A 56,740-nucleotide genomic window follows, 5' to 3' on the forward strand; every position below is an offset into this window, starting at 1 on the left:
GGTTGAGCGGCCGGGAGCCGCGAGAGCCGCGCGGCCATGGATGGCCGTCCGCGGCGTGCCCACGGAACGGCGCCGGAGGGAAGGAACCCTGACGCAGTCAGGGCCAAACCAGGAGCAAGCGGTTTTCCTCCATTTTGCCAAGACAAAATGGAGTCGCTCGTAAGGAGCGAAACACCAGCTCCCAGCCCCCGCGCAAACGGATCTGCCCCCGATCTCAGCTGCGCTCATCACACCATTGAACGGTCCCGACACAATGGACCCGCTCGTAAGGAATAAAACCCCGCCCACGCGCAAACGGATCTGCCCCCGATCTCAGCGGCGCCCACGACAGGTTTAAAAAACCGACCCCGACACCGAGCGCTGACCCTTCGCCCAAGATCACCCCACCGCACAGGGTTGGCACCAGAAACAACATCCTGATTTCGGTGACATCTTCATGTCAATTGCCTGTCTGTAGGCCAATCCACCCTTGCACAGCACTTCCCGGTCAGCTAAAAGCTTGTAAAACTTTTGGTGACCTGCGAGTCATTCCGGGCATCTCCACTGTATTGTGCTTGCAAGTATCTGACTGATTACAGCGGTTTCCAGGTCGACAGAGTCCCTGATCGCCGTGTTTTGCAGCTTCAAGCCCCGGATTTTCATGCCCCGCCTCAGCGCGAGGGGCGATGTTCAGCGTTTTTGATTGGGAAGCCAAAATGATTGGCATTAAAAGCATAGCGAGTTACGTGCCGACAGCCGGCGTCGACAATTATGCGCAGGGTGCAAAATTCGGTAAGGATGAAGACTTCATCCTCGGCAAGATCGGTTCCGCTTTTCTACCACGCAAGGAAGACAGTCAAGAGACCTCCGACCTGTGCGTGGAAGCCGCCAACAAACTGTTCGCCAACAACCCCCAGCTTTCCCGCGACGCCATCGACGTGCTGATCGTCGTCACCCAGAACGGCGATGAAGAGGGCCTGCCTCACACCTCCGCGATCGTTCAGCACAAACTGGGCCTGTCCACCCACGTCGCCACCTTCGACATTTCGCTTGGCTGCTCGGGCTATGTCTATGGCATCTACGCGATCAAAGGCTTCATGGAAGCCACGGGCCTGAAAAATGGCCTGCTGATCACAGCGGACCCCTATTCCAAGATCGTCAGCCCAGAAGACCGCAACACCACGATGCTGTTCGGCGATGCCGCTACGGCCACTTGGGTGGGGGAGGACGCTCATTGGCACTTGGGCAAGGCCAAATTCGGCAGCGACGGCGGGGGAGCAGAGTTCCTCAAGACCATCGACGGCCATTTCTACATGAACGGTCGCCAGGTGTTCAATTTCGCGTTGGTGAAGGTCCCTGCGCACTTGAACGAACTGCTCGAAGACTCCGGCCTTCAGTCTTCCGACATCGACGCCTTCTGCATCCACCAGGGCAGCGCGGCGATCGTTGACGCCGTCGCACGCCGGTTCGAGGAGGGGGCCCAGGCTGACAAGTTCGTCAAGGACATGCTGGAAACCGGCAACACGGTCTCGTCCAGCATTCCACTGCTGCTGGAAAAACACATGTTCGACTCGAGCTGGAAGCGCGTGGCTATCAGCGGTTTCGGCGTAGGCTTGTCGTGGGGTTCGGCGATCCTTTATCGTCCTTGACCCTGAGTCATGCAAAACGGCGACACTGATTTCAGGTCGCCGTTTTTTTATTCCTCTCGTTTGAAAAGGACGGGTTCATGAACGAGATTTTCCAGCGCAACCTCGCCGTCATCGAGCAGCGCTGGCCCCATGTCGCTCAGCGGCTGCACGGCGAAGACGCCTGGGCGGTGCCGGCCGAGCAAATGGAGGGTCGGGATTGGACGCTGGCGGTGGCAGGGATTCAACTGACCAGTCGCCATGACCGGATCGCCGAGGCACAATTGCAGGCCGCCAGTTTTCCTGCCCAGTGTGCCGAAGCTCATGTGTATGGGACTGCGTTGGGCGATATGCAGCGCGTCATGTTGAGATTTCCCAGTCTGCAAGCCCTGCATGTGCATATTCTCAATGGCGCGCTGTTTGCGTTGGTGCTGCAACTGCTCGAACAGGACGACTGGCTGAGCGACCCTCGGGTGGTGCTGGCGTATGCCGACGAGCGGGACGAAATCCAGCTGCCTTTTTTCGCCTTGCCCGCCGAAATGGTGCTTGCTGACGACGCCAGCGCGCGGATTCGCGATCGGCTGGTCAGCGAAGTGCATGTCAGTTTCAACAACCGCGAATTTTCCAGCGACAACCCGGAAAACCTGGAGCGTCTGGAACAGGGCAGGGTGCTCCTTGAAGCTGACACCGATGTGGCAACGCTTTTCGGTACGCACGTGGGGCGCGACGTGTTTGTCATCGCCACCGGCCCCAGCCTGCAGCAGCATTTGCCCCGTTTGTCTAGCGTCTCGCAGAGCGCTGAACGGCCATTGCTGATCTGCGTGGACACCGCCTACATGCCGCTGCGCAATCAAGGCATCCGGCCAGACATCGTGGTCAGCATCGATCACCGCATCAGTGCTCGACACTTGCCCGCCGAGGGCTCGGACGGCATTACCCTGGTGTACTTGCCCGGCCAGGATGCGACGATGCTCGAGGCTTGGCGGGGGCCACGTTGCGTCGGTTATTCGTCCAGCCCGATGTACACGGCCATTCGCGAGCATATTCCCCGAGCCTGCCTTTTCGTCGGCGGCAGCGTCATTCATCCTGCCGTCGACCTGGCCGTGCAAATGGGTGCGGCGACTGTCACGCTGTTCGGCGCCGATTTCGCCTTTCCCGGCGGTAGGACGCACACCGGCTGGCAAGACGGCGCACTCGGTCCTGAACTGAACATCGCCCGGCATTGGGTGCTCGACGGGCGCGGGCAGAAGGTCAAGACGCAACTCAACTTCCGCAGCTACCTGATCGAACTGGAGCGCTACATCGCCCAGCACCCCGACGTTCGGTTCTTCAACACCAGCCGCGATGGCGCCTTCATCGTGGGCACGCATTTCGACCCGGACTGGACGGCCCCATGACTCACTTCGAACACGTCATTCTCGATGCCCGTGCGTGCGCCCGCCTGTTTCGCCTGGGGCGCGATATTGAAGGCGCATTGAAAATGGTCGCGTTGATCGACGTAGCGCTGCCCCTGTTCTCCTCTCGTTCGGCGCAAGAGCAGGCCCAATGGGCGCAGGTGCTGACCGCGATTCTGCAGTGCCAGGAACGGCAGGACTGGATCGGATTGGCGGACTGGCTGGAGGGCGAGTTTCTAGCGTTATGTCACGGTGTTAATTCCGGTTGATAACACAATCTGAGAAATTTCCTACTTGTTATTAAGTAATTTCCGAAAGAGCGGCCTTCATTGGCCGTTTTTTTATGATTTTTAAAAAGTGATACTTCTTAAGAGGTTGGCGTCGATATCACCCTTCATATGTCGTGATGGCAAGTGTTTTTGCCATTGAAATCAGTTAAAGCCATCAACCCCCTCGTCGATAGCGCAACTGTAGGTTTTCTCGGGAGAAATGGACTTCCCCGCTTTTTGAAAGCCCACCGTTTTTTATCAACGAGGGAACTCAACATGGCTTTGACCGTTAATACCAACATTGCGTCGTTGTCTGTACAGCGCAATCTGAACCGCTCTTCCGACTCGCTCAGCACTGCAATGACCCGTCTATCTTCGGGGTTGCGAATCAACAGCGCTAAAGACGATGCCGCGGGAATGCAAATCGCCAGTCGATTGACGACGCAGGCTCGCGGTCTGACTGTCGCGTCACGTAATGCAAATGATGCCATTTCTGTCATTCAAACCACGGAAGGCGCATTGTCCCAAACCTTGAACACGCTTCAGCGAATGCGGGATCTGGCCGTTCAGGCAAAGAATGGAACCAATACAGCCTCTGATCGTGCAGCGTCCAATAAGGAGTTCGAAGAAGCGTCGCAAGAACTGACTCGATTGAGTCACAGCACCAAGTTCGGGAAAGATTTGAACTTGCTCGATGGCAGCGCAGGCAATCTCACGTTTCATGTGGGCGCCAATACCGGTGAGCATGAAGAAATCCAGATCGTGCTGGATCAGGACTATTCGACCAAATCCTTGTTTGCCGCGCCTGCTGATCGTGCTGCAGTCACTGCGGTCCTCGGATCGGCTGGCACCCCCATGACGATCGGCAACAAGGACATCAAAGCAGGGGACGATTTAACGCCGAAAATTGATGGCACCGGTATCTACGAGGGTATTGCGCGACAGGATCCGCTCAAACCTACCCCGGAAGAGCAGGCGTTGGAGGCCGCGGTCGCGAACAAAAATATCGATGAAGCCATCATCCAGATCGATTTGGCCATCTCCAAGGTGACAGCCAGCATGGCCGAGCTGGGCGCCAAGCAGAACCGCCTGACCACGACGGTAGCCAACATCAACAACATCATTGAAAACGTCACAGCCTCCCGCGGGCGCGTCGAGGACGTCGATTTCGCTGCCGAAACCGCCGAGCTGACCAAACAACAAACGCTGCAACAGGCCTCGACCGCCATTCTGGCCCAGGCCAATCAGCTTCCGGCGGCTGTCCTCAAGCTGCTCCAATAACGCCAAGGCGTTTATAAACAGTGCTTTACCCGGGTGCGTCGCACGGCGCATCCGGGCGCTTGCGCGTGGGGTAATGAAGGGGTTGACGAGAGGATTAAAGCTTGGGCACGGCGCGCCGAAACGCTGGGTAACCCCCGTCACAAGCAGGGGTGGCGCTCTGGTGGCAAAAAATTTTGAAAAAGCCCTCAAGCTCCTTGCAGATACGACGATAAACATTACGAAGGTTCTCTAGGCCACACCCGGCGCTTGCCAGGGCCGGATAGCCGCAGTACCCAACCCACGAGGAATTCATCATGGCTTTAACCGTCAATACCAACGTAGCTTCCTTGGCTGTACAGAAGAACCTGGGCAAGGCTTCCGACGCTCTGTCGACTTCGATGACCCGTCTGTCTTCCGGTCTGAAAATCAACAGCGCTAAAGACGACGCAGCCGGTCTGCAGATCGCCACTCGCGAAACCTCGCAAATCCGCGGTCAAACTGTTGCCATCAAGAACGCCAACGACGGTATTTCGATCGCTCAGACCGCTGAAGGCGCTCTGCAAGAATCGACCAACATCCTGCAGCGTATGCGTGAACTGGCCGTTCAAGCACGAAACGACACCAACGGTACTGCTGACCGTACCGCTCTGAACGCTGAATACGCTCAGATGTCGGACGAACTGACTCGTATCGCCAACTCCACCAACCTGAACGGCAAGAACCTGCTGGACGGTACTGCGAGCACCGTGACCCTGCAAGTGGGCTCGAACACTGGTACTTCCAACCAGATCGACCTGGTTCTGACCGGTACTTTCACTGCTTCGGCACTGGGCGTAGCCAGCGGCACCACTTCGATCAGCGGCACCAGCAACGCCACTGCGCACACCAACGTCGACGCTGCCATCTCGGCAATCGACACCGCTCTGGCCACGATCAACAGCACCCGTGCCAGCCTGGGTGCTTCGCAAAACCGTCTGACCAGCACCATCTCCAACCTGCAGAACGTCAACGAAAACGCCACCGCTGCACTGGGCCGTATCCAAGACACCGACTTCGCAGCCGAGACCGCTAACCTGACCAAGCAACAGACTCTGCAACAAGCTTCCACCTCTGTTCTGGCCCAGGCTAACCAACTGCCATCCGCTGTTCTGAAACTGCTTCAGTAATATCGGGTCGAGTTTTGGCGGGGGAGTGTGCTTGCGTGCTCTCCCGCTTTTTACTTTGAGAGGTTGAAGACATGGACATAAGCACCCGATTGAACATGGCTTACCCCACGGTGCAGTCGCTGCCCCCTGTGTCTGCTCCTGTCCCGGACAGGCAAGCGGTGAAGCCTCAAGTCGTCAACGAAGCGACTGCCTCGGCAGATGCGGACACGGCGAAGAGTAAAAACTCTGACGAAGACAAGAACTCGAAACAGTTGCAAGCTGCCGTCAAGGAAATGGAAAAGTTTTTTCAGTCGGTCCGCCGCAACCTGGAATTCTCGATCGACGAGGGCTCCGGCCAAGTGGTCGTAAAAGTGATTGCCACTGAAACGGGCGAGGTCGTGCGGCAGTTGCCGTCCGCCGAAGCGCTGAAGATCGCCGACAGTCTGAAAAATGCAAACAGCCTGTTGTTCGATGCAAAAGTTTAACTGGCATGAAACGTGAACGCGGTTCTCTGAACTGTCGTTGAGTCAAAAGACCGGCTTAAAACCGAAAGGAGAAGTAGATGGCTAGCCCAATTACCCCATCAACCGGCCTCGGATCGGGCCTTGCGATCGGTGACATCGTCACGGCGCTGGTCAACTCTGACAAGCTGGCCAAACAGACGCAAATCACGACCCAGACCAAGCTGGTGACCACCAAGCTGTCCGGAATTGGTACGTTGAAGAGCGCGATGTCTGCGTTCCAGACTGCGCTGACCAATCTGGGCAAGAAGGATGCACCGTCTTTTTCCGGCTATGCCGCCAAGTCTTCGGATGCCACCAAGCTGACCGTAACGTCGGATAACTCCGCCGTGCCCGGTACTTACGCCATCCACGTCAGCAAGCTGGCTACCAGTTCCAGCGTTGCCAGTGGCGCCTTTACCGATGGGCCCACCAGTGCCATTCCGAGTGGGAACCTGACCCTCACTCAAAATGGCATTAACACCAGCATCACCATTCCGGATGGAGCCACCTTGGCGTCCGTCGCCAAGCAGGTCAACGCCACGACCCAGGATTCAGGGCTTAGCGCCAGCATCATCACCGACGACAAGGGCTCGCGGCTGGTGTTCAACTCCACCAAAACCGGCGCGGGTTCGGACATCACCGCCACCAGTGACGTGGCGCAGTTCAACATCGCTGCCGATGCCAAGCTCGACCCCAACGACGTGAACAGCGCCGGCTACGTCAGTGCCAAGGCAGACAGTGCCTCCCTCACCATCAATGGGCTGACGGTCACCAGTGCCAGCAACACCATCGACAAGAGCCTGGGCGGCGTGTCCATGACGTTGCTGGCCGCAGATGCTTCGACCACGGTCACCGTCTCGACGAACAACGATGGTTTGAAAGCTTCGCTGCAGACCTTCATCGACGCCTACAACAACGTCGTCAAGGCCGTGACGTCGGTGACAAAGGCCACCATCAGTGACACGCCCGATGCCACCACCGGCGCCACCGTGACGCCCGCCGCCCTGACAGGCGACGCATTGCCGCGTTCGATCCTCTCGGGCCTGCGTAACGAGCTGGTCACCACCGGCGCGGACGGTAACGTATCGGTACTGTCTCAGTTGGGCATCACCACCTCGCAGACTGACGGTACGCTGTCGCTGGACAGCACCAAGTTCGACAAGGCCATCAACACCCAAGGCCTGGCGGGTGACGTGCAGCAGTTGTTCACTGGCACCGGTGACGGCAAGAACGGCTTGCTGGCTCGGATGACAGCGGCGATCACGCCCTACACCCAGACCGGTGGGATCTTCGATACCCGGACTGCGAGCCTGAACAAGCAGCAGACCAACCTGACCAATGAACAGACGGCGCTGGACTTGCGGGTCACCAACCTGACCGCAACGCTGACCGCCAAATACAACGCAATGGACCTGATTGTCGGGCAACTGAAGGCCTCGGCCACCAGTATCACCTCGTTCTTCGAATCGTTGAACGCCCAGCAAAGCGGTTGATGAATCATCGATTACCAGGACCCGGCCAGAGTGCCGGGTTTTTGGCATCTGGACTTAAAGTTCCCAATTCCGGTGCCGATAGCCTGAACATAGACACTTCAAGATGTGTGAGGTAATGAAATGAACCGGATGGCAGCCCTTCGGCAGTATCAGAAGGTCAATTCCCACGCCCAGACTGCCGTGGCCACGCCGCATCGTCTGGTGCAAATGCTGATGGAAGCCGGGCTGGATCGCATCGCTCAGGCCAAGGGCGCTATCGCGCGCAAAGACGTCGCCGCTAAAGGCGTGCTGATCGGCAAGGCCATCGAAATCGTCGGCGGCTTGCGTGAGGGCCTGGACATGGAGAAGCAAGCCGAAGCGCTGGCGCATGTCGACAATCTTTATGTGTACATGATGAAACGCCTGGCAGAGGCCAACATCAAGACCGATCCCAGAATTCTCGACGAAGTGGCCCAACTGTTGACTACAGTCAAAGAAGGTTGGGACGCGATCGGCGATCAGCAACCCGCGCTCTAAGGAGAACACCATGAGTGCTGCACTCAAGCGAATCGAAGAAACCCGCGAAGCGTTGGTCGACGCCCTCGCCGAGCGCGACTGGATTGCCATCAGCAAACTGGATCTGGCGTGTCGCGCCTGTGTCGACGAAGTCATCCGTGAGGCGAACGACGATGAGCCTGAGCTACGCAGCAACCTGGAGGAGCTGCTGGGGGTTTATCGGCAGATGATTGACATTGCGGTGGGCGAACGTCAGGCAATAGTCGAAGAAATGACGCAAATCCAGCGAGCGCAAAACGCTGCAAAGGTTTACCATCTGTTCGGTTGACGTTTGGTTGATCGAAAAAAATTGTGCGCCATAAAATTGACTGTGTACGGTTTTTTGACTTAACTAGTGATGTTCACTAATTTCTGGCTGTTGTGGCGTCTCTGCGGACCTTGCAAAGCCAAGCTTGCCCCCCGATTGGGCATCGAGTTGACTAGGGAAGTTGCTATTGCATGTGGCGTGAAATCAAGATTCTGCTGATCGATGACGATAGCCAGCGCCGCCGCGACATGGCGGTGATTCTGAACTTTCTCGGTGATGAGAACCTGTCTTGCTCCAGCACGGACTGGCAGCAGGTCGTCGGCGCTCTGGCGTCCACTCGAGAAGTGCTTTGCGTGCTGGTGGGTTCCGTCAATGCACCGGGCAGCCTCCAAGGGCTGCTTAAGACCATCGCTGCCTGGGATGAGTTCCTTCCTGTTTTGCTGATGGGCGAAAATTCATCTGCCGAGCTGGCAGAAGACCTGCGCCGGCGGGTGTTGTCCACCGTCGAGATGCCGCCCAGCTACAGCAAGCTGCTGGATTCCCTGCATCGGGCTCAGGTCTATCGCGAGATGTACGATCAGGCCCGCGAGCGCGGTCGTCAGCGCGAACCAAATCTGTTCCGCAGCCTGGTGGGCACCAGCCGTGCCATCCAGCACGTGCGCCAGATGATGCAGCAGGTGGCCGACACCGACGCCAGTGTGTTGATCCTGGGCGAATCGGGCACCGGCAAGGAAGTCGTGGCGCGCAACCTTCATTACCATTCCAAACGCCGTGACGCGCCATTCGTGCCGGTGAACTGTGGCGCCATTCCTGCCGAACTGCTGGAAAGCGAACTGTTCGGCCACGAGAAAGGGGCATTCACCGGAGCGATCACCAGTCGTGCCGGGCGTTTCGAACTGGCCAACGGCGGCACGCTGTTCCTCGATGAAATTGGCGACATGCCCCTGCCGATGCAGGTCAAGTTGCTCCGCGTGCTGCAGGAGCGGACGTTCGAGCGTGTGGGCAGCAACAAGACCCAGAGCGTCGACGTGCGCATCATTGCCGCGACCCACAAGAATCTTGAAGACATGATTGGCACCGGTGGTTTCCGTGAAGACCTGTATTACCGGCTCAACGTCTTCCCGATCGAGATGGCGCCGCTGCGCGAACGAGTCGAAGACATTCCACTGCTGATGAACGAGTTGATCTCGCGCATGGAGCATGAAAAGCGCGGTTCGATCCGTTTCAACTCGGCCGCCATCATGTCGCTGTGTCGTCACGGCTGGCCGGGCAACGTCCGCGAGCTGGCCAATCTGGTGGAGCGCATGGCGATCATGCACCCCTACGGCGTGATTGGTGTCGCCGAACTGCCGAAGAAATTCCGCTACGTCGACGACGAAGACGAGCAAATGGTGGACAGCCTTCGCAGCGACCTGGAAGAGCGCGTCGCCATCAATGGCCATACGCCGAACTTCGCCAATGGCGCGATGTTGCCGCCGGAAGGGCTGGACCTCAAGGATTACCTGGGGGGACTGGAGCAGGGGCTGATTCAGCAGGCGTTGGACGATGCCAACGGTATCGTTGCCCGTGCAGCCGAGCGTTTGCGTATCCGCCGTACGACCCTAGTGGAGAAGATGCGCAAGTACGGCATGAGCCGCCGCGACGGTGACGATCAGCTCGAAGACTGACGCAGGTTTGACGCGCCAAAAGAGAAACCGCTGATTTTTCAGCGGTTTTTTTTTCGGCACGGGGATTGCTAAAGCTCTTGGAACCTACCGTTTACTGACGGTACGCCACGCGAGAGATGAACTATGCCCCAGGCCGCTCAGATGTCCTCCGAACCTGTCTTGCCGTCCGGTTTGCAGGTGCAGCCATCCCCTGAAGTCGAGAGTCGACAAGGGCTGCAGCAGGCGTTTGCCCTGTTCAATCAGATGTCCACGCAGTTGACGGACTCCTACAGCCTGCTGGAAGCGCGGGTGACCGAGCTGAAAGGCGAGTTGGCCGTCGTCAGTGCGCAACGCATGCAGGAACTGGCTGAGAAAGAGCGGCTGGCCAATCGTCTGCAGAATCTGCTCGACCTGCTGCCCGGTGGCGTCATCGTGATCGATGGAACCGGCACCGTCCGCGAGGCCAACCCGGCGGCCATCGATCTGCTCGGCGAGCCGCTGATCGGGATGCTCTGGCGTCACGTCATCGCCCGCTGTTTTGCGCCGCGGGAGGATGACGGTCATGAGATTTCCTTGAAGGATGGTCGACGCCTGTCCATTTCCACCCGCTCGCTCGATGCCGAGCCCGGGCAGTTGGTGCTGCTTAATGACCTGACCGAAACCCGCCATCTGCAGAGTCAGTTGGCGCGCCACGAACGCTTGTCGTCGCTCGGTCGTATGGTCGCGTCGCTGGCCCATCAGATTCGCACCCCGTTGTCGGCCGCCATGATTTACGCCAGTCATCTGACAGAGCAGGCGTTGAACGTGGAGACCCAGCAACGTTTCGCCGGTCGCCTCAAAGAGCGCCTCCATGAACTGGAGCATCAAGTGCGTGACATGCTGGTGTTCGCTCGGGGGGAATTGCCGTTGACCGACCGGGTCGCGCCTTGCTCGCTGGTCGAGGCCTTGAAGGCAGCGGCCCAGACCCACGTGCGGGATGCGCGCGTGCGCTGGCAGTGCGACAGTCATCAGGGCGAACTGCTGTGCAACCGGGACACGCTGGTGGGCGCGCTGCTCAACCTGATCGAGAATGCCGTGCAGGCCAGTTCGGGCACTGCACGCATTAAAATTCACGCCTATTCCCGCGGTGACACCTTGCGCCTGTGCATCAGTGACAGCGGCCCTGGCATCGACGCCGCTGCGCTGGCACGGATCGGCGAGCCGTTCTTCACCACCAAGCCCACCGGTACCGGTCTTGGACTGGCGGTGGTCACTGCGGTCGCCAGGGCGCATCAAGGGCAGGTGCATTTCCGTTCGCGCCCGGGACGTGGCACTTGCGCCATGGTGTCCCTGCCGCTGGTCCCCGGCGTCGGCATTGCGAGGAATGCGTTATGACGATCAAGGTATTGCTGGTCGAAGATGACCACTCATTGCGTGAAGCGCTGGGCGAAACGCTGGAGCTGGCCGGGCATGACTACCTCGCCGTGGGGTCCGCCGAGGAGGCGTTGCTCGCCGCCGCCGATGCGGCATTCAACCTGGTGATCAGTGACGTCAACATGCCCGGCATGGATGGCCACCAACTATTGGCCCAACTGCGCAGCCGGTACCCGCATTTGCCAGTGCTGCTGATGACCGCCCATGGGGCAGTGGATCGCGCGGTCGAAGCAATGCGGCAGGGGGCCGCCGATTACCTGGTCAAACCGTTCGAGCCCAAGGCCTTGCTGGCGCTGGTGGCTCGACATGCCTTGGGACGTCTTACGCCCTCCGACGGGGAAGGGCCGGTTGCGGTCGAGCCCGCCAGCCTGCAATTGTTGAATCTTGCGGCGCGTGTGGCCAAAAGCGATTCGACGGTGCTGATTTCCGGTGAGTCCGGGACCGGCAAGGAAGTCCTGGCGCGCTTCATCCACCAACAGTCACCACGGGCAGGCGGACCGTTCATCGCCATCAACTGCGCGGCGATTCCGGACAACATGCTCGAGGCCACGTTGTTCGGGCACGAAAAGGGATCGTTCACCGGTGCCATCGCTGCCCAGGCGGGCAAGTTCGAGCAGGCCGAGGGGGGCACCCTGCTGCTCGACGAAATCTCGGAAATGCCCATGGGGCTGCAGGCCAAGTTGCTGCGCGTGCTTCAGGAGCGGGAAGTGGAGCGGGTCGGGGCGCGCAAGCCTATAGCGCTCGACATTCGCGTGTTGGCCACCACCAACCGCGACCTCGCGGGAGAGGTGGCGGCTGGGCGCTTCCGCGAGGATTTGTATTATCGCCTGTCAGTGTTTCCGCTGGCCTGGCATCCCCTGCGCCAACGCCCCGGCGATATTCTGCCGTTGGCTCAGCGGCTGCTGACCAAGCATGTCAATAAAATGAAGCACGCCCCTGTGCGGCTGTCGGCCGAAGCACAAGCGTGCTTGGTGGGTTACAGCTGGCCTGGCAATGTCCGGGAACTGGATAACGCCGTTCAGCGCGCATTGATTCTGCAGCAAGGCGGTGTGATTCAAGCCGAGGATTTCTGTCTGGCCGGACCGCTGGGCTTTGCCTCAATGCCTGCGTCCGCCACCACGGCTCAGGTTTCACCGACGCTGCCGTCGGCACAGAGCTTCACCGAATCGTCGTTGGAAACGCCTGCTTCCGAACCTGCCGGCGCACTGGGCGAGGACCTGCGCCGTCGGGAATTTCAGCTGATCATCGATACCCTCCGTGCCGAGCGCGGTCGCCGCAAGGAAGCCGCCGAACGCCTTGGCATCAGCCCGCGGACCTTGCGCTACAAACTGGCGCAGATGCGCGACGCGGGCATGGATGTGGAGGGTTATCTGTTCGCCAGTTGATCGCTGCAAGCGATCGAATCCTCAAGCGTGAGCTCGCCACGATGCAACCCGTCAGATGCCTGCGCGGCGGCTGTTCGGTAGCGAGAGTGGGCGCTGTCGCGCGCCCCTGTGTTCATGTCGCATGCCCTTCGTGCTAACACGCCAATACTTTAATGAAAAGGTGGCACTGTGCCGCTATTGGTCTGGCACCGTTGTTGCTACTACATGGATAACCGCTGAATCGGTGTCAAAAATTTGCGGCCTTTTTGAGAGAGAAGTCATGAGCCAAGGTGTTGAATTTAATCGCTTGATGTTGGACATGCGTGCCATGCAGATGGACGCCATGGCCATGCCCAAGGCTGTGAACGCTCCCGAGCAGACCGGTGCAACGAGCTTTTCCGACATGCTCGGTATGGCTGTCAATAAAGTGAACGATACCCAACAGGCGTCGAACCAGTTGTCGACGGCTTTTGAAATGGGCAAGAGCGGTGTTGACCTCACGGACGTGATGATTGCCTCGCAGAAAGCCAGCGTTTCGTTTCAGGCGCTGACCCAGGTACGCAACAAGCTGGTTCAGGCGTACCAAGACATCATGCAAATGCCGGTTTGAGGACGATTTAAGTCATGGCTGAAGCCGTCGCCGATAACGTGCCTGCCAAAGCGGGCGCGACAGGAAGCAAGCCGCCGATGTTCGGTCTGGCGTTCCTGCAAAATCTTTCCGAGATGACCATGCTGCGTCAGGTCGGCCTCATGGTCGGTCTGGCTGCCAGCGTGGCGATTGGTTTTGCCGTCGTGCTTTGGTCGCAGCAGCCGGATTACAAGCCGCTGTATGGCAGCCTGTCCGGCATGGACACCAAGCAGGTGATGGACACCCTGGCGCAGGCCGACATCCCTTACACCGTAGAGCCGAATTCCGGCGCGCTGCTGGTCAAATCCGACGACCTCGCCCGCGCCCGCATCAAATTGGCCGGCGCCGGTATCGCCCAGAGCGATGGCAATGTCGGGTTCGAGATTCTGGACAAGGATCAAGGCCTGGGCACCAGCCAATTCATGGAAGCCACCCGCTACCGTCGTGGCCTGGAAGGCGAACTGGCGCGCACCATTTCCTCGTTGAACAACATCAAGGCCGCCCGCGTTCACTTGGCGATTCCGAAAAGCTCGGTGTTCGTCCGCGACGACCGCAAGCCAAGTGCATCCGTGCTGGTTGAGCTGTATGCCGGTCGCAGCCTGGAGCCGGGCCAGGTCATGGCCATTATCAACCTGGTCGCGACCAGCGTGCCTGAACTGACCAAGTCCCAGGTCACCGTGGTCGATCAGAAAGGCAACCTGCTGTCCGATCAGGCGGAAAACTCCGAGCTGACCATGGCAGGCAAACAATTCGACTACACCCGTCGCATGGAAAGCATGCTGACCCAGCGCGTGCAGAATATCCTGCAACCGGTGTTGGGCAACGACCGCTACAAGGCCGAAGTGTCGGCGGATGTCGATTTCAGTGCCGTGGAGTCGACTGCCGAAAGCTTCAACCCCGACCAGCCTGCGCTGCGCAGCGAACAGACCACCACCGAGCAACGCTCCAGCAGCAGCGGTCCGCAAGGCGTGCCCGGGGCTTTGAGCAACCAGCCGCCAGGCCCGGCCACTGCGCCGCAAACCACCGGCGCCGGTGCGGCTGGCGCTGCCGGTCCCGTCGCGCCGGGTCAGCCGTTGCTCGATGCCAACGGTCAACAGATCATGGACCCGGCCACTGGCCAGCCGATGCTCGCGCCGTACCCATCGGACAAGCGCAACCAGTCGACCAAGAACTTCGAGCTGGACCGTTCCATCAGCCACACCAAACAGCAGCAGGGCAAGATCAATCGCCTGTCGGTTGCGGTAGTGGTGGACGACCAGGTCAAGGTCAACCCGGCCAACGGCGAAACCACAACCGTTCCGTGGACCGCCGACCAACTGGCGCGCTTCACTCGGCTGGTGCAGGACGCCGTCGGCTTCGATGCCGCCCGCGGCGACAGCGTGAGCGTGATCAACGTGCCATTCTCCACCGACCGTGGCGAAGTGATTCCGGACATCCCGTTCTACTCGCAGCCTTGGTTCTGGGACATCGTCAAACAGGCGATGGGGGTGATCTTCATCCTGGTGCTGGTGTTCGGCGTGCTGCGTCCGGTGCTGAACAACATCACCAACCCGAAAAGCAAACAGGTGGACGGTGACGTCGAGCTCGGCGGCATGGTCGGCATGGACGGCGAATTGGCCAACGACCGCGTGAGCCTTGGCGGTCCGCAAAGCATTCTGTTGCCGAGCCCGAGCGAGGGTTATGACGCGCAGCTCAACGCAATCAAGGGCCTGGTGGCTGAAGACCCGGCACGTGTGGCTCAGGTCGTAAAAGAGTGGATCAACACAGATGAGTGATAATCGTGCTGCTGCGGTCAAACTGACCCGCGTTGACAAGGCTGCGATCCTGCTCCTCACCCTGGGTGAGACTGACGCGGCGCAAGTGTTGCGCCACATGGGCCCCAAGGAGGTCCAGCGCGTCGGTGTGGCCATGGCGCAGATGCGCAATGTGCACCGCGAACAGGTCGAGCAGGTGATGAGCGAGTTCGTCGACGTCATTGGCGACCAGACCGGCGTGGGCATCGGCTCCGATGGCTACATTCGCAAAATGCTGACCCAGGCCCTGGGTGAGGACAAGGCCAACGGCCTGATCGACCGCATCCTGCTGGGAGGCAATACCAGTGGTCTGGACAGCCTCAAGTGGATGGAACCGCGTGCTGTCGCGGACGTCATCCGCTATGAGCACCCGCAGATCCAGGCCATCGTCGTGGCGTACCTCGACGCGGACCAGGCAGGTGAAGTGCTGAGCCATTTCGACCACAAGGTGCGTCTGGACATCATCCTGCGCGTCTCGTCGTTGAACACGGTCCAGCCAGCGGCCTTGAAAGAATTGAACCAGATCCTGGAGAAGCAGTTCTCGGGCAACGCCAACACGTCGCGTACCACCCTGGGTGGCATCAAGCGTGCCGCGGACATCATGAACTTCCTCGACAGTTCGATCGAAGGCCAGCTCATGGACTCCATCCGCGAAGTGGACGAGGACCTGTCGACGCAGATCGAAGACCTCATGTTCGTCTTCAACAACCTGTCCGACGTCGACGACCGTGGCATCCAGGCGTTGCTGCGCGAAGTCTCTTCCGATGTGTTGGTGCTGGCGCTCAAGGGCTCCGACGACGCCATCAAGGAAAAGATTTTCAAGAACATGTCCAAACGTGCCGCCGAACTGCTGCGCGACGACCTCGAAGCCAAAGGCCCCGTGCGGGTCAGCGACGTGGAAGCTGCACAGAAAGAGATCCTCACCATTGCCCGTCGTATGGCGGAGGCCGGGGAAATCGTTCTCGGCGGCAAAGGTGGCGAGGAAATGATTTAAGAGTAGGTAGTCGATGTTCAGCTCCGATAAAGAACCACCCAGCGAGCTCATCAGGGCCAAGGATCTGCGCGGGATCGACGTCTGGACATTGCCCAGTTTCGATCCTCACGTGGAGCCGGAACCCGAGCCTGAGGTCGAAGAGCCGGAACCTGCCGAAAGCGAAGAAGTACCGCTGGAAGAAGTGCAGCCGCTCACCCTCGAAGAACTGGAGAGCATCCGTCAGGACGCCTACAACGAAGGGTTTGCCATCGGCGAAAAAGAGGGCTTCCACAGCACCCAGCTCAAGGTACGCCAAGAGGCCGAGGTTGCCTTGGCTGCCAAGCTGGAAAGCCTCGAAACCCTGATGAGTCATCTGTTCGAGCCCATTGCCGATCAGGACGCGCAGATTGAGAAATCCTTGATCCAACTGGTCGAGCACCTGGCGCGAGAAGTGATTCAGCGCGAGCTCAAGACCGATTCCAGTCAGATCGGCAAAGTCCTGCAGGATGCGCTGCGCCTGTTGCCGATGGGCGCCAATAACGTCCGCATCCTGGTCAATTCGCAGGACTTCGCACAGGTCAAGGCGCTGCGTGACCGCCATGAAGAAAACTGGCGCATTCTCGAAGACGACACCCTGCAGCCGGGCGGTTGCCGGGTGGAAACGGAGCACAGCCGTATCGACGCTTCGGTGGAAACCCGCTTGAGCGTGGCCATCGCCAAAATGTTCGATCAGCTCCACGAGCAGGCGCTGCATCCGGCCATCCCAGATGTGAGTGTCGACCTGGAAGCGGCGATCAAGAGCGCCGAAAGCGCGCTGAACAAATCATCGGATGCGTCCGATGCGTCTTGAACGCACCAGCTTCGGCAAGCGGCTGAGCACTTACCCCGACGCCATCCGCCTACCGGTGCAACCGGTGGTGGAGGGGCGCTTGTTGCGCATGGTCGGTTTGACCCTCGAAGCCGAAGGCCTGCGGGCCGCCATGGGCAGCCGTTGTGTGGTGATCAACGATGACAGCCACCACCCGGTGGAGGTCGAAGCCGAGGTCATGGGGTTCGCCGGGGGCAAGGTCTTCCTGATGCCCGTTGGCAGCGTCGCCGGCATCGCGCCAGGTGCTCGCGTGGTGCCGTTGCCGGACACTGGTCGCTTGCCCATGGGCATGACCATGCTGGGGCGGGTGCTTGACGGTGCCGGTCGCCCGTTGGACGGCAAAGGCGGCATGAAAGCCGAAGACTGGGTGCCGCTGGACGGCCCGACCATCAACCCGCTCAAGCGCGACCCCATCAGCCAGCCGCTGGATGTGGGTATTCGCTGCATCAACGGTTTACTGACGGTCGGCCGGGGCCAGCGTCTGGGCCTGTTCGCCGGTACCGGCGTAGGTAAATCCGTTCTGTTGGGCATGATGACCCGCTTCACCGAGGCCGACATCATCGTCGTCGGGCTGATCGGCGAGCGGGGGCGTGAGGTGAAGGAATTCATCGAGCACATTCTGGGTGAGGAAGGCCTCAAGCGCTCGGTGGTGGTGGCCTCGCCAGCGGACGACGCACCGTTGATGCGCTTGCGGGCGGCCATGTATTGCACCCGGATCGCCGAATATTTTCGCGACAAGGGCAAGAACGTTCTGTTGCTCATGGATTCGTTGACCCGTTTTGCCCAGGCCCAGCGCGAGATCGCGTTAGCCATCGGCGAGCCGCCGGCCACCAAGGGTTACCCGCCGTCCGTGTTTGCCAAGCTGCCGAAACTGGTGGAGCGCGCCGGGAATGCGGAAAAGGGCGGTGGCTCGATCACGGCCTTCTACACGGTACTGTCCGAAGGCGACGACCAGCAGGACCCGATCGCCGACTCGGCGCGGGGCGTGCTCGACGGTCACATCGTGTTGTCCCGACGCCTGGCCGAGGAGGGGCATTACCCCGCCATCGACATCGAGGCCTCGATCAGTCGGGTCATGCCGTCAGTGGTCGATCCGCAGCACATGGTGCAGGCGCAGTATTTCAAACAACTGTGGTCGCGCTATCAGCAGAGCCGTGACTTGATCAGCGTCGGTGCCTACGTCGCCGGTGGCGATCGCGAAACCGATCTGGCGATCAACTTGCAACCTCAGCTCGTTCAATACCTGCGTCAGGGGTTGCATGACAATGAGAGCATGCAGAGCAGCGAGGCCCAACTGGCGAAGATCTTCAACCCTCAAGGCGGGGGTTGATAAGCCATGGCGCAGACCCGTGCTGGCCGCCTGGCGCCCGTGGTGGACATGGCCGAGAAGGCCGAGAAGACCGCTGCGCAGCGTCTGGGGCATTTCCAGGGTCAGGTCCGGCTGGCCGAAAGCAAGCTGGCGGAATTGGAAAAGTTTCGCAGTGACTACCAGCAGCAGTGGATCGACAAAGGCACTCACGGGGTGTCGGGGCAATGGTTGATGAATTACCAGCGCTTCCTGAACCAGCTGGAGACGGCCGTCAGTCAACAGCGGCAAAGCCTCAATTGGCACCAGAACAACCTCAACAAAGCCCGTGGCGAATGGCAGAAGGCCTACGCGCGGGTCGAAGGCTTGCGCAAGCTGGTGCAGCGCTATATCGATGAAGCACGCGCCGTGGAAGACAAGCGCGAACAAAAGCTCCTGGACGAGCTGTCCCAGCGTTTGCCTCGCCACGAAGCCTTTTGACGTGCTTCGCGCGCCTACCGCGTTCCGGGTAGCGATTGGCGCGTGCGCTCAATTGAGCGACAATGCCCGCCAGTTTCCGGAGTGCCTCATGACTGATTCCATCGAAAGCCTTGCCGTTGACGCCGTTCTCGACGCCACGGGCCTCAGTTGCCCCGAACCCGTGATGATGCTGCACCAGAAGGTGCGAGACCTTCCCGCAGGCGGGCTGCTCAAGGTCATCGCCACGGACCCGTCGACCCAACGCGATATTCCCAAATTCTGTGTCTTTCTCGATCACGAACTGGTCGACAAACAGGCAGCGGAGGGGGTTTACCTCTACTGGATTCGCAAGAAGCTCGCCTGAATCGCTCGCGCCACCCGCCCCGGCACTGGCTCCCGCCTGCGTCAACGCCTACACTGCCGCGACTTCAGGGAGCCCACCATGCGCATAGTTGCTGACGAAAACATTCCACTGCTCGACGCGTTCTTTTCCGGCTTTGGCGATATTCGCCGCTATCCGGGGCGGACCCTGGACCGCCAGGCGGTGGCCGACGCCGACGTGCTGTTGGTGCGCTCGGTCACCCCGGTCAATCGGGCGCTGCTGGAAGGCTCGTCGGTGCGCTTCGTCGGCACCTGCACCATCGGCACCGATCACCTGGACCTCGGTTACTTGCATGAAGCCGGCATTCAATGGTCCAGCGCACCTGGCTGCAATGCTCGTGGCGTCGTGGATTACGTGCTTGGCAGCCTGTTGACCCTTGCTGAAATCGAAGGCGTCGAACTCGGTCAGCGTACCTACGGAGTGATCGGCGCCGGCCAGGTCGGGGGACGCCTGATCACGGTGTTGCGGGGGCTGGGCTGGAACGTGCTGGTGTGCGATCCGCCGCGCCAGGCCACAGAGGGCGGCGACTTCGTCAGTCTCGAAGAGATCATTGCCCGCTGCGACGTCATCAGTCTGCACACCCCCCTGAGCAAGGGCGGTGATCTGCCGACCTGGCACCTGTTCGACGACGCGCGCCTGCGGCAACTCAGGCGAGGGACCTGGCTGATCAATGCCGCCCGTGGGCCGATCGTGGACAACAGGGCGCTGCGCGAGGTCCTGCTGGACCGCGAAGACCTGCAAGCCGTGCTGGATGTCTGGGAAGAGGAACCGACCGTCGATGCGGCGCTGGCCGAGTTGTGCGTCATCGGTACGCCGCACATTGCCGGGTACAGCCTGGACGGTCGCCAGCGCGGTACCGAGCAGATCTATCAGGCGCTGTGCGCGTACCTTGGGGAGTCGCCGACGATCCGCCTCGAAGCACTGCTGCCTCGTCCATGGCTGGCGCAGGTCTGGCTCGACGCCGCGACCGACCCGACCTGGGCACTGAACATGCTTTGTCGCGGGGTCTACGATCCGCGTCGGGACGATGCGGACTTTCGTCGCAGCCTCGTCGGCGACCTCGCGACTCAACGTCAGGCCTTCGACGCCTTGCGCAAACAATACCCGCCGCGCCGGGAGATCGAGGGCCTGCGGGTGAGGGTGGAGGGCGAAGCGAAGGCTTTGCGTCGGATCGTGCACGCCCTGGGCGCTCGTACGGTTTGACGAATGCCGGTATTCCGGCGCAGGCGCTGACCTTGTGGCAAGAGACTTCCCCGTGCATCGCCCGCGCCGAAGATGGAAGGTGCGGCAAAAGCGAGCGGCCATAAAAAACCCGGCGCGCGGGCCGGGTTTCAAGTGAATCTGTTCATCAGTCTTGTTTTTCAGGTGTGACCCAGTACTTTTCGCATTCCTGACACGCGGCCTGAACCATTTCTTCAGTAATCAGGATCTGATTGCCATGCTCATCGAGAATGGCACCGCCCAGTTGGGACTCGGGCTGGGGCCGTACGACGGCTTCTTGATTGCTGCTATTGTGCAAGCTCATGGCCTGTCTCCTCATCAGGTTGTGCGCTTCAATCTACCCACGCTTGATGAATGCGCCGTGACTTCCCTGGACGCGTCAAGCGCTCTTACAGTCCAACAGAAGAGGGGGTGAATCGCTACCCCGCCGTTAGACCGTTCCACTCTAACCGTCCCTCGCTAGGCTCTATACGAAAAGCCTTGATACGCGGCGATGCTGCGTTGAACCCAGCCTCCGAAGGCTCATTTACAACCCATAAACTCCCTTTCCTCGGCTGTTTTCGCCTTGCCTTACCGTCGCTTCAAAACGTTTCATACAGACCCTAAGGTCATAACAGGTGGACACACTACCTGACCGGCCGGGTACTCCCGAGTTCATCGCGAGACGACGAGCGCACCGGCGGAGGACGGTGTAGGCTCTGGCCCTCGACTCGTCTTGCAGGTGCATTTCATGGCTTCATTGTTTTCCGGGCGGCAGCGCCATGCCATTCGGCTGGCGTTGCGTCTGATCGCACCGTACCGCAAACAGGCTGTCGGCGCGCTGTTGGCACTGATCGTGACAGCGGCCATTACCTTGTCGATGGGTCAGGGCATTCGGTTGATGGTGGACCAAGGGTTTCTGACCCGCTCTCCGACATTGCTCAACCAGAGCATCGCGCTGTTCATGGCATTGGTGCTCGCGCTGGCGGTGGGCACGTTCACGCGCTTCTATCTGGTGTCATGGATTGGCGAGCGGGTGGTGGCGGATCTGCGCAAAGAAGTGTTCGATCACTTGGTCAGCCTGCACCCCGGTTTTTACGAGCGCAACCGCAGCTCGGAAATCCAGTCGCGCCTGACGGCCGATACCACGCTGCTGCAGTCGGTGATCGGATCGTCGCTGTCGATGTTCCTGCGCAATGTGCTCATGGTGATCGGCGGGGTCATTCTGCTGTTCTTCACCAACCCCAAGCTGACCAGTATCGTTGTGGTGGCATTGCCGCTGGTGGTGGCGCCGATCCTGATATTCGGACGCCGGGTCCGCAGCCTTTCGCGGGAAAGCCAGGACCGGGTCGCCGACGTGGGCAGTTATGTTTCCGAAGCGCTCGGTCAGATCAAGACTGTCCAGGCCTACAACCACCAAGAACAGGACCGCCTGCGTTTCGCGCTGACGGCTGAAGGCGCGTTCGACACGGCGCGCAAACGTATCCTTCAACGCTCCTGGTTGATCACCGTGGTCATCGTGCTGGTCCTTGGCGCGGTGGGGGTGATGCTTTGGGTCGGTGGCATGGATGTGATCGCCGGGCGCATCACGGGCGGCGAGCTGGCCGCCTTCGTGTTTTACAGCCTTATCGTGGGCAGTGCGTTTGGCACCCTCAGTGAAGTCATCGGTGAGCTGCAGCGCGCAGCGGGGGCTGCCGAACGCATCACCGAGCTGTTGCAGGCCCGGAGCGACATCACGCCGCCGACCGATGGCAGACTTGCGCTGCCTGAGCGCGTCAGCGGCCGGCTGGCGCTGGAAGGTATCCACTTCGCTTATCCATCGAGACCCGAGCGACCGGCCATCGACGGGCTCAGCCTGACCATCGAGGCGGGAGAAACCCTCGCGTTGGTCGGGCCTTCCGGAGCCGGAAAATCGACGCTGTTCGACTTGTTGCTGCGTTTTTACGACCCGCAGCGCGGAAGGGTGCTGATCGACGGAATCCCTGCCGACCGCCTTGACCCGCTGGATCTGCGTCGCTGTTTTGCCTGGGTTTCGCAGACGCCTGCGCTGTTCTTCGGCACCGTCGAGGACAACATCCGCTATGGCAACCCCCAAGCCACCGAGGAGCAGGTCGTGGCAGCGGCGCACATTGCACACGCCCATGAATTCATCGAGCGGTTACCGCAGGGGTACCAGACGCACCTGGGCGACGGCGGCATGGGGTTGTCGGGGGGACAGCGGCAACGCTTGGCGATTGCGCGAGCGGTGCTGACCGATGCGCCCATCCTCCTGTTGGACGAAGCGACCAGCGCCCTGGATGCGCAAAGCGAACACTTGATCCAGCAGGCCTTGCCCACGTTGATGAAGGGGCGTACCACGTTGGTCATCGCGCATCGTCTGGCCACGGTGCAGAACGCGGACCGGATCGCCGTGATGGATCAGGGCAAGCTGATGGCCGTGGGGACCCACGCGCAACTGATCGCCAGCAATCCGCTGTATGCGCGGCTGGCGGCGTTGCAATTCAATGCAGGAGGGGGTGAGCGCTGAACGATGAAGGAGAGGGCTTGCTCGCGTTGGCAGGCTGACGCAGGTGCGTCGATACCCGTGGCGAGCAAGCCAGATGTGGCGCGGCCTTTCAGTCCGGATCAGTCCTTGCGGTACTCGCACAAGTAGGCGGTTTCCACGCTGACTTCCAGATCGAACTTGCTGTTCGCCGGAACACGGAACTGATCGCCAGCGGTGAAGGTTTCCCAATCCGCCGCCCCTGGCAGCAGGACCTTCAGCGAGCCGGAAACGATGTGCATGATTTCCCGGTCAGCGGTTCCGAAGTTGTATTTCCCCGGCGCCATGACACCGATGGTCGCCGGACCGTCGGCCTGCTGGAAAGCGATGGACTTCACGGTGCCGTCGAAATACTCGTTGACCTTGAACATGGCAGATCTCCTTGGAAGGGCTGAAAAAGGTCGGACAGTATGCCCAACGGACAAAAGACCGTCATCCGCTTTCATGAAGGCGTCTTGTCAGCCTGGCATCACCAGCGGGAGCAAGCGTGCGGTATTTCTCGCATCGTTCAAGGCGCGGTGTTGCTGCCCGTTGAAGTGCTTGCCTGCCAGTTGCAATGCCGTGTTGAGGCCACAAGGCTTTTGCAGTTGGCGGGCGTGAGCGAAGCGCTGTTTGAGATTGATGTGCGGCAAGCTGCTCAGCTCGCTGATCACATCATGCTGCTGCCACGCTTGTTCGAACTGATGGCGATCATAATCCCCCCAACTGACCCAGCCCACCAGTCGGGACCGGTGATGGCTCATCCAGCGCTCGAACTGGGGCCAGATCGTCGCAAGGGGCTGTGCGCCGTCGATCTGGCTTTGCTGGATATGGGTCAACTCGCGGCAGAAGGGCGTCAATTGGGGCCTGCGCATCGGACGGACGAAGCGCTCGAAGTGATCGACTTCCCGACCCTCGGAGTTGACCACGCAGGCGCCAATTTCAATGATTTCCATCTCTGCCACCGGCCAGCCGCCTTCTTCGGTGGTGGCCTCCAGGTCTATCACCAACCAATGGGGCATCTCGAACTCCAATTTCTTAACCCGTGGCACCGACATGCAGCGTAGCCATATTCAGGCGCACCCGTCCAACGGGCGTTGCGCTTCCTCGCTGCAGATGTCCGCTCAGGCCACAGGGCGGCGTTTCATCGGACAGAGCGGCGGATGCCGATCAAGTCCTTGCTTGCCGATGGCCCGCGCCTTAAATTGCCGCGCGGACGTTGCACTGACGCCTACGCGATCCAGTGCTCACTTCTTCGTGCAGCAAGTCAGGAAGAGCGAATTGCATTTCGGCCATTTTCCGGACGATAAGTGCGCGCTCATGCTGGGGAACACAGATAGCGCTGTCTTCATCCGAGCCATCAGGGAGAGAATCAAACGGCGGATGTTGCGTTGATTTGACCGTTGTCTAATTGTCCGCGAACGCATAATTTAAGCGTTCGTCTATTCGCCAGAGGTGCCTTGTCTTGATGTCCACACCGGTGCGGATGGCTTTGAATACGCTGCTGCTGACGAGCTTCGGGCTTGCGGCGTGGCAGGCGAGTGCGGCGCAGGTGGTGCGCATTGGTGCGGCCCATTTTCCGCCCTATACGATTCGCCCCGAGCGCGGCGAAGACACCGGGCTGCTGCCTCAGATGGTGGAGGCGCTCAATGCCATGCAGAGCGACTATCACTTCGAAATGGTCCCGACATCGATTCCTCGTCGCTTTCGCGATTTCCAGCAGCAGCGTTTCGATATGGCCATTTTCGAGAACCCGGGCTGGGGGTGGAGAGACATTCCTCACGAAGATGTGGACATGGGCCTGGAAGATGCGGAGATCTTCGTCGCTCACCGTATCGCGGGACGTACCCAAGGCTATTTCGATGATTTGAAAGGCAAGCGCCTGGCGCTGTTCAGTGGTTATCACTACGCGTTCGCCGGCTTCAATGCCGATCCCAAGTTTCTGGCCGAGCAGTACAACGCAACGCTGACCTATTCCCACGACAGTAATCTGGCGATGGTGCTGCGGGACCGGGCTGACATCGCCCTGGTTACCCGCTCGTACCTGAGCACGTTCATCGCCGCCAACCCGCAGGATGCGCCGCAGTTTCTGGTCTCGGATCGGGTGGATCAGGTTTACCGCCATTTTGCCCTGCTGCGCCCCAATGCACCGATTTCCGGTGAGAAGTTCGGCGATCTCTTGCGCCAACTGCGGGAGAACGGGCAGATGTTCAAGATTTTCCAGCCCTTTCGCATTGCGGTGACGCCGCAAGCCAACCATCACGCGGTTGCACTGGATGAAGGGGAGAGTCGGGAATAAAAGGAATCAAGGAAGGCGGGCGACCGAGCTGGTCGCCCGCAGAAAGGATCAGCGATCGCGCGCTTCCTTGGCATCCATCTCGGCGTTGCGTTCGTGAACGCGTCGAAGTTGTTCTTCAGTCAGGGGCAGTTTCTTCGCTGAGTCCTTGAGCATCAGCAAACCGCCGACGATCGAGCCGATTGCAATGACCAGAATTAACCAGGCGTACCAGGGCATGGTGGCGCTCTCCTTCTTGTGATATCGCTTTGAGCCACGCCGCAGCGCAGTGGTTCCATTAAATCAGCGGCTGGCCGCAGGTCTGCCGCGCCCACCACCCAGCCTGTCCGCTCGATCACCATCTTTCCATTTGCCGCGCCGCTGAACCGGTGCTAAAACTTCACCCGTCCGGCGCTGTTTTACTTAAGGGATTTGCCTATGTCAGTAACCTCCGAGCGTGCCCCCGACGGGCAGCAACTGACCATCAAGATCAAGGGACGTTTCGACTTTTCCACTCACCAGGATTTTCGCGGAGCCTACGAAAAAGAAACCCAGGCCAAGCGCTACGTGATCGATCTGAAAGAAACCAACTACCTCGACAGTTCGGCACTGGGCATGCTGCTGTTGCTGCGTGACCACGCTGGCGGTGATCGCGCTGACGTGCGTCTTGAAAACTGCAGCGCGGACGTGGTCAAGATTCTCGCCATCTCCAATTTCGCCAAGCTTTTCCATATCGGCTGATGGTGGACACTGCGCCGCCTGAGCGATTGAAGATCCTCATCGCCGATGACAATGCCAGTGATCGAATGCTGCTGTCGGCCATTATCAGTCGTCAGGGCCATGAAGTCCTGACGGCGTGCGACGGTGCAGAAGCCGTAGCGGTTTTCGAGCGCAACAGCCCCCAATTGATCCTGCTGGACGCCTTGATGCCCGTCATGGACGGCTTCGAAGCCGCGCGCCGTATCAAGGAGCTGGCCGGCGAGGCGCTGGTGCCCATCATCTTCCTGACGTCGCTGACCGAGGGCGAGGCGCTCGCCCGCTGCCTGGATGCTGGGGGCGATGATTTCGTCGCCAAGCCCTACAACCAGGTGGTACTGGCGGCGAAGATCAATGCGATGAACCGCCTGCGGCTGCTCCAGGAAACCGTGCTCCAGCAGCGTGACCTGATTGCCCGGCACCACAAATACCTGCTCAACGAACAGCGGGTCGCCAAAGCGGTATTCGACCAGATCGCCCATTCCGGGTGCCTGAGCGCTCCGAACATTCGCTACCTGCAATCACCTTATGCGCTGTTCAACGGCGATCTGTTGCTGGCGGCCTGGGCGCCCTCCGGCAACATGCACCTGTTGCTGGGCGATTTCACCGGCCATGGGCTGCCGGCTGCCGTCGGCGCCATGCCCTTGGCGGAAGTCTTCTACGGCATGACCGCCAAAGGTTACGGGCTGCCGGAAACCCTGCGGGAAATGAACGCCAAGCTCAAACGCATTCTGCCGGTGGACATGTTCTGCTGCGCCGCGTTGATTTGCGTGAATTTCAAACAGCAGCACGTCGAGGTCTGGAATGGAGGGTTGCCGGACGGTTATTTGCTTCACGCCGATGGCCGTCCGCATACGCCGCTGGTGTCATCGCACCTGCCGTTGGGGGTGTTGAGTGCCGGCAGTTTCGATGACAACACGCAGGTTTACCCCTTTGCCGAGGGGGACCGTGTGTTTCTGCTGTCCGACGGGGTCGTGGACAGCACCGACGACAGCGGCGAAATGTTCGGCGCGCGGCGCCTGCAGAACGTCTTCGTCTCCAATCGCAACCCGGCGTTGCTGATGGAAGAAGTGCAATGGGCGCTGGCACGTTTTCGTGGCCAAGCCCGTGATGACGTGAGCATGGTCGAAGTGGGCTTCACCGAGCCAGAGGCATTGGGCCCTCCCTCGGTCATTTACAGCGACAGTGGGGATTCGAGCCCGCTGGACTGGTCCGCCAGTTTTGAATTCCGCGCCTCGACCCTCAAACGGTTCAACCCCTTGCCCTACCTGCTGCAGTTGCTGCAGGAAGTGCACGGCCTGCGGCAGCAGAGCGGCGAGCTGTACACAGTGATGGCCGAGTTGTACAGCAATGCGCTGGAGCACGGCGTGTTGGGTCTGGATTCGTCGCTCAAACAGGACGCAGCGGGTTTTGCCCTGTATTACCAGCAGCGGGGCGAGCGGTTGGGCAATCTGAAAGACGGCTTCATCCGCTTCAACTTCCAGATCATCCCTGTGGCTCAGGGTGGGCGCCTGATCGTGCAGGTACACGACAGCGGGAATGGTTTTGATGCCGAGCACGTACTGGCCTTGCCGCCCGCGGTCAATCAGCTCTCGGGACGGGGGCTGAGCCTGGTCAGGCAGCTCAGTGACCGCTGTCAGTGGTCGACGGATGGTCGGACCGCGTCTGTGGAGTTCGCTTGGGAGGGTCTGGCATAATCCCGCGATTCTTGATCAAGGAGCGAACAAGTCTTGGAAAGTCATGTGGATCTGGGCGTGCTCGGCACGTTGCGCGACGTCATGGAAGGGGAATACCCGGCGCTGTTGGACGTGTTCATCAAGGACTCCGAGCAGCGCGTCGGGGATCTGAACCGGTTGATCCTCGGTCCTGGTTTTTCAGCCTCTTCGGCTGCCCAGATGGAACAGGTCGGCATGATGGCCCACAGTTTCAAGGGCAGTTGCAGCAACATGGGCGCGGTCGATCTGGCACAGCTGTGCCACCAACTGGAGGACGTGTCCAGGAGCCCGATCGTGGCGTCCGACGGGCAGATCCGGCAGTTGCTCAACGCGATAGAAATCGAGTACTCCGTCGTTCGGGGTTTGTTCGACGCTGAATTGCAGTCGGTGCGGGTTCGTCGCTGAATCGGAGGCGTCACTCTGCAAGGCGGTGCGTTGCAAATGTGGCCCGTCAATTGCTAGGTCTTCGTGCAATCGTGCTCTTGCGGAGATCAACATGGCCCTTGCCAACAACCCTTTATTGACGGCTCTGACCGCTGCCAAAGCCCAGAAAGCCAGCGCCGCCACGTCGGCAAAGGCGCCAGACCCCGTCAAAGACAACGCCTCCAGCTTTTCGAACGTATTCGCCAAGCAGGCTGCTCCCAAGCCATCCAGTGTCGATGACAGCCCTGCCAAGCCGGTCGGCGCCAAGAGTTCGGCAGTGGACAACAAGGGCAGCGCCAGCCATTCGTCTGCCGCTTCCGACAAGACCGTTGCCGGTAACGGCAATGGCTTGCCTGCCAAAGCGGTGAACAGCAAGGCCGACAGCAGTGCCAAGCAAGGCAATGACGACACCGATGACAGCGCCAGTACCGCCCCGGCTACCGAAGACGCGACCGTGGCTGATGCGTCCACCGATCCGCTGCCGGACCCGACCCTGGCAGTCACTGCACCGGTCACCGAGCCCGTTCAGCCGGTGGTGGACCCGCAACCCGTGGTCGATCCTGCGTTGCTGGCTAATACCTTGCCCGTGATTCCGCCACCCGTGGTGCAGGCGCCTACCGCCCCGACTGCCTCGGACGCCGCCGATGAAGCCTTCGACCCTTCGGCCGATCCACTGGAAGGCCTGACAGCGGTTCAAGTCGCGCTGGAGAACAAGACTCAACAGACGGCGCAAAGCGCTGGCCACCTGACGGACGCCAACAAAGCCGGCGGCAAGCAGGACGCCGGTGGCGATCCGGCGCAAATGCTGGCCGGTAACCTGGCGGCGTTGGGTGACCAACCTGTCGACAAGAACGCCACCGACAGTGGTGGCGACAAGGCGTTCAGTGGCCTGTTGGCTGATGGCCTGAAGGACGTAAAGGGCGCCAGCGCCGATACGCGCGTCGATAACTTCGCCGATCGTCTGGCGGCGCTGTCGCAGGCGGCCCAGGCCAAGCCGGGGGCAGCACCGTCTTCGCCATTGCTCAACCAGCCCTTGGCGATGAACCAGAGCGGTTGGACCGAAGGTGTGGTCAACCGTGTGATGTACCTCTCCAGCCAGAGTCTGAAGCAGGCCGACATTCAGCTTGAGCCGGCCGAGCTCGGCCGCCTGGACATCCGTGTCAATATGGCGGCAGACCAGCAGACTCAGGTGACCTTCATGAGCGCCCATGTCGGTGTCCGGGATGCGCTCGAAAGCCAGATGGCCCGGTTGCGTGATTCTTTCGCCCAGCAAGGGATGGGGCAGGTCGATGTCAACGTCTCCGACCAGTCGCGCAACATGCAGCAGCAGGCGCAGCAACAGTCGGGCGGTGATGCCCAGCGTGGCAGTGGCACGCGCGGCGCCGACAGTGCCGGTGATCTGATCGCCGACGGTGCACCGATCGACGCCGCGGCTGCAGCGGCCAGCGCCCCCCTGACCGTCGTGGGCTCCAGCGCGGTCGATTACTACGCCTGATCGATCACCACAAGCCACGCCCCGAAGGCCTTCGGCCAGAATCAAAAGCGGCGAGTGTCTGAGACCAAGTTGTCTCTCGGCCTCGCCGCTTTGCTTTTACTTAGCGCTTGTCGCTCGTAGCGGCCTTATCTGGCACACACCTTGCTCTCCCTCTGTCACGCAACACCGAACCCTTTGGATAGTGACGGATTATTGGCATGGCGAAGAGCGACGACGCAGCAGTTAAAGACCCGGCGAAGAAAGGCAAGCTGAAGATCATTATTCTGATGGTGGTCGGTCTTTTGCTGGCGATCGGGCTGTCGGTCGGGGCGACCTGGTTCATCATGCACAAGGCCGAAAGCAAGCCGGACCCCGCTGTGGCCGCTGAAGCAGCGAACGTCAAGAAAGAGGCGATTTTCGAGCCGCTGACGCCTCCGTTCGTGGTCAATTACAACGTCAATGGACGTCAGCGCTACATGCAGGTCAGCATTACCCTGCTGGCCCGCGACCATGCCGATCTGGAAGCGCTGAAGGTGCACATGCCGGTCATTCGCAACAACCTGGTCATGATGTTTTCCGGTCAGCCGTTCGACACCATCGCCACCCCTGTGGGCATGGAAATGCTGCGCCAGAAGGCGGCGGCGGTGGTGCAGGAAGTCGGCCAGAAAGAGCTGAACAAAAGCGTCATCGAACAGGTTCTTTTCACTAACTATGTACTGCAGTAGGACCACGACATGGCCGTGCAAGACCTGCTGTCCCAGGATGAAATCGACGCGCTGCTGCATGGCGTGGACGATGGTCTGGTACAGACCGAAAGCGTTATCGAACCGGGCAGCGTCAAAAGTTATGACCTGACCAGCCAGGACCGCATCGTCCGTGGACGAATGCCGACCCTGGAAATGATCAACGAGCGTTTCGCCCGTTACACCCGTATCAGCATGTTCAACCTGTTGCGCCGTTCGGCGGACGTGGCGGTGGGCGGCGTGCAGGTGATGAAGTTCGGCGAGTACGTGCACTCGCTGTACGTGCCCACCAGCCTGAACCTGGTCAAGATCAAGCCCCTGCGTGGCACGGCGCTGTTCATCCTCGACGCCAAGCTGGTGTTCAAGCTGGTGGACAACTTCTTTGGCGGCGACGGCCGCCACGCGAAGATCGAAGGCCGCGAATTCACGCCCACCGAGCTGCGCGTGGTGCGGATTGTGTTGGACCAGGCGTTCATCGACCTCAAGGAAGCCTGGCAGGCGATCATGGAAGTCAATTTCGAGTACATCAACTCGGAAGTGAACCCGGCCATGGCCAACATCGTCGGCCCGAGCGAAGCGATCGTGGTATCGACGTTCCATATCGAACTGGACGGTGGCGGCGGCGACCTGCATGTGACGATGCCGTACTCGATGATCGAGCCGGTGCGGGAAATGCTCGATGCCGGTTTCCAGTCCGATCTGGACGACCAGGACGAGCGCTGGGTGAATGCCCTCAAGCAGGACGTGCTGGATGTGCAGGTGCCACTCAGTGCCACCGTCGCCCGCCGTCAGCTCAAGCTGCGCGACATCCTGCACATGCAGCCAGGTGACGTGATCCCGGTGGAGCTCAACGAGCACCTGGTCATGCGGGCCAATGGCGTGCCCTCGTTCAAGGTCAAGCTCGGCTCGCACAAAGGCAACCTGGCGCTGCAGGTGGTCGAGCCGGTGGAACGTCGCTGATCATTCGCCGTCCGCTTCAGAATGTGCTGTGTAAACGAATTGCTGTGTCAACGAATATTGCTCGCCGAGGACAACCATGGCTGATGAAAACGAAATGAACTCCACAGACGACCAGGCACTGGCCGACGAGTGGGCTGCGGCCCTGGGCGAGGCGGGAGAGGGCAACCAGGCCGACATCGACGCGCTGCTCGCGGCTGACGCGGGCCACGCCCAGTCTTCGGCCAATCGTTTGGCGATGGAAGAGTTCGGCAGCATGCCCAAGCAGACCGGTCCGGTGTCGCTGGATGGCCCGAACCTGGACGTGATTCTCGATATCCCGGTGTCCATCTCCATGGAGGTGGGCAGCACCGACATCAACATTCGCAATCTGCTGCAACTGAACCAGGGTTCGGTGATCGAGCTGGACCGCCTGGCCGGCGAACCGTTGGACGTACTGGTCAACGGCACGCTGATCGCTCACGGTGAGGTGGTGGTGGTGAACGAGAAGTTCGGCATCCGCCTGACCGACGTGATCAGCCCGAGCGAACGCATCAAGAAGCTGCGCTAAGTGGGCGCGTTCTCGATGAAGTGGCTCAGGAGCTCGCTCGCCGCCTCGGTGTGGCTGACGTCATGGGCGGTGATGGCTGCGGATGCCGGCTCGTCGACCGCTGCCACTGCCGCACCGAATACCTCCCCGACGGTGGTCCCGCCGGTCAGTGCCCTTAGCAGTGGCATCGGCGGCCAGTTGCTGCAGCTCGTGTTGGGTCTCGGGCTGGTGGTAGCGCTGATCTTCGGTCTCGCCTGGCTGTTGCGGCGAGTTCAAGCGGCAGGCCCGGCGGGCAATCAGGTCATCGAACTGGTGGGCTCGCGGGCATTGGGGCCGCGCGATCGCCTGGTACTGGTCCAGGTCGGCAATGAGCAGGTGCTGCTGGGGGTTTCGCCCGGCAGCATCACCGCCTTGCATGTCATGAACGAGCCGGTGCAGGTGCCCGAGACGCAGCACGCCACGCCGGAGTTCGCCAGGCGGCTGATGGACGCCTTGGGCAAACCGGGTCAAAAGGATAAGAACTGATGCGCATTGTGTTGACGCTGCTGTTGCTGCTGGCAGCGCCTTTGGCGATCGCCGCCGACCCGCTGTCGATTCCGGCGATCACCCTGGGCACCGGCGCCAATGGTCAGCAGGAATATTCGGTCAGCCTGCAAATCCTGTTGATCATGACGGCGCTGAGCTTCATTCCAGCGTTCGTCATGCTCATGACCAGCTTCACCCGGATCATCATCGTGTTCTCGATCCTGCGTCAGGCGCTGGGGTTGCAGCAGACCCCATCGAACCAGATTCTCACGGGCATGGCGCTGTTTCTGACGCTGTTCATCATGGCTCCTGTGTTCGACCGGGTGAACACCGATGCCCTGCAGCCGTATCTGGCTGAAAAGCTGACGGCTCAGGACGCGGTGGCCAAGGCCGAGGTGCCTATCAAGGACTTCATGTTGGCGCAGACCCGCTCCAGTGACCTGGAACTCTTCATGCGCTTGTCCAAGCGCACCGACATCCCGACGCCGGACGCTGCGCCGTTGACGATCATCGTGCCGGCCTTCGTGACCTCGGAGCTGAAGACCGCTTTCCAGATTGGCTTCATGATCTTCATTCCGTTTCTGATCATCGACCTGGTCGTCGCCAGCGTATTGATGGCCATGGGGATGATGATGCTGTCGCCGCTGATCATTTCCCTGCCGTTCAAAATCATGCTGTTCGTGCTGGTGGACGGCTGGGCGCTGATCATTGGTACGCTGGCCGGTAGTTTCGGTGGTGTATGAACCTGTTTGACGTGGAGTGCACGGCATGACCCCGGAAGTCGCTGTAGATCTGTTTCGCGAAGCCTTGTGGCTGACCACTACTATGGTGGCGATCCTCGTGGTACCCAGCCTGATCGTCGGCCTGCTGGTCTCGATGTTCCAGGCGGCCACCCAGATCAACGAGCAAACCCTCAGCTTCCTGCCGCGCCTGCTGGTGATGCTGGTCACCCTGATCGCCGTCGGTCCGTGGCTGGTGCGCACCTTCATGGATTACATCGTCACGCTGTACACCAGCATTCCCCAAGTCATCGGCTGAGTCGGCAATGGAACCTGTTCTGGCGCTGACCGACACGCAGATCAGCACCTGGGTGGCCGCCTTCATGCTGCCGCTGTTTCGCATCGCCGCTGTCCTGATGACCATGCCGGTGTTCGGCACGTCCCTGGTCTCCACCCGGGTGCGACTGTACCTGGCGCTTGCGATCACGGTGGTGGTCGCGCCAAGCCTGCCGTCCATGCCCGAAGTGCACGCACTGGATATCAGCGCGCTGTTGCTGATCGCCGAGCAGATCGTCATCGGGGTGGCGTTGGGGCTGTCGCTGCAACTGTTTTTTCAGGCGTTCGTCGTCGCCGGGCAAATCATCGCCATCCAGATGGGGATGGGCTTCGCTTCGATGGTCGACCCGGTGAACGGCGTGACGGTGGCGGTCATCGGGCAGTTCTTCACCATGCTCGTCACCCTGCTGTTTCTAGCGATGAACGGTCATTTGGTGGTGTTCGAAGTGCTGATCGAAAGCTTCACCACCTTGCCGGTGGGGCAGGGGCTGGTCACGGCGAATTTCTGGGAATTGGTGCTGCGCCTCGGCTGGGTGCTCGGGGCTGCGCTGATCCTGGTGCTGCCGGCCATCACCGCGTTGCTGGTGGTCAACATCGCCATGGGCGTCATGACCCGAGCGGCACCCCAGTTGAATATTTTTTCCATCGGGTTTCCACTGACTCTGGTGCTGGGCATGGGAATCCTGTGGATCACCCTCGGCGACATTCTCAATCAGTATCAACCGCTGGCGGTCGACGCCTTGCAGTTGCTCAAGGACATGGTCAAGGCGCGCTGACATGGCTGAAAGCGAGAGCGGTCAGGACAAGACAGAAGACCCCACGGACAAGCGCAAGCGCGAGGCTCGGGAGAAGGGTGAGATTGCCCGCTCCAAGGAGCTGAATACGGTCGTGGTGATGATCGTCGGCGCCGCTGGTCTGCTGGCGTTCGGCGGTTCCATGGCCGAAATGATGATGCAGTTGATGCGCGACAATTTCATCATCTCCCGCGAGGCGTTGCTCGATGAGCGCAGCATGGGGCTGATGCTCATGGCGTCGGGCAAGGCCGCATTGTTGTCGGCCACACCGCTGCTGGTGGCGCTGACCATCGCCGCACTGATCGGCCCGATCTCATTGGGGGGCTGGTTGTTCGCCGCAGGCTCGCTGGCCCCCAAGTTCAGCCGGCTCAACCCGTTGGCCGGTCTCAAGCGCATGGTGTCGCCCAAATCACTGATCGAACTGCTCAAGTCCCTTGCCAAGTTCGTCATCGTCCTGATCGTGGCGGTCGTGGTGCTGGTCAAGGACCAGAAGGATCTGGTCGCTATCGCCCACGAACCGATGGAAATGGCGATGGCTCACAGCCTGCAGTTGGTGGGCTGGAGCACCTTGTGGATGGCCTTTGGGCTGTTGATCATTGCCGCCGTGGACGTGCCGGTGCAGCTGTGGGAAGCGCACAAGAAACTGCTGATGACCAAGCAGGAGGTGCGCGACGAGCACAAGGACAACGAGGGGCGCCCGGAAGTCAAACAACGTATCCGCCAGTTGCAGCGTGAAATGTCTCAGCGGCGAATGATGTCGGCGGTCCCCCAGGCCGATGTGGTCATCACCAACCCGACTCACTATGCCGTCGCGCTCAAGTACGACCCGGACAAAGGTGGGGCGCCGGTGTTGCTGGCCAAGGGTACGGACTTCGTAGCCCTGAAGATTCGGGAAATCGCCACGCAACACGAGATTCAGTTGCTGGAATCGCCGGCGCTGGCACGATCGATTTACTACAGCACCGAACTGGAGAACGAGATTCCCGCGGGGCTCTATCTGGCGGTGGCGCAGGTGCTGGCGTATGTCTATCAGATCCGTCAGTACCGTGCCGGGAAGGGCAAGCGGCCGGATCCGCTGAAAGACAACCTGCCGATCCCGCCGGATTTGCAGCGGGACTCGTAGGCGGGAATCGCGACATGGATGCCTTGGCGGGCCTCGTCGCGGGCAAGCGCGCTCCTACAGTTTTCGCAACGTGCCATGGCCTGATGGACAAAAAAGGTTCCGCACTCGGTCTGTCTGAACGCAACACGTTTCAACAGAGGTAGGAGCGCGCTTGCCCGCGACTAGGCCCGCTAGGGCATCCCACTAAGAATCAAAAGCCAAATGATGTCGACCACGACACGTTCTTCAGTGATGGCACTCTGATATTTTTAAGTCTGTCCACAAGTTGGACAGGTTTTTGCAATACCTGCGTTACAGCGCCTCTGGCGTCAAAAGTTTGATTTAACGCGCAGGTACAGAATCGGTGGATCGCTCTCAATTAATCACTAACGCCCGCTCCGGGCTGGTCGGCCTGGGTCGCGGCCAGTTGGGCGTGCCGTTGCTGTTGCTGGTCATGCTGGCAATGATGATGTTGCCGATGCCACCGTTCCTGCTGGACGTGTTTTTCACCTTCAACATCGCGCTGTCCATCGTCGTGCTGCTGGTCTGCGTGTACGCCTTGCGGCCACTGGATTTCTCGGTATTCCCGACCATTCTGCTGGTGGCAACGCTGTTGCGTCTGGCATTGAACGTCGCATCCACGCGGGTGGTCATGCTGCACGGCCAGGATGGCCACGCCGCTGCGGGTAAAGTGATCCAGGCGTTCGGTGAAGTGGTGATCGGCGGTAACTATGTGGTCGGTATCGTGGTGTTCGCGATCCTGATGATCATCAACTTCGTGGTGGTGACCAAAGGTGCCGGCCGTATCTCCGAGGTGAGCGCGCGTTTCACCCTCGATGCTATGCCCGGCAAGCAGATGGCGATCGACGCGGACCTCAACGCGGGCCTGATCGACCAGCCCGAAGCCAAGCGCCGTCGTCTGGAAGTGGCGCAGGAAGCCGAGTTCTACGGTTCCATGGACGGTGCCAGCAAGTTCGTGCGCGGTGACGCCATCGCGGGCCTTCTGATCCTGTTCATCAACCTCATCGGCGGCATGCTGGTGGGGATCCTGCAACACAACATGACCTTTGCCGACGCCGGCAAGGTCTACGCCCTGCTGACCATCGGTGACGGTTTGGTGGCGCAGTTGCCTTCGCTGTTGCTCTCCACCGCGGCAGCCATCATGGTCACTCGGGCATCCGGCTCCGAGGAGATGGGCAAGCTGGTCAGTCGCCAGATGTTCACCTCGCACAAAGCGCTGGCGGTGTCGGCGGCCATCATGGTGATCATGGGCCTGGTGCCGGGCATGCCGCACTTCTCTTTCATCAGCCTCGGTCTGTTGGCAGCTGGCGGCGCCTATCTGCTGTGGAAGAAACAGAACCAGACGAAGCTGGCAGCGATTCAAGAGCTCAAGCGTCAACAGGACTTGCTGCCATCGCCGACCCGCGCGCAGGAATCCAAGGAACTGGGCTGGGACGACGTCACCCCGATCGACATGATCGGTCTGGAAGTGGGCTACCGACTGATTCCATTGGTGGATCGCAACCAGGGTGGTCAACTGCTGGCGCGGATCAAAGGCGTGCGCAAGAAGCTCTCGCAGGAATTGGGCTTCCTCATGCCCACCGTGCACATCCGCGACAACTTGGACCTGGCGCCCAGCGCCTACCGTTTGACGTTGATGGGCGTGACCCTCGCCGAAGCCGAGATCTACCCCGACCGTGAACTGGCGATCAACCCGGGCCAAGTCTTTGGCAGCCTCAATGGCATCACTGCCAAAGACCCGGCGTTCGGTCTGGAAGCGGTCTGGATCGAAATCAGCCAACGTGCCCAGGCTCAATCGCTCGGGTATACCGTGGTCGATGCCAGTACCGTAGTGGCAACGCACTTGAACCAGATTCTCTACAAACACTCTCATGAGCTGATCGGCCATGAGGAGGTCCAGCAACTGATGACGTTGCTGGCCAAGAGTTCGCCCAAACTGGCTGAAGAGCTGGTGCCAGGCGTGCTGTCATTGTCGGCCCTGCTCAAGGTGTTGCAAGCGCTGTTGGCCGAACAGGTGCCGGTACGCGACATTCGCAGCATCGCCGAGGCCATCGCCAACAATGCGGCCCGGAGTCAAGATACCGCCGCATTGGTGGCCGCTGTACGGGTCGGATTGTCCCGCGCCATCGTCCAAAGCATTGTCGGCATTGAGCCGGAGCTGCCTGTTATCACGCTTGAGCCAAGGTTGGAACAGATATTGCTCAATAGTCTGCAGAAGGCTGGACAGGGTCAGGAAGAAGGCGTTCTGCTCGAACCGAGCATGGCTGAGAAGCTTCAGCGCTCGTTGATCGAAGCAGCGCAGCGTCAGGAGATGCAGGGTCAGCCGGTTATTTTGTTGGTCGCAGGTCCGGTTCGCGCCATGTTGTCCCGCTTTGGACGCCTGGCCGTACCGAACATGCATGTGTTGGCTTATCAGGAAATTCCTGACAACAAGCAAGTTACCATCGTAGCGACTGTCGGGCCTAACGGCTGAGGTAGTGAGTCATGCAAGTTAAGCGTTTTTTCGCCGCCGATATGCGACAAGCCATGAAACTGGTTCGCGATGAGCTGGGCGCTGAAGCCGCCATCATCGGCAACCGGCGGATCGCCGGTGGTGTGGAACTGACAGCCGCGCTGGACTACAAACTGTCGGCGCTGGCGCCGCGCGTGCCCAACGTCGAGCTCGAGGACGAACTGCGCAAGACTCAGTCGCGCATCGTCACCGCCCAGGCCGAATTGACCAGCCGCAGCGACCTGGACGCCGTGGCCAACCGGCAGTTGTTCACCGGGCTTGCCATGGACGACAGCAAACAGATCGAACCGACCCTGGACGAACCGTTCCGCCCCTCCATCCACGCCGCCATTGCGGCGGATCGAGCCGAGCGCACCGAGCGTCAGTCCGCCGCCGAGCCAGGCATCAGCCAGCGGGCCTACGAGTCGATGCGTTCGGAGTTGAACGGCCTGCGCGAGTTGCTGGAAGTGCAGCTCGGCTCGCTGGCCTGGAACCAGTTGCAGGGCAGCCGTCCGCAGCAGGCCAATCTGTGGCGCCGTCTGCAACGGGTAGGGCTGTCCGGTCCGCTGTCCCGGGACCTGCTGAACATGGTGCCGGACCTCGACGATCAACCCCACGCCTGGCGCATGCTGTTGGCGCACCTGGCGCGGATGATCGTCACGCCGGATGTCGAGCCGCTGGAAGAGGGTGGGGTGATTGCCATGGTCGGTCCGGCCGGAATGGGCAAGACCACCACTTTAGCCAAACTCGCCGCCCGTTATGTGTTGAAATACGGCGCGCAAAATATCGCGCTGGTGAGCATGGACAGCTTCCGCATCGGGGCTCAGGAACAGCTCAAGACGCTGGGCCGCATCCTCAATGTGCCGGTGACCCACGTCGACCCGGGGCAATCGCTGGCTCAGGCACTGGAACCGCTGCTGCGCAAGCGCGTGGTGCTGATTGACACCGCCGGCCTGCAAGCCAGCGACCCGGCACTGCGCCTGCAATTGGAGAGCCTGGCCGGGCGTGGCATCAGGGCACGCAATTACCTGGTGCTGGCGACGACCAGTCAGAAGCAAGTGCTGACGGCGGCCTATCACAGTTACAAGCGTTGCGGCCTGGCCGGGTGCATCCTGACCAAGCTGGACGAGAGCGCCAGCCTGGGCGAAGTGCTGAGCCTGGCGGTGACACACGAATTGCCCGTGGCCTATCTGACCGATGGCCCACGGATCCCCGATGATCTGCATTTGCCGCGTCGACACCAGTTGGTAAGCCGTGCCGTCAGCGTGCAGATGCAGGAGGAGCCTAGCGAGGAAGCGATGGCGGATATGTTTGCGGATCTTTATCACAGCACCGGCAAGCGCGCGGGCTAGGTTAAGGAAAATGACATTGGAAAATACCTGCATCGATGGTCTGCCAGGCATTGTTCACTCAGTGGACGTGCAGCCCGAAATGTGGCTTGGGTCTAAGCAAGACAAGGTAAAGAATTAACTATGGGCAGCATGCATCCCGTTCAGGTTATCGCGGTGACCGGTGGCAAAGGTGGCGTAGGCAAGACCAATGTGTCAGTGAACCTCTCGCTGGCCCTGGCCGAGCTGGGACGTCGCGTCATGTTGCTGGACGCCGATCTGGGTCTGGCCAATGTCGACGTCTTGCTGGGTCTGACCCCCAAACGTACCCTGGCCGACGTCATCGAAGGGCGCTGCGAACTGCGCGATGTCCTGCTGCAGGGGCCGGGGGGCGTGCGCATCGTGCCCGCAGCCTCCGGCACTCAGACGATGGTGCAGTTGAGCCCGGCGCAGCATGCCGGCCTGATCCAGGCCTTCAGCGAAATCGGTGACAACCTGGACGTGCTGGTGATCGACACCGCCGCCGGGATCGGCGAGTCGGTGGTGAGTTTCGTACGCGCGGCACAGGAAGTGCTGCTGGTGGTGTGCGACGAACCGACCTCGATCACCGACGCCTACGCGCTGATCAAACTGCTCAACCGCGACTACGGCATGAACCGCTTCCGTGTCCTGGCCAACATGGCGCAGAGCCCGCAGGAAGGGCGCAACCTGTTCGCCAAGTTGACCAAGGTCACCGATCGCTTCCTGGACGTCGCCCTGCAATACGTGGGTGCGGTGCCGTACGACGAGTGCGTGCGCAAGGCGGTGCAGAAGCAGCGCGCGGTGTACGAAGCCTTCCCGCGTTCCAAATGTGCGCTGGCGTTCAAGGCCATCGCGCAGAAGGTCGATACCTGGCCGCTGCCGGCGAACCCGCGGGGTCACCTTGAATTTTTCGTTGAGCGCCTGGTTCATCAGACCAGTGCAGGGCCTGTGTCATGACCGCAAGTGGCTATCGCATGTACAGCAAATCATCCAAGGACTCCCAATACGAGTTGATCGAGCGCTATGCCCCTCTGGTCAAGCGCATCGCCTACCACCTGCTGGCGCGGTTGCCAGCGAGCGTCCAGGTCGAGGACCTGATTCAGGCGGGCATGATCGGGTTGCTCGAAGTCTCGACCAAATACGACTCCTCGAAAGGGGCCAGCTTCGAGACCTACGCGGGTATTCGTATCCGCGGGGCCATGCTTGACGAAGTCCGTAAAGGGGACTGGGCGCCGCGTTCGGTTCACCGCAACACGCGCATGGTCAGTGATGCGATCCGCGCGATTGAAGCGAAAACCGGCCGCGACGCTAAAGATCATGAGGTTGCTGCCGAACTTCAATTGAGTCTCGATGATTATTACGGGATTTTGAACGATACCTTGGGCAGTCGCCTGTTCAGCTTTGACGATCTGTTGCAGGACGGCGAACATGAGGGGCTGCATGAGGATGGCGCGAGCCAGTCGCTGGAGCCCTCGCGGGATCTGGAAGACGAGCGTTTCCAGAGCGCGCTGGCCGATGCCATTGCCAACCTGCCCGAGCGTGAACGCCTGGTGCTGGCGCTGTATTACGATGAAGAGCTGAACCTCAAGGAAATCGGTGAGGTCCTGGGGGTCAGCGAATCCCGTGTCAGCCAGTTGCACAGCCAGTGCGCCGCGCGTCTGCGCGGGCGGCTGGGTGAATGGCGGGCACGCTGATGGATTGACGCAACGCCTGTTCGAGGGCGTTGTGTGTTGCTTGTAAGACCGGCTGTGCAAGATGTGATGTGGGAAGCAAAAGAGACAAGGCAGGAGCCGGTCGGATCAGGTCTTCGGGACTCTTATCCGCTGCGCTCGTACCTTTCGATTCCAAAGCCCTCTCGTTGTCGTGTCGCCGGTGGTTTGTCGTACCGGTATTGATTGAACGCGCACCCGGGAGCTGGGTGCGTTAAAGACTGCTTGGAGGTCGAATTGGACAAGAACATGAAAATCCTCATCGTTGATGACTTCTCAACGATGCGGCGGATCATAAAAAACCTGTTGCGTGACCTTGGGTTCACCAACACGGCCGAAGCAGATGACGGTACCACCGCATTGCCCATGCTGCAGAGCGGGGCTTTCGATTTTCTGGTGACGGACTGGAACATGCCGGGCATGACCGGTATCGAGCTGCTGCGTCAGGTGCGTGCCGACGAGCGTCTGCGTCACCTGCCTGTGCTGATGGTGACCGCCGAAGCCAAGCGCGAACAGATCATCGAGGCCGCGCAGGCCGGCGTGAACGGCTATGTCGTCAAGCCGTTCACGGCCCAGGTGCTCAAAGAAAAAATCGACAAGATATTCGAGCGCGTCAATAGCTGATGTTCGCTGCGAGGGCGCTATGGATCCTAAAGATTCATCAATGGGTGACTTCGAGTCGACCCTGAAGAAACATGCACAAGAGCTGGTGACCAGCCTTGAAAAAGGCCAGTTCGGCGAAGCCGTGCAACTTATCCATGAGCTTAACCAGACCCGTGATCGGGGCCTGTATCAGGAAGTGGGCAAGCTGACCCGTGAGCTGCACAGTGCAATCGTCAATTTCCAGATTGACCCGCACATGCCGCAAGCCGAAGAGGTGTCCCAGATCACGGACGCCACCGAACGCCTGTCGTACGTTGTCAGGCTGACGGAGAACGCGGCCAATAAAACCATGGATCTGGTGGAGCAGAGCACGCCCCTGATGAATGGCCTGAGCGCCGATGCCAAAACGCTGAGCGAGGATTGGGGACGCTTCATGCGTCGTGAGATCGGCGCCGAGGAGTTCAGGGATCTGGCCCGCCGCGTCGAAGGTTTCCTGGTGCGCAGCGAGAAGGAAACCCATGACGTCGCAACGCATCTGAACGACATTTTGTTGGCGCAGGATTTCCAGGACCTGACCGGTCAGGTCATCAAGCGCGTGACCAAGTTGGTCACCGAAGTGGAGAGCAACTTGCTCAAGCTGGTGCTCATGGCCAGCCAGGTCGATCGCTTCGCTGGCATCCAGCACGACCAGGAAGCGTTCCGCCAGCAAAAAGAACAGGAAAAACTTCATTCCAAGGGTGAAGGTCCGCAGATTCATGCCGATAAACGTGAAGACGTCGTATCCGGCCAGGATGATGTAGACGATCTGCTATCCAGCCTCGGGTTCTGATGTTCGAGCACTCAGGTTCTATGTGAAAGTGGTTGTGGGTGTGGCGCGCGAAGGTTTCGACGAAAGCCACGCGCGTTGACCGACGATGAAGCCTCTGGATCGGTTTGACGGTTAATTTTAGGAGCACCCACCAATGAGCTTCGGCGCCGATGAAGAAATCCTTCAGGATTTTCTGGTAGAGGCCGGCGAGATTCTGGAGCAGTTGTCCGAACAACTGGTCGAGCTGGAAAGCCGACCCGACGATGCGGACCTGCTCAATGCAATTTTTCGCGGTTTTCACACTGTAAAAGGGGGCGCCGGCTTCCTCCAGCTCAACGAGCTGGTTGAATGCTGTCACATCGCCGAGAACGTGTTCGACATCCTGCGCAAAGGTGAGCGCCGGGTCGATTCGGAACTCATGGATGTCGTGCTCGAAGCCCTGGACACCGTCAACAGTATGTTCGGCCAAGTGCGCGAGCGTTCCGACATCACCCCGGCCACCCCTGAACTGCTTGCCGCGCTTTCCCGTCTGGCGGAGCCTGCCTCGGCTGACGAGGTCGCCGCGGCGCCTGAGCCGGAGCCCGAGCCGGTCGTGGAAGAAGAGGCCCCAGCCGCCTCGGACGACATCACCGATCAAGAGTTCGAGCAGTTGCTGGACTCGCTGAATGCCGTCAAAGCCGAAGCCGCTGGCGTTCAGGCGCCCGCACCGGCGGCGGCCTCCGCGCCGAGCGACGCAGCGGCCAGTGATGAAATCACCGACGCCGAGTTCGAATCGTTGCTCGACCAGTTGCACGGCAAGGGTCAGTTCGCGGTCGATGCTGTCGTTCCCCCCGCGGCATCCGCGGTGGCGAGCGAACCCGCCAGCGACGAAATCACCGACGACGAATTCGAAGCCCTGCTGGACCAGTTGCATGGCAAGGGTGCGTTCTCGCCGGATGCTGCGGGAGCTGCGGTGACCGCTGCACCTGCCGCGACAGAGGCGAGCGCAGCCCCCTCGGACGAAATCACCGATCACGAATTCGAAGCCTTGCTCGATCAGTTACACGGCAAAGGCACCTTCTCGCCAGACGTGGCCGCCAGTGCTTCCGTCGCCGCGCCCGCCAAAAAAGCCGAGCCTCCTAAAGCCGAGCCTCCTAAAGCGGAGCTGCCTAAAGCCGAAGCGGCGAAACCGGCTGCCGCACCGGCCAAGGCAGCGCCTGCGCCTGCCAAAGCGGCGGCTCCGGCCGCTGCTGCGCCAGCCCGAGCGGCTGCCCCCGCAGCCGACAAGGCGCCGACCGAAGCGGAAACCACCGTGCGTGTCGATACGGCACGGCTGGACGAAATCATGAACATGGTCGGCGAGCTGGTACTGGTGCGTAACCGCCTGGTCCGCCTGGGGCTCAACAGCGGCGACGAAGCCATGTCAAAGGCCGTGTCCAACCTGGACGTGGTGACTGCCGACTTGCAGACCGCGGTCATGAAGACCCGCATGCAGCCGATCAAGAAAGTCTTCGGGCGCTTCCCGCGGTTGGTTCGCGATCTGGCGCGTCAGTTGAAGAAAGAAATCAACCTTGAGCTGGTCGGCGAAGAAACCGATCTGGACAAAAACCTGGTCGAGGCGCTGGCCGACCCGCTGGTCCACTTGGTGCGTAACGCGGTGGACCACGGTATCGAATCGCCGGAAGAGCGCGAGGCCGCCGGCAAGGCACGCGGCGGTCGAGTGGTGCTGTCGGCGGAACAGGAGGGCGACCACATCCTCTTGTCGATCTCCGACGATGGCAAGGGCATGGACCCCGCCGTGCTGCGTGCGATCGCGGTCAAGCGGGGCGTCATGGACAAGGATGCGGCGGACCGCCTGAGCGATACCGATTGCTACAACCTGATCTTCGCGCCGGGCTTCTCGACCAAGACCGAGATCTCCGACGTGTCCGGCCGCGGTGTGGGCATGGACGTGGTGAAGACCAAGATTGCCCAGCTCAACGGCACGATCAACATCTACTCCACCAAGGGACAAGGCTCGAAGATCGTCATCAAGGTGCCGCTGACGCTGGCGATCATGCCGACGCTGATGGTCATGCTGGGCAACCAGGCGTTTGCTTTCCCGCTGGTCAACGTCAACGAAATCTTCCACCTGGACCTGTCCACCACCAACGTGGTCGACGGTCAGGAAGTGGTGATCGTACGCGACAAGGCGCTGCCCCTGTTCTACCTCAAACGGTGGCTGGTGAGCGACGCCGCCCATGAAGAGCAGCGCGAAGGGCACGTCGTGATCCTGTCGGTCGGCACGCAGCGCATCGGCTTCGTCGTCGATCAGTTGGTGGGTCAGGAAGAAGTGGTCATCAAACCGCTGGGCAAGATGCTGCAAGGCACGCCTGGCATGTCGGGCGCCACTATCACGGGGGACGGGCGCATTGCACTGATCCTTGACGTACCGAGCATGCTCAAGCGCTACGCTGCACGGCGTATCTGACGGAGGCTCCATCCTCCCTGTTCCTGAGCTTGCTCGTGAACAGGGGGGCGGGGTTACTGACGCTGGTTTTGCCCGTTGTGGGAATGTGCGCTCACCCAAGCGCTGCTCGTCACCGACCCAGGGTGGCGGTGAAGCCGAGCTCACTCCCGCGTAAGTTCCACGCACCTCGAGGCGTGAACTTGTCGAGTGATTAATGGAAAGCGGCGAGCCGTTCTGGCCGGTTTTCCGAATGGAGTGTTTATGGCAGTCAAGGTTCTGGTGGTAGACGATTCCGGGTTCTTTCGCCGGCGCGTCTCGGAAATTCTTTCCTCTGACACAACGATTCAAGTGGTCGGTACCGCCACCAACGGCAAAGAAGCGATCGAACAGGCGCTGGCCCTCAAGCCTGACGTGATCACCATGGACTACGAAATGCCGATGATGGATGGCATTACCGCGGTCCGCCACATCATGCAGCGCTGTCCGACACCGGTTCTGATGTTCTCTTCGCTGACCCACGAAGGCGCCCGGGTCACCCTGGATGCCCTGGACGCCGGTGCCGTCGATTACCTGCCCAAAAACTTCGAAGACATCTCGCGCAACCCGGAAAAGGTCAAGCAGATGCTGTGCGAAAAGGTGCACACCATTTCCCGCAGCAACCGCCGTTTCAGCAGCTTTGGCAGCGCACCGGTCGCTCCGTCCGCGGCACCGGCTGCCAGCTCGCCGCGCAGTTCTGCCCCGGCGCCGAGCCCTGCACGCCCTGCGCCTGCACCGGCGCGTGCAGCCGCTGCGCCCGCGCCCCACGTCGCTCCGTCTGCCGCGCCCAAGCGTAAGGCCTACAAGCTGGTCGCCATCGGCACCTCCACGGGTGGCCCCGTGGCGCTGCAGCGGGTGCTGACTCAACTGCCGGCCAACTTCCCGGCCCCCATCGTGTTGATTCAACACATGCCCGCGGCGTTCACCAAGGCGTTCGCCGAGCGTCTGGACAAGCTGTGCCGCATCAGCGTCAAGGAGGCCGAAGATGGCGATATTCTGCGCCCAGGCCTGGCGCTGCTGGCTCCGGGGGGCAAGCAGATGATGGTCGACGGCCGTGGTGCGGTGAAAATCCTTCCCGGTGATGAGCGCCTGAATTACAAGCCCTGTGTGGACATCACCTTTGGCTCGGCGGCCAAGGCCTATGCCGACAAGGTGTTGGCGGTGGTGCTGACCGGCATGGGAGCCGACGGACGTGAGGGGGCTCGCATGCTCAAACAGGGCGGCAGCCACGTGTGGGCGCAGGACGAAGCCAGCTGTGTGATCTACGGCATGCCGATGGCCATCGTCAAAGCCAACCTGGCTGATGCGGTTTACAGCCTGGACGACATCGGGCGTCATTTGGTCGAGGCGTGCCTGTAATGGATGTCTTGACGCTCATCGGGATCATTCTTGCGTTCGTCGCCATCATTGGCGGCAACTTCCTCGAAGGCGGCCATCTGGGCGCGCTGATCAACGGGCCGGCCGCGCTGATCGTGATAGGCGGTACCATCGCCGCCTGCCTGCTGCAAACGCCGATGAGTGCGTTCAAGCGGGCGATCCAGATCTTCATCTGGATTCTCTTTCCGCCGCGGGTCGACCTGGCCGGTGGGATCGACCGCGTGGTGTCCTGGAGCCTGACCGCCCGCAAGGAGGGCCTGCTGGGGCTTGAAACGGTGGCCGACTCCGAACCCGACGCGTATTCGCGCAAGGGCCTCCAATTACTGGTCGACGGTGTCGAGCCGGAGGCCATCCGCAGCATTCTGGAAGTGGATTTCCTGACCCAGGAAAGCCGCGACATCCAAGCCGCCAAAGTGTTCGAAAGCATGGGCGGCTATGCCCCGACCATCGGCATCATCGGTGCGGTCATGGGCCTGATTCACGTCATGGGCAACCTGGCCGATCCCAACCAGTTGGGCAGCGGCATCGCAGTGGCGTTCGTCGCCACGATCTATGGCGTGGCATCGGCCAACCTGATCCTGTTGCCAGTGGCCAACAAACTCAAAGCCGTGGCCCTGCGCCAATCTCGCTATCGCGAGATGCTGCTGGAAGGGCTGCTGTCGATTGCCGAGGGTGAAAACCCACGCTCGATCGAGCTGAAGCTGCAAGGCTTCATGGAGTGATGGACTGATGGCCCGTCGACGTCGTCACCACGAAGAGCACGAAAACCACGAACGCTGGCTGGTGTCCTACGCGGATTTCATCACCTTGCTGTTCGCGTTCTTCGTGGTGATGTATTCCATTTCGTCGCTCAACGAAGGCAAGTACAAGGTCCTCTCCGAGGCGCTGGTGGGTGTCTTCAATGAGGCCGAGCGTAGCGTTCGGCCGATTCCCATCGGTGAGCAGAAACCCCAGACCGTGCGCCCTGCCGACCCACTGGTCCAGGACAGCGAACAGACCGATGCGGCGTTGGGGCAGGGCGCCGACGACCCGCTCAAATCCATCGCCGACGACGTCAATGCCGCTTTTGGCGACCTCATCGCCTCCAACCAAATGACGGTGCGCGGCAACGAGCTGTGGATCGAGATTGAGCTGAACTCCAGCCTGTTGTTCGGCAGTGGCGATGCGATGCCCAGTAATCAGGCGTTCGATCTGATCGACAAAGTGGCGAAGATCATCAAACCGTTCGACAACCCGATTCACGTCGAAGGCTTCACCGACGATCAGCCCATCAGCTCGGCGCAGTACCCCAGCAACTGGGAACTGTCATCGGCCCGTGCTTCGAGCATCGTACGCATGCTGGCCATGGACGGGATCAATCCCGCGCGCATGGCGTCGGTGGGGTATGGTCAGTTCCAGCCCCTGACCTCCAATGCCACGGCGGATGGCCGGGCTCGCAACCGAAGGGTGGTGCTGGTGATTTCCCGTAACCTGGACGTGCGCCGCAGCCTGACCGGTTCCGGCACCGCAGCCAATGCGAAACCCGATGCGGCTTTGCGTCGGGCTGGCACACAAACTGCACCGGCTCCAGCCAAACCGCCGCAAGGCGTCAAAACTTCGTCATCTGCCCCATAACGGTTCCGATCATGTCCGTGGGCTGATCGGTTGGAAACGAATACATGAGAGTCTGGGCAGTCGCCAATCAGAAAGGTGGGGTCGGCAAGACCACCACCTCGATCGCTTTAGCCGGGTTGCTGGCCGAGGCGGGCAAGCGCGTGGTCGTCGTCGATCTGGACCCTCACGGCTCGATGACCAGTTATTTCGGACACGACCCGGACGCCCTGGAGCACAGCTGTTTCGACCTGTTCCTGCACAAGGGCGTGGTGCCCGAGGGTTTGCCCGGTCAACTGCTGCTTCCGACCAGCGATCAGCGCATATCCCTGCTGCCGTCGAGCACCGCACTGGCGACGCTGGAGCGCCAGACGCCGGGCCAGAGCGGTCTGGGCCTGGTGATCGCCAAAAGCCTCGCGCAACTGTGGCAGGATTTCGATTACGCGATCATCGACAGTCCGCCGCTGTTGGGCGTGTTGATGGTCAACGCGCTGGCCGCCAGCCAGCAGCTGGCGATTCCGGTGCAGACCGAGTTCCTGGCGGTCAAGGGGCTGGAACGCATGGTCAACACCCTGACGATGATCAATCGTTCACGCAAAGTGCCCTTGCCTTACACCATCGTGCCGACGCTGTTCGATCGCCGTACCCAGGCCTCGATGGGCACCCTGAAGCTGTTGCGCGACAGCTTTCCCGAGCATGTCTGGAAGGCGTACGTTCCGGTCGACACGCGGCTGCGTGACGCCAGTCGCGCCGGGGTGACCCCGTCGCAATTCGACGGCAAGAGCCGCGGGGTGCTGGCGTACCGCGCCTTGCTCAAGCACCTGCTCACTGAACAGCTCGTCGGGCAGGTGGCCTGACATGGCCGTCGATCGTTTATTCGTGCGCCGCGTGTCGGCGTACTCAAGTCGGCCCGTTATCCGGCCGATACCTGAGGCAGGCGGTCATCGCATCACTTTATTTCGGGCTCCTGTATGAACAACCGCCCTCTGGACATTGCATCACGGCCACAAACGGCGCTGCAGAACTATCTGGACGCGCTGCTGCAGGACGCTACTGAAGAGCTGGAAGCGGCCACCGAGCTGGATGAGTTTCAAGCGGCCGTGCTCGAAGAGCAGGCCCATGACGCGCGCATGCGCTCGGCGGTCGCCGAAGCGGTGGCGGCGGCAGTGCCGGTCGTTCTGCCAGCACCGGTTTCGCGGGCTTTCACCCCCGAGCCGCATCGGGCGATGCCTCGTGACGTGCGGCCCGTTGCGCCGAGGCCGGTCGCCGAGCCGGCCGTGGCTACGGTGCTGGAAAAGCCGGTCATCTTGCCGCCGGTGATCGCACCGCCAGTGGTGGCGCCGGTGATTGTCGAACCGGTCGTTGCCGAGCGGGTCGTTCCGGGGCAGGAGTCCACCCTGATTGAGCCGGTCGTCGAGGTGCATCTGCCGTCGCAGCGCACCCCGACGCCACCGCCGAACTCGGACGAGCGCCCAGCCTGGGCCGCCGAGCCTTTCGAATGCCTGTTGTTCGACGTGGCAGGGCTGACGCTGGCCGTGCCTTTGGTGTGCCTGGGGTCGATTTACCCGCTGGCAGGCCAGGAACTGACACCGCTGTTCGGCCAGCCGGACTGGTTTCTGGGCATCCTGCCCAGCCAGGCGGGCAACCTGAAAGTGTTGGACACCGCGCGCTGGATCATGCCGGACCGCTATCGCGACGATTTCCGGCAGGGCCTGCAATACGTGATTTCGGTGCAGGGCTACGAGTGGGGGCTGGCGGTGCATCAGGTCAGCCGTTCCCTGCGCCTGGAGCCGGATGAAATCAAATGGCGGACCCAGCGCGGCCAGCGTCCGTGGCTCGCCGGGACGGTCATCGAGCACATGTGTGCGCTGCTGGACGTGTCCGAACTCGCAGAGCTGATCGCCAGCGGCGCGGTCAAGCAAATGCAACCGCGCAAATAGCTGAATCAACACGCATCATCTAATAAACACAGGACGGCGTAAGCGCGTCGTCCGCAGAGCAAGCACAACACGCAAGGGGTTAGGGGTATGAAGAAGTCGTCAGCACAGGGTTCCGAAGATCCGATCCTGCAATGGGTCACCTTCCGCCTGGACAACGAAACGTATGGCATCAACGTGATGCAGGTTCAGGAAGTGCTGCGCTACACCGAGATCGCGCCAGTGCCGGGAGCCCCGAGCTACGTCCTGGGCATCATCAACCTGCGCGGCAACGTGGTGACAGTGATCGACACCCGCCAGCGCTTTGGTCTGCCGCCGGTTGAAGTCAGCGACAACACGCGTATCGTGATCATCGAGGCCGACAAGCAAGTGGTCGGGATCCTGGTGGACAGCGTCGCGGAAGTGGTTTATCTGCGCCAGTCGGAAGTCGAAACCGCGCCGAACGTGGGCAACGACGAATCCGCCAAATTCATCCAGGGCGTGTGCAACAAAAACGGCGAACTGCTGATCCTTGTCGAGCTGGACAAGATGATGTCCGAGGAAGAGTGGTCCGAGCTGGAGAACATCTGATTGATTCTTGAGGTGGCTGTTCTTTTTCTGGCGGTCCTGTGGGTGGTGACCATCGCGCTGTTCATCGCCCACAGCAAACGCCAGCGCACCCTGGCCACGCAGCAGGTCGAAGCCGACTCGCTGCGCGACCAGCGCATTCGTGAACTGGCTCGGCGCCTGGAAAACTACCAGAGCGGTACGGTAAAAATGGGCGAGGACCTGCACGAACTGCAGGCTATCGTCGCGCCGCTGCCAGACAAGATCACTGCCCTGGAACAGCGTGACCCCTCGACCTTGTCCTTCGCCCAGGCGGCACGGCTGGTCAGCATGGGCGCCAGCGTCGACGAGCTGACCCAATCTTGCGGCCTGACCCAGGCTGAAGCGCAACTGATGAGCAAGCTGCACGGCAACGGTTGAGAACGGCTGCCGTCCTGGCAGGCCTGTCGAGCGTGAGGGGCCGTTGCAGGCCGCTCACGCCTTCCACCGACCGGTGGGCTGAAGGCGAATCAGAAATCGATGGTTCCGGAGAACTTCACCAGGCGAGGGTCGCCCTGGCTCAGGTAGCCGCCGTTGGCTGAAGCCCAGTAATCCTTGTTGGCGATGTTCTCCACATTCACCCGCAACGTCACGTCCTTCTGCGCCACCTTGAAGCCATACCGGGCGCCTGCGTCGAAGCGGTTCCAGGTCGGCAGGCTGAGGGTGTTGGTGGGGTTGGCATATTGGCCGCCGGTGCGCAGGAAGCGTGCATTGAGCGCGACACCCTGTAACCCCGGCACTTCCCAGTCGACGCTGGCATTCATCAGGAAGGTCGGTACGCCCACGGCATGATTGCCGTCGTTGGCACCGCCCGCGGTGTCCTCCAGTTTCGACTCCATGCGCGTGGCGCCCGCCAACAGGCGAAGGCTGTCCAGCGGTTCACCGAAGACACTGAACTCGATACCGCGGTTGACCTGCTTGCCTTCGCGCAGATACAGGTTGGTCGCCGAATCGACGAAGCCGTCGGTGGGTTTTTCGATCCTGAAGGCCGCGAGGTTGGCACCGAAGGTGCCCATGTCCAGCTTCAGCCCTGCCTCGTACTGCTTGGTACGTCCTGGCGGGAACGTCTGTCCGATGTTCAGGACATTGCCGCTGGCGGTCGGCCCCTGGGCAAGCCCTTCAATGCGGTTGGCATACAGCGACAGGGTCTCGGTGGGTTTGTAGACGATGCCATACACCGGCGTGGTGATGCCGTCGTCGTACAGGGAGGTCCGCGCCCCGGAGTTGACGTTGTAGTTCTCCACCCGCAGTTGCTGGCGGCGCACGCCATAGGTCAGCAGGAGCGAATCGTCGAACAGACCGACAGTGTCCGACAGGGCGATGCTGCGGTTGCGGGTTTTGCCAGCCAGGTCGGGGTCGCCCAGATCGCCGCCCACCAATGTCACGGTGCTTGGCCGCGGGATCGACGGGGTGTTGTAGATATTGGTCGGCACACTGTTGTAGAAGACGTAGCCGTTCTCTTGTCGGGTCCAGATACTCGCGGCGCCCAACGCCACCTGATGGCTGATGGGGCCGGTCTGAAACTTGCCGTTGAGGCCGGTCATGAACGTGCCGTTGTCTTCGTTGTGGTTGGTGTCGGATGAGCTGATGGTGCCGTTGCCATTCGCGGCATTGGTCAGGGTGGGCGTGCCATAGGCGCCGGTTTCCCGGGTGTGCTTGCCGCCGCCAGCCAGGTAGGCCGTCCAGCTGTCGCTCAAGTCGTATTCGGCGCGGAACATGCCGAAGGTGTCTTCGGTTTCCTGATGGCTCCAGTCCTGCCCGTAATTGTGATCGGCATCGGGCGCGTGAGGGATGCGCGTCAGCCCGGCACCGAGCCGTACGTTGTTGCGCAAATGGTTGATGCGCTCTTTCTGGTAGCCGAAATCGGTCGAAAGCCTGAAACGGTCACCCCGGTAGTCGAGCCCGGCGATGAACAGCTTCGAGCGTTGGTCCATGTCGTCGATGGCGGTCTCGCCCTCGCGCTGGCTGAGGTTCAGGCGTGCGCCAAAGCGGTTGTCTTCACCGAAGCGCTGGCCCAGGTCAAGGTGCTCGCCAACGCGGCCGTCGGTGCTGATGTCCTGGGTGTAGCGGCGCGTCGGAACGTCTTCGGCGCGCTTGGGTTGCAGGTTGACGTTGCCGCCTAGGCCGGTACCCGTGGGGCTGGCACCATTGAGGAAAGCGTTGGGGCCCTTGAACACCTCGACGCGTTCGACCGAATCCACCGAGATGATCTGTCGGGGTAGCACGCCGTAGAGCCCGTTGAACGAGATGTCATCGCCGTTGAGTGGCAGCCCGCGAATCACAAAGGCTTGCGACTGATTGCCGAAGCCCCCGGACATGCGCACGGAAGGGTCGTTGAGCAGCACGTCGCCGACGTTCTCCGCGCCTTGGTCCTCGATCAACTTGGCGGTGTAACTGGTCAGGGTGAAGGGGACATCCATAGTGTCCTGGTTGCCCAGCAACCCCATCTGTCCGCCGCGCGCGACCTGTCCACCCGCAAACGCTTCGGGCAGGGCACTCTGCGGTTGTTTGAAAGCATCGGCACTGACGTCTGTGGCGCCGAGCTCGAGTGGCTCGGCTGACCAGGTGCTGACGCTGACCGAGCAGCACAGCGCCAGCAGAGTAGGGCGGGAGGGGAAGCGAATAGCCATGGAGGAAGTTCCTGTACGAGTCTCGATCCAGCTGCCAGACGCTTCCCTGCGGCACTGTGGTGTGGCGGAGTAGAATACAGAAACGTATTGCAAATTGTTATCATTAAGCCTCTATTTTTTACGAAAATTTCACAACTGCTGCGACGGCCTCCTCGGTTGCTGTTGACCCTTGCCTGGCCCCCGTGGCGGCTTCGATACCCGCCACGGGGGCCAGCGGCGGCGCTTGGCCGCTGCCCCCCCCGGCAAGACACAATCAGACTTTCAGCACCAGCTTGCCGTGGTTTTCTCCGTTGAACAGCATCTGCAAGGTTTCCGGGAAGGTTTCCAGGCCCTCGACCACGTGCTCCTTGCTCTTGAGCTTGCCTTGGGCGAGCCAGCCCGCCATTTCCCTCCCTGCCTTGCCGAAATGCTCGGCATGGTCCATCACGACAAACCCTTCCATGCGCGCCCGGTTGATCAGCAACGACAGGTAATTGGCCGGGCCTTTGACCGCTTCTTTGTTGTTGTATTGGCTGATCGCGCCACAGATCACCACACGCGCCTTGAAGGCCAGGCGTGTCAGCACTGCGTCGAGCACGTCACCCCCGACGTTGTCGAAAAACAGGTCCACGCCCTTTGGACATTCGCGTTTCAGGGCGGCATGAAGATCCTCGTTTTTGTAATCGATGGCGCCGTCGAAACCGAACGCTTCCACCAGCGTCTTGCATTTTTCCTGACCGCCCGCGATGCCGATCACCCGGCAGCCCTTGATCTTGGCGATCTGCCCGGCGACGCTGCCCACCGCACCGGCCGCCCCGGAAATCACCACGGTGTCGCCTGGCTTCGGTTGGCCGACTTCCAACAACGCGAAGTACGCCGACATTCCGGTCATGCCCAGTGCCGCCAGGTAAACGGGCAGGGGCAGCAGCGTGGGATCGACCTTGTGCAACCCTTTGGGATCGCCGACAAAATAATCCTGTACGCCCAGCACCCCTTGCACGTAGTCGCCTACCGCGAAAGACGGGTGCTGCGACTCGATGATCCGTCCCACCCCCAGCGCCCGCATGACTTCACCCAAGCCCACTGGAGCGATGTACGACTTGCCCTCGTTCATCCAGCCGCGCATGGCCGGGTCCAGCGACAGGTACTCGTTCTTCACCTGCACCTGACCGGGGGCGATCTCGGCCAAGGGGACGGTCTGAAACGTGAAATCGTCGCGGCTGGCAGCCCCTGTCGGGCGGCGGGCCAGGAGGAACTGGCGGTTGCTCAGGGTGCTCATCGGCGGTCTCCTGCGTGAGAGGGAAAGGTCAGTCATAGCCTTGGTCTGCGTTTGCGGCAAGCAAAGCCCGTCGAGCGAATGCGCGCTGATCCATCGGATTGATGCGCATGCCCCGCGTATGGACCCCCGCCATCACCGCCACGCATGGGGCTGCAACCGGGGCTTTGATAGTGCTGATGCAGACACCGGGCTCGTCGCTAGACTGGCCCCACCCATGACAAGAGGCTGAACCCATGAGCATGACGTTTTCCGGGCAAGTCGCCCTGGTGACCGGCGCCGCCGCCGGCATTGGCCAGGCCACCGCGCTGGCCTTCGCCGAGGAAGGATTGAAAGTGGTCGTGGTCGATCTGGACGTCGATGGCGGTGAAGCCACCGCCCAGCGGATTCGTCAGGCTGGCGGCCAAGCGCTGTTCCTGCGTTGCGATGTGACGAAGGAAGCCGACGTCCGGCAAATGATGACCCAAGCCGTCGAAGCGTTCGGGCGAGTGGATTACGCCTTCAACAACGCAGGCATTGAGATCGAGAAGGGGCGCCTGGCCGAAGGCAGCGAAGCCGAATTCGATGCGATCATGGGCGTCAATGTCAAAGGCGTGTGGCTGTGCATGAAGTACCAGTTGCCCGTCATGCTGGCACAGGGTGGAGGCGCTATCGTCAATACCGCGTCGATCGCTGGCCTTGCGGCCGCACCCAAGATGAGCATTTATGCCGCGTCCAAGCACGCCGTCATCGGGCTGACCAAGTCGGCCGCCATCGAATATGCAAAAAAGCACATTCGGGTCAACGCGGTATGCCCGGCGGTGATCGACACCGACATGTTCCGTCGCGCCCATGAGGCCGATCCGCGCAAGGCCGAGTTCGCCGCCACCCTGCACCCGGTAGGACGCATCGGTAAGGTCGAGGAAATCGCCAGTGCGGTGTTGTATCTGTGCAGCGATGGGGCCGCCTTCACCACCGGGCATTCGTTGGCGGTGGACGGGGGCGTGACCGCATTTTGATCGCGGCTCGGTGGCCGGGCCGTCAGTAGGATTCCGGCCGCAGTTGCGGTCTGGGGATTCAGCTACGCTGCAAGGGTTATTGACCGCCAGAGACCGTCGATGGATCACCTGTGGTTCGCCTACCCGCTCATCAGCGCAGCCGTGTTACTGGTCATCGATCTGCTGCTTTGGCAGTGGCTGCACCCCCGTTATCTGCGACGCAAGCTGGCGTGCCGTCTAGTGCTGTTCGTGCTCTTCAGCATGGCGCTGCTCGACGGTGGCTTGAGCCCGCTGTATCCGGTCCCCGCCGATTGGTCGGTGCCCCGCCACGTGTTGGCGACCCTCCTGACCATTGCCTGGTGGCTGTTCGGCGCGCGTGCCCTGACGGTGCTGATCGTGGTGGTCATGGAGCCGCGCATCGGCGGCAAAGGGCATTTGCTGCAAGACGTCATGGGCGCGATCATCTTCCTGGTTGCAGGGGTGGCAGCCGCGGGCTATGTGCTGGATCTGCCCGTCAAGGGGCTGCTGGCGACCTCGGGCGCGGTGGCGATCATTCTCGGTCTGGCCGTGCAGAGCACCCTGGGCGATGTGTTTTCCGGCATCGTGCTCAATGCCACCAAGCCGTTTCGCGTCGACGACTGGATCCGCGTGGACGACATCGAAGGCAAAGTGATCGAGATCGACTGGCGGTCTACGCACTTGCTGACGTCCGAAGGCAGCATGGCGGTGATCCCTAATGCCATGGCGGCCAAGACACGCATCGTCAATTTCAGTCGTCCTGACCACTTCCATGCCATCAGCCTGAACATCGAGCTGCCGACACGCTTGCGTCCCAGCCTGGTGCTGGACTCCCTCGACAAGGCGATTCTCGGCTGTCGGGAACTGCTGGCTCAGCCCAAGGCCTCCGCGGTCGTGGTCAGGTCCGGCTTGCGCAGCGTCGAGTATGAGGTCACCGGCTATGTGAAATCCCGGGACCGACGCACGGCGGTGCGCAACCAGCTCTATGACCTCATCCATCGACAATTGGCGGCCACTGAAACCCGAGCGGACCAGACACGCCCGGCCACGCGGCAGTCGGCGGTGCTCAACACCGTGGGCGCGCTGCGCATGCTGGGTGATGACGACCGTGCTCAACTCGAGCAGCACATGCGGCTGGGCGCCTATGCGGCCAAGGACGTCGTGCTGGCCGAAGGCGTGATTCCCGATGCGCTCTACATCATCGAATCCGGCGTAATGTCAGTGTCCATCCAGCGCCCGGAAGGGTGGATGGAAGTCGGGCGCATGGGGCCTGGCGAGCTGTTCGGCGAAACCGGCTTCGTCGACGCCAGCCCCACGGTCGGGCGGTTCTGCGCCTTTACGGACTGCATGATCTACCGGATAGACAAAGCCGACCTCGACCCGTGGCTGCAAGCCCACAGCGAATTGTTGGGCGCGCTGGCGGGGCTGGCTAAATTCCGCAGCAAAGCGCGAGCCGCACTGCTGGAAACCCAGCCTGAGGTGGTGGATGCAAGGGGCTTCATGGGCTGGTTACGCAAAAGCGTCACTCGGTTTCAGGTCAGTCGCGGGCCGGGCC

General features: G+C 60.9%; 56 protein-coding genes (1 of these 56 cut by a window edge). 50 read left to right on the forward strand and 6 right to left on the reverse strand.

Translation table 11 applies throughout. The features are described from left to right. The first annotated feature begins 695 nt into the window (after positions 1 to 695). From DBP26_RS24175 to pdxB, 20 genes are all read left to right on the forward strand, one after another. Positions 696 to 1,628: a ketoacyl-ACP synthase III gene (locus DBP26_RS24175; protein ID WP_108240168.1), complete on the forward strand. Its 933-nt coding sequence runs from the start codon at positions 696 to 698 to the stop codon at positions 1,626 to 1,628. A gap of 77 nt (positions 1,629 to 1,705) precedes the next feature. Continuing rightward, positions 1,706 to 3,001, forward strand: coding sequence for a 6-hydroxymethylpterin diphosphokinase MptE-like protein (locus DBP26_RS24180; protein WP_108240108.1), 1,296 nt, complete (start codon positions 1,706 to 1,708; stop codon positions 2,999 to 3,001). After that, on the forward strand, positions 2,998 to 3,267 hold the full coding sequence (locus DBP26_RS24185; RefSeq protein ID WP_108240109.1) for a hypothetical protein: 270 nt from the start codon (positions 2,998 to 3,000) through the stop codon (positions 3,265 to 3,267). The genes DBP26_RS24180 and DBP26_RS24185 overlap by 4 nt, the downstream gene beginning before the upstream one ends. 276 nt (positions 3,268 to 3,543) lie before the next feature. After that, complete coding sequence (locus DBP26_RS24190) at positions 3,544 to 4,548, forward strand: flagellin (protein ID WP_108240110.1); 1,005 nt, start codon at positions 3,544 to 3,546, stop codon at positions 4,546 to 4,548. 293 nt (positions 4,549 to 4,841) lie between these two features. Beyond that, complete coding sequence (locus DBP26_RS24195; protein WP_108240111.1) at positions 4,842 to 5,693, forward strand: flagellin domain-containing protein; 852 nt, start codon at positions 4,842 to 4,844, stop codon at positions 5,691 to 5,693. Positions 5,694 to 5,764: 71 nt separating this feature from the next. Then, a complete protein-coding gene (locus DBP26_RS24200) occupies positions 5,765 to 6,157 on the forward strand; it encodes a flagellar protein FlaG (protein ID WP_108240112.1) in 393 nt (130 codons plus the stop codon). A gap of 77 nt (positions 6,158 to 6,234) precedes the next feature. Next, on the forward strand, positions 6,235 to 7,668 hold the full coding sequence (fliD, locus tag DBP26_RS24205; RefSeq protein WP_108240113.1) for a flagellar filament capping protein FliD: 1,434 nt from the start codon (positions 6,235 to 6,237) through the stop codon (positions 7,666 to 7,668). A gap of 120 nt (positions 7,669 to 7,788) precedes the next feature. Further along, complete coding sequence (fliS, locus tag DBP26_RS24210; protein WP_108240114.1) at positions 7,789 to 8,184, forward strand: flagellar export chaperone FliS; 396 nt, start codon at positions 7,789 to 7,791, stop codon at positions 8,182 to 8,184. Positions 8,185 to 8,194: 10 nt separating this feature from the next. Then, positions 8,195 to 8,491, forward strand: coding sequence for a flagellar protein FliT (locus DBP26_RS24215; RefSeq protein ID WP_108240115.1), 297 nt, complete (start codon positions 8,195 to 8,197; stop codon positions 8,489 to 8,491). A 170-nt stretch (positions 8,492 to 8,661) separates the two neighbouring features. Next, entirely contained in the window at positions 8,662 to 10,137 is a 1,476-nt protein-coding gene (gene fleQ / locus DBP26_RS24220; RefSeq protein ID WP_108240116.1) for a transcriptional regulator FleQ, read from the forward strand. A gap of 141 nt (positions 10,138 to 10,278) precedes the next feature. Next, positions 10,279 to 11,490 (forward strand): ATP-binding protein, encoded by a 1,212-nt coding sequence (locus DBP26_RS24225; RefSeq protein ID WP_256602057.1) that lies wholly within the window; start codon positions 10,279 to 10,281, stop codon positions 11,488 to 11,490. Further along, on the forward strand, positions 11,487 to 12,914 hold the full coding sequence (locus DBP26_RS24230) for a sigma-54 dependent transcriptional regulator (protein ID WP_108240118.1): 1,428 nt from the start codon (positions 11,487 to 11,489) through the stop codon (positions 12,912 to 12,914). The genes DBP26_RS24225 and DBP26_RS24230 overlap by 4 nt, the downstream gene beginning before the upstream one ends. A 259-nt stretch (positions 12,915 to 13,173) precedes the next feature. Then, positions 13,174 to 13,503, forward strand: coding sequence for a flagellar hook-basal body complex protein FliE (gene fliE, locus DBP26_RS24235; RefSeq protein WP_108240119.1), 330 nt, complete (start codon positions 13,174 to 13,176; stop codon positions 13,501 to 13,503). A gap of 14 nt (positions 13,504 to 13,517) precedes the next feature. Further along, positions 13,518 to 15,296 carry a flagellar basal-body MS-ring/collar protein FliF gene (gene fliF, locus DBP26_RS24240; RefSeq protein ID WP_108240120.1) on the forward strand — a complete coding sequence of 593 codons (1,779 nt, stop codon included), beginning with the start codon at positions 13,518 to 13,520 and terminating at the stop codon, positions 15,294 to 15,296. Beyond that, positions 15,289 to 16,308 (forward strand): flagellar motor switch protein FliG, encoded by a 1,020-nt coding sequence (gene fliG, locus DBP26_RS24245; protein ID WP_108240121.1) that lies wholly within the window; start codon positions 15,289 to 15,291, stop codon positions 16,306 to 16,308. The genes fliF and fliG overlap by 8 nt, the downstream gene beginning before the upstream one ends. Positions 16,309 to 16,321: 13 nt before the next feature. Then, positions 16,322 to 17,137, forward strand: coding sequence for a flagellar assembly protein FliH (gene fliH / locus DBP26_RS24250; RefSeq protein WP_108240122.1), 816 nt, complete (start codon positions 16,322 to 16,324; stop codon positions 17,135 to 17,137). Further along, complete coding sequence (gene fliI, locus DBP26_RS24255) at positions 17,127 to 18,485, forward strand: flagellar protein export ATPase FliI (protein ID WP_108240169.1); 1,359 nt, start codon at positions 17,127 to 17,129, stop codon at positions 18,483 to 18,485. The genes fliH and fliI overlap by 11 nt, the downstream gene beginning before the upstream one ends. A 6-nt stretch (positions 18,486 to 18,491) precedes the next feature. Next, complete coding sequence (gene fliJ / locus DBP26_RS24260) at positions 18,492 to 18,941, forward strand: flagellar export protein FliJ (protein ID WP_108240123.1); 450 nt, start codon at positions 18,492 to 18,494, stop codon at positions 18,939 to 18,941. Positions 18,942 to 19,029: 88 nt separating this feature from the next. Beyond that, a complete protein-coding gene (gene tusA, locus DBP26_RS24265) occupies positions 19,030 to 19,284 on the forward strand; it encodes a sulfurtransferase TusA (RefSeq protein ID WP_108240124.1) in 255 nt (84 codons plus the stop codon). A gap of 78 nt (positions 19,285 to 19,362) precedes the next feature. After that, positions 19,363 to 20,505 (forward strand): 4-phosphoerythronate dehydrogenase PdxB, encoded by a 1,143-nt coding sequence (gene pdxB, locus DBP26_RS24270; protein ID WP_108240125.1) that lies wholly within the window; start codon positions 19,363 to 19,365, stop codon positions 20,503 to 20,505. A 145-nt stretch (positions 20,506 to 20,650) separates the two neighbouring features. Here pdxB and DBP26_RS27090 read toward each other — a convergent pair whose 3' ends face one another. Beyond that, positions 20,651 to 20,827: a PA1571 family protein gene (locus DBP26_RS27090; protein ID WP_177411129.1), complete on the reverse strand. Its 177-nt coding sequence runs from the start codon at positions 20,825 to 20,827 to the stop codon at positions 20,651 to 20,653. Between the two features lie 426 nt (positions 20,828 to 21,253). Here DBP26_RS27090 and DBP26_RS24275 point away from each other — a divergent pair, with 426 nt between their 5' ends. Continuing rightward, positions 21,254 to 23,029, forward strand: a complete 1,776-nt coding sequence (locus DBP26_RS24275; RefSeq protein WP_108240126.1) for an ABC transporter transmembrane domain-containing protein — start codon at positions 21,254 to 21,256, stop codon at positions 23,027 to 23,029. Between the two features lie 98 nt (positions 23,030 to 23,127). On the opposite strand, the gene DBP26_RS24280 is transcribed toward DBP26_RS24275, so the two are convergent. Both DBP26_RS24280 and DBP26_RS24285 read right to left on the reverse strand, forming a co-directional pair. After that, positions 23,128 to 23,415, reverse strand: a complete 288-nt coding sequence (locus DBP26_RS24280; RefSeq protein WP_108240127.1) for a pyrimidine/purine nucleoside phosphorylase — start codon at positions 23,413 to 23,415, stop codon at positions 23,128 to 23,130. Between the two features lie 87 nt (positions 23,416 to 23,502). Continuing rightward, entirely contained in the window at positions 23,503 to 24,045 is a 543-nt protein-coding gene (locus DBP26_RS24285) for an exonuclease domain-containing protein (protein ID WP_108240128.1), read from the reverse strand. Between the two features lie 446 nt (positions 24,046 to 24,491). Here DBP26_RS24285 and DBP26_RS24295 point away from each other — a divergent pair, with 446 nt between their 5' ends. Beyond that, positions 24,492 to 25,322: an amino acid ABC transporter substrate-binding protein gene (locus DBP26_RS24295; protein ID WP_108240130.1), complete on the forward strand. Its 831-nt coding sequence runs from the start codon at positions 24,492 to 24,494 to the stop codon at positions 25,320 to 25,322. Positions 25,323 to 25,370: 48 nt separating this feature from the next. On the opposite strand, the gene DBP26_RS24300 is transcribed toward DBP26_RS24295, so the two are convergent. After that, entirely contained in the window at positions 25,371 to 25,538 is a 168-nt protein-coding gene (locus DBP26_RS24300) for a DUF2897 family protein (RefSeq protein ID WP_108240131.1), read from the reverse strand. A 198-nt stretch (positions 25,539 to 25,736) separates the two neighbouring features. Between DBP26_RS24300 and DBP26_RS24305 the strand changes: the two genes are divergently transcribed. The 26 genes from DBP26_RS24305 to DBP26_RS24430 all read left to right on the forward strand — a co-directional run bounded on the left by DBP26_RS24305 (position 25,737) and on the right by DBP26_RS24430 (position 50,686). Further along, positions 25,737 to 26,039, forward strand: coding sequence for an STAS domain-containing protein (locus DBP26_RS24305; protein ID WP_108240132.1), 303 nt, complete (start codon positions 25,737 to 25,739; stop codon positions 26,037 to 26,039). After that, positions 26,039 to 27,751 (forward strand): fused response regulator/phosphatase, encoded by a 1,713-nt coding sequence (locus DBP26_RS24310; protein ID WP_108240133.1) that lies wholly within the window; start codon positions 26,039 to 26,041, stop codon positions 27,749 to 27,751. Before DBP26_RS24305 ends, DBP26_RS24310 begins: the two co-directional genes overlap by 1 nt. A gap of 33 nt (positions 27,752 to 27,784) precedes the next feature. Beyond that, positions 27,785 to 28,174 (forward strand): Hpt domain-containing protein, encoded by a 390-nt coding sequence (locus DBP26_RS24315; RefSeq protein ID WP_108240134.1) that lies wholly within the window; start codon positions 27,785 to 27,787, stop codon positions 28,172 to 28,174. Positions 28,175 to 28,265: 91 nt separating this feature from the next. After that, positions 28,266 to 29,687 (forward strand): flagellar hook-length control protein FliK, encoded by a 1,422-nt coding sequence (locus DBP26_RS24320; protein ID WP_108240135.1) that lies wholly within the window; start codon positions 28,266 to 28,268, stop codon positions 29,685 to 29,687. 197 nt (positions 29,688 to 29,884) lie between these two features. Next, positions 29,885 to 30,391 (forward strand): flagellar basal body-associated protein FliL, encoded by a 507-nt coding sequence (gene fliL / locus DBP26_RS24325; RefSeq protein ID WP_108240136.1) that lies wholly within the window; start codon positions 29,885 to 29,887, stop codon positions 30,389 to 30,391. Between the two features lie 9 nt (positions 30,392 to 30,400). After that, positions 30,401 to 31,369 (forward strand): flagellar motor switch protein FliM, encoded by a 969-nt coding sequence (gene fliM, locus DBP26_RS24330; RefSeq protein ID WP_108240137.1) that lies wholly within the window; start codon positions 30,401 to 30,403, stop codon positions 31,367 to 31,369. Positions 31,370 to 31,445: 76 nt separating this feature from the next. Next, entirely contained in the window at positions 31,446 to 31,916 is a 471-nt protein-coding gene (gene fliN, locus DBP26_RS24335) for a flagellar motor switch protein FliN (protein ID WP_108240138.1), read from the forward strand. Between the two features lie 15 nt (positions 31,917 to 31,931). Further along, positions 31,932 to 32,420, forward strand: coding sequence for a flagellar biosynthetic protein FliO (fliO, locus tag DBP26_RS24340; protein WP_177411130.1), 489 nt, complete (start codon positions 31,932 to 31,934; stop codon positions 32,418 to 32,420). Then, positions 32,420 to 33,163, forward strand: a complete 744-nt coding sequence (gene fliP, locus DBP26_RS24345) for a flagellar type III secretion system pore protein FliP (RefSeq protein WP_108240139.1) — start codon at positions 32,420 to 32,422, stop codon at positions 33,161 to 33,163. The genes fliO and fliP overlap by 1 nt, the downstream gene beginning before the upstream one ends. 25 nt (positions 33,164 to 33,188) lie before the next feature. After that, positions 33,189 to 33,458, forward strand: a complete 270-nt coding sequence (gene fliQ, locus DBP26_RS24350; RefSeq protein WP_108240140.1) for a flagellar biosynthesis protein FliQ — start codon at positions 33,189 to 33,191, stop codon at positions 33,456 to 33,458. A 7-nt stretch (positions 33,459 to 33,465) separates the two neighbouring features. Then, positions 33,466 to 34,251, forward strand: coding sequence for a flagellar biosynthetic protein FliR (gene fliR, locus DBP26_RS24355; RefSeq protein ID WP_108240141.1), 786 nt, complete (start codon positions 33,466 to 33,468; stop codon positions 34,249 to 34,251). A gap of 1 nt (position 34,252) precedes the next feature. Continuing rightward, the gene (flhB, locus tag DBP26_RS24360; RefSeq protein WP_108240142.1) at positions 34,253 to 35,392 is read left to right on the forward strand and encodes a flagellar biosynthesis protein FlhB; all 1,140 of its coding nucleotides are present in this window, start codon (positions 34,253 to 34,255) and stop codon (positions 35,390 to 35,392) included. Positions 35,393 to 35,735: 343 nt separating this feature from the next. Continuing rightward, complete coding sequence (flhA, locus tag DBP26_RS24365; protein WP_108240143.1) at positions 35,736 to 37,865, forward strand: flagellar biosynthesis protein FlhA; 2,130 nt, start codon at positions 35,736 to 35,738, stop codon at positions 37,863 to 37,865. An 11-nt stretch (positions 37,866 to 37,876) separates the two neighbouring features. Continuing rightward, entirely contained in the window at positions 37,877 to 39,235 is a 1,359-nt protein-coding gene (gene flhF, locus DBP26_RS24370; RefSeq protein WP_108240144.1) for a flagellar biosynthesis protein FlhF, read from the forward strand. A 120-nt stretch (positions 39,236 to 39,355) separates the two neighbouring features. Beyond that, complete coding sequence (gene fleN, locus DBP26_RS24375) at positions 39,356 to 40,189, forward strand: flagellar synthesis regulator FleN (RefSeq protein WP_108240145.1); 834 nt, start codon at positions 39,356 to 39,358, stop codon at positions 40,187 to 40,189. Next, positions 40,186 to 40,926, forward strand: a complete 741-nt coding sequence (gene fliA, locus DBP26_RS24380; RefSeq protein WP_108240146.1) for an RNA polymerase sigma factor FliA — start codon at positions 40,186 to 40,188, stop codon at positions 40,924 to 40,926. Before fleN ends, fliA begins: the two co-directional genes overlap by 4 nt. Positions 40,927 to 41,190: 264 nt before the next feature. Next, positions 41,191 to 41,565, forward strand: a complete 375-nt coding sequence (locus DBP26_RS24385) for a chemotaxis response regulator CheY (protein ID WP_177411131.1) — start codon at positions 41,191 to 41,193, stop codon at positions 41,563 to 41,565. A 19-nt stretch (positions 41,566 to 41,584) separates the two neighbouring features. Continuing rightward, positions 41,585 to 42,373: a protein phosphatase CheZ gene (locus tag DBP26_RS24390; RefSeq protein ID WP_108240147.1), complete on the forward strand. Its 789-nt coding sequence runs from the start codon at positions 41,585 to 41,587 to the stop codon at positions 42,371 to 42,373. Positions 42,374 to 42,506: 133 nt separating this feature from the next. Beyond that, positions 42,507 to 44,801: a chemotaxis protein CheA gene (locus DBP26_RS24395; RefSeq protein ID WP_108240148.1), complete on the forward strand. Its 2,295-nt coding sequence runs from the start codon at positions 42,507 to 42,509 to the stop codon at positions 44,799 to 44,801. 240 nt (positions 44,802 to 45,041) lie between these two features. Then, positions 45,042 to 46,175, forward strand: a complete 1,134-nt coding sequence (locus DBP26_RS24400) for a chemotaxis response regulator protein-glutamate methylesterase (protein WP_108240149.1) — start codon at positions 45,042 to 45,044, stop codon at positions 46,173 to 46,175. After that, a complete protein-coding gene (locus DBP26_RS24405) occupies positions 46,175 to 46,915 on the forward strand; it encodes a flagellar motor protein (protein ID WP_108240150.1) in 741 nt (246 codons plus the stop codon). Before DBP26_RS24400 ends, DBP26_RS24405 begins: the two co-directional genes overlap by 1 nt. Before the next feature lie 7 nt (positions 46,916 to 46,922). Further along, positions 46,923 to 47,807 (forward strand): flagellar motor protein MotD, encoded by an 885-nt coding sequence (gene motD, locus DBP26_RS24410; protein ID WP_108240151.1) that lies wholly within the window; start codon positions 46,923 to 46,925, stop codon positions 47,805 to 47,807. Between the two features lie 44 nt (positions 47,808 to 47,851). Beyond that, the gene (locus DBP26_RS24415; RefSeq protein WP_108240152.1) at positions 47,852 to 48,640 is read left to right on the forward strand and encodes a ParA family protein; all 789 of its coding nucleotides are present in this window, start codon (positions 47,852 to 47,854) and stop codon (positions 48,638 to 48,640) included. Positions 48,641 to 48,754: 114 nt separating this feature from the next. Then, the gene (locus tag DBP26_RS24420) at positions 48,755 to 49,723 is read left to right on the forward strand and encodes a CheW domain-containing protein (RefSeq protein ID WP_108240153.1); all 969 of its coding nucleotides are present in this window, start codon (positions 48,755 to 48,757) and stop codon (positions 49,721 to 49,723) included. 87 nt (positions 49,724 to 49,810) lie between these two features. Continuing rightward, positions 49,811 to 50,290, forward strand: a complete 480-nt coding sequence (locus DBP26_RS24425; RefSeq protein WP_062385949.1) for a chemotaxis protein CheW — start codon at positions 49,811 to 49,813, stop codon at positions 50,288 to 50,290. Continuing rightward, entirely contained in the window at positions 50,291 to 50,686 is a 396-nt protein-coding gene (locus tag DBP26_RS24430; RefSeq protein WP_108240154.1) for a DUF2802 domain-containing protein, read from the forward strand. An 89-nt stretch (positions 50,687 to 50,775) separates the two neighbouring features. Here the strand turns inward: DBP26_RS24430 and DBP26_RS24435 are convergent, their stop codons facing one another. Both DBP26_RS24435 and DBP26_RS24440 read right to left on the reverse strand, forming a co-directional pair. Continuing rightward, positions 50,776 to 52,935 (reverse strand): TonB-dependent siderophore receptor, encoded by a 2,160-nt coding sequence (locus DBP26_RS24435; protein ID WP_108240155.1) that lies wholly within the window; start codon positions 52,933 to 52,935, stop codon positions 50,776 to 50,778. Between the two features lie 253 nt (positions 52,936 to 53,188). After that, on the reverse strand, positions 53,189 to 54,193 hold the full coding sequence (locus DBP26_RS24440; RefSeq protein ID WP_108240156.1) for an NADP-dependent oxidoreductase: 1,005 nt from the start codon (positions 54,191 to 54,193) through the stop codon (positions 53,189 to 53,191). A 233-nt stretch (positions 54,194 to 54,426) separates the two neighbouring features. On the opposite strand from DBP26_RS24440, the gene DBP26_RS24450 reads away from it, so the two are divergent. Beyond that, on the forward strand, positions 54,427 to 55,188 hold the full coding sequence (locus DBP26_RS24450) for an SDR family oxidoreductase (RefSeq protein WP_108240158.1): 762 nt from the start codon (positions 54,427 to 54,429) through the stop codon (positions 55,186 to 55,188). Between the two features lie 99 nt (positions 55,189 to 55,287). Then, positions 55,288 to 56,740 carry the 5' portion of a mechanosensitive ion channel family protein gene (locus DBP26_RS24455; RefSeq protein ID WP_108240159.1) on the forward strand. The gene runs 20 nt beyond the window's last position, so the window shows 1,453 of its 1,473 coding nt (coding positions 1-1,453); it begins with the start codon at positions 55,288 to 55,290; the stop codon falls past the right edge of the window.

This window comes from Pseudomonas sp. RIT409, assembly GCF_003052515.2.
Taxonomy (GTDB): Bacteria; Pseudomonadota; Gammaproteobacteria; order Pseudomonadales; family Pseudomonadaceae; genus Aquipseudomonas.

Coding starts and splice junctions, on each gene's coding strand:
- DBP26_RS24175 (WP_108240168.1), top strand. CDS start 696: ATGATTGGCATTAAAAGCATAGCGAGTTACGTGCCGACAGCCGGCGTC.
- DBP26_RS24180 (WP_108240108.1), top strand. CDS start 1,706: ATGAACGAGATTTTCCAGCGCAACCTCGCCGTCATCGAGCAGCGCTGG.
- DBP26_RS24185 (WP_108240109.1), top strand. CDS start 2,998: ATGACTCACTTCGAACACGTCATTCTCGATGCCCGTGCGTGCGCCCGC.
- DBP26_RS24190 (WP_108240110.1), top strand. CDS start 3,544: ATGGCTTTGACCGTTAATACCAACATTGCGTCGTTGTCTGTACAGCGC.
- DBP26_RS24195 (WP_108240111.1), top strand. CDS start 4,842: ATGGCTTTAACCGTCAATACCAACGTAGCTTCCTTGGCTGTACAGAAG.
- DBP26_RS24200 (WP_108240112.1), top strand. CDS start 5,765: ATGGACATAAGCACCCGATTGAACATGGCTTACCCCACGGTGCAGTCG.
- fliD (WP_108240113.1), top strand. CDS start 6,235: ATGGCTAGCCCAATTACCCCATCAACCGGCCTCGGATCGGGCCTTGCG.
- fliS (WP_108240114.1), top strand. CDS start 7,789: ATGAACCGGATGGCAGCCCTTCGGCAGTATCAGAAGGTCAATTCCCAC.
- DBP26_RS24215 (WP_108240115.1), top strand. CDS start 8,195: ATGAGTGCTGCACTCAAGCGAATCGAAGAAACCCGCGAAGCGTTGGTC.
- fleQ (WP_108240116.1), top strand. CDS start 8,662: ATGTGGCGTGAAATCAAGATTCTGCTGATCGATGACGATAGCCAGCGC.
- DBP26_RS24225 (WP_256602057.1), top strand. CDS start 10,279: ATGTCCTCCGAACCTGTCTTGCCGTCCGGTTTGCAGGTGCAGCCATCC.
- DBP26_RS24230 (WP_108240118.1), top strand. CDS start 11,487: ATGACGATCAAGGTATTGCTGGTCGAAGATGACCACTCATTGCGTGAA.
- fliE (WP_108240119.1), top strand. CDS start 13,174: ATGAGCCAAGGTGTTGAATTTAATCGCTTGATGTTGGACATGCGTGCC.
- fliF (WP_108240120.1), top strand. CDS start 13,518: ATGGCTGAAGCCGTCGCCGATAACGTGCCTGCCAAAGCGGGCGCGACA.
- fliG (WP_108240121.1), top strand. CDS start 15,289: ATGAGTGATAATCGTGCTGCTGCGGTCAAACTGACCCGCGTTGACAAG.
- fliH (WP_108240122.1), top strand. CDS start 16,322: ATGTTCAGCTCCGATAAAGAACCACCCAGCGAGCTCATCAGGGCCAAG.
- fliI (WP_108240169.1), top strand. CDS start 17,127: ATGCGTCTTGAACGCACCAGCTTCGGCAAGCGGCTGAGCACTTACCCC.
- fliJ (WP_108240123.1), top strand. CDS start 18,492: ATGGCGCAGACCCGTGCTGGCCGCCTGGCGCCCGTGGTGGACATGGCC.
- tusA (WP_108240124.1), top strand. CDS start 19,030: ATGACTGATTCCATCGAAAGCCTTGCCGTTGACGCCGTTCTCGACGCC.
- pdxB (WP_108240125.1), top strand. CDS start 19,363: ATGCGCATAGTTGCTGACGAAAACATTCCACTGCTCGACGCGTTCTTT.
- DBP26_RS27090 (WP_177411129.1), bottom strand. CDS start 20,827: ATGAGCTTGCACAATAGCAGCAATCAAGAAGCCGTCGTACGGCCCCAG.
- DBP26_RS24275 (WP_108240126.1), top strand. CDS start 21,254: ATGGCTTCATTGTTTTCCGGGCGGCAGCGCCATGCCATTCGGCTGGCG.
- DBP26_RS24280 (WP_108240127.1), bottom strand. CDS start 23,415: ATGTTCAAGGTCAACGAGTATTTCGACGGCACCGTGAAGTCCATCGCT.
- DBP26_RS24285 (WP_108240128.1), bottom strand. CDS start 24,045: ATGCCCCATTGGTTGGTGATAGACCTGGAGGCCACCACCGAAGAAGGC.
- DBP26_RS24295 (WP_108240130.1), top strand. CDS start 24,492: ATGTCCACACCGGTGCGGATGGCTTTGAATACGCTGCTGCTGACGAGC.
- DBP26_RS24300 (WP_108240131.1), bottom strand. CDS start 25,538: ATGCCCTGGTACGCCTGGTTAATTCTGGTCATTGCAATCGGCTCGATC.
- DBP26_RS24305 (WP_108240132.1), top strand. CDS start 25,737: ATGTCAGTAACCTCCGAGCGTGCCCCCGACGGGCAGCAACTGACCATC.
- DBP26_RS24310 (WP_108240133.1), top strand. CDS start 26,039: ATGGTGGACACTGCGCCGCCTGAGCGATTGAAGATCCTCATCGCCGAT.
- DBP26_RS24320 (WP_108240135.1), top strand. CDS start 28,266: ATGGCCCTTGCCAACAACCCTTTATTGACGGCTCTGACCGCTGCCAAA.
- fliL (WP_108240136.1), top strand. CDS start 29,885: ATGGCGAAGAGCGACGACGCAGCAGTTAAAGACCCGGCGAAGAAAGGC.
- fliM (WP_108240137.1), top strand. CDS start 30,401: ATGGCCGTGCAAGACCTGCTGTCCCAGGATGAAATCGACGCGCTGCTG.
- fliN (WP_108240138.1), top strand. CDS start 31,446: ATGGCTGATGAAAACGAAATGAACTCCACAGACGACCAGGCACTGGCC.
- fliO (WP_177411130.1), top strand. CDS start 31,932: ATGAAGTGGCTCAGGAGCTCGCTCGCCGCCTCGGTGTGGCTGACGTCA.
- fliP (WP_108240139.1), top strand. CDS start 32,420: ATGCGCATTGTGTTGACGCTGCTGTTGCTGCTGGCAGCGCCTTTGGCG.
- fliQ (WP_108240140.1), top strand. CDS start 33,189: ATGACCCCGGAAGTCGCTGTAGATCTGTTTCGCGAAGCCTTGTGGCTG.
- fliR (WP_108240141.1), top strand. CDS start 33,466: ATGGAACCTGTTCTGGCGCTGACCGACACGCAGATCAGCACCTGGGTG.
- flhB (WP_108240142.1), top strand. CDS start 34,253: ATGGCTGAAAGCGAGAGCGGTCAGGACAAGACAGAAGACCCCACGGAC.
- flhF (WP_108240144.1), top strand. CDS start 37,877: ATGCAAGTTAAGCGTTTTTTCGCCGCCGATATGCGACAAGCCATGAAA.
- fleN (WP_108240145.1), top strand. CDS start 39,356: ATGGGCAGCATGCATCCCGTTCAGGTTATCGCGGTGACCGGTGGCAAA.
- fliA (WP_108240146.1), top strand. CDS start 40,186: ATGACCGCAAGTGGCTATCGCATGTACAGCAAATCATCCAAGGACTCC.
- DBP26_RS24385 (WP_177411131.1), top strand. CDS start 41,191: ATGAAAATCCTCATCGTTGATGACTTCTCAACGATGCGGCGGATCATA.
- DBP26_RS24390 (WP_108240147.1), top strand. CDS start 41,585: ATGGATCCTAAAGATTCATCAATGGGTGACTTCGAGTCGACCCTGAAG.
- DBP26_RS24395 (WP_108240148.1), top strand. CDS start 42,507: ATGAGCTTCGGCGCCGATGAAGAAATCCTTCAGGATTTTCTGGTAGAG.
- DBP26_RS24400 (WP_108240149.1), top strand. CDS start 45,042: ATGGCAGTCAAGGTTCTGGTGGTAGACGATTCCGGGTTCTTTCGCCGG.
- DBP26_RS24405 (WP_108240150.1), top strand. CDS start 46,175: ATGGATGTCTTGACGCTCATCGGGATCATTCTTGCGTTCGTCGCCATC.
- motD (WP_108240151.1), top strand. CDS start 46,923: ATGGCCCGTCGACGTCGTCACCACGAAGAGCACGAAAACCACGAACGC.
- DBP26_RS24415 (WP_108240152.1), top strand. CDS start 47,852: ATGAGAGTCTGGGCAGTCGCCAATCAGAAAGGTGGGGTCGGCAAGACC.
- DBP26_RS24420 (WP_108240153.1), top strand. CDS start 48,755: ATGAACAACCGCCCTCTGGACATTGCATCACGGCCACAAACGGCGCTG.
- DBP26_RS24425 (WP_062385949.1), top strand. CDS start 49,811: ATGAAGAAGTCGTCAGCACAGGGTTCCGAAGATCCGATCCTGCAATGG.
- DBP26_RS24435 (WP_108240155.1), bottom strand. CDS start 52,935: ATGGCTATTCGCTTCCCCTCCCGCCCTACTCTGCTGGCGCTGTGCTGC.
- DBP26_RS24440 (WP_108240156.1), bottom strand. CDS start 54,193: ATGAGCACCCTGAGCAACCGCCAGTTCCTCCTGGCCCGCCGCCCGACA.
- DBP26_RS24450 (WP_108240158.1), top strand. CDS start 54,427: ATGAGCATGACGTTTTCCGGGCAAGTCGCCCTGGTGACCGGCGCCGCC.